Source organism: Actinomycetota bacterium (assembly GCA_013152275.1).
Taxonomy (GTDB): Bacteria; Actinomycetota; Acidimicrobiia; order Spongiisociales; family UBA4744; genus BMS3Bbin01.
On sequence record JAADGS010000058.1, the window covers coordinates 1 to 56,164 of the forward strand.

General features: G+C 63.6%; 54 protein-coding genes and 1 pseudogene. 22 read left to right on the forward strand and 33 right to left on the reverse strand.

The genetic code is table 11. The features are described from left to right. A partial coding sequence (locus GXP34_09550; GenBank protein NOY56216.1) for a hypothetical protein occupies window positions 1-191 on the forward strand: 191 nt, incomplete at its 5' end. Window positions 192-250: 59 nt separating this feature from the next. On the opposite strand, the gene GXP34_09555 is transcribed toward GXP34_09550, so the two are convergent. Both GXP34_09555 and tdh read right to left on the reverse strand, forming a co-directional pair. Continuing rightward, the gene (locus GXP34_09555; GenBank protein ID NOY56217.1) at window positions 251-1,435 is read right to left on the reverse strand and encodes a glycine C-acetyltransferase; all 1,185 of its coding nucleotides are present in this window, start codon (window positions 1,433-1,435) and stop codon (window positions 251-253) included. Window positions 1,436-1,456: 21 nt separating this feature from the next. Beyond that, window positions 1,457-2,515: an L-threonine 3-dehydrogenase gene (gene tdh, locus GXP34_09560; protein ID NOY56218.1), complete on the reverse strand. Its 1,059-nt coding sequence runs from the start codon at window positions 2,513-2,515 to the stop codon at window positions 1,457-1,459. A gap of 181 nt (window positions 2,516-2,696) precedes the next feature. Here tdh and GXP34_09565 point away from each other — a divergent pair, with 181 nt between their 5' ends. Both GXP34_09565 and GXP34_09570 read left to right on the forward strand, forming a co-directional pair. Further along, window positions 2,697-4,613: a S9 family peptidase gene (locus tag GXP34_09565; GenBank protein NOY56219.1), complete on the forward strand. Its 1,917-nt coding sequence runs from the start codon at window positions 2,697-2,699 to the stop codon at window positions 4,611-4,613. Window positions 4,614-4,991: 378 nt separating this feature from the next. Next, complete coding sequence (locus GXP34_09570; protein ID NOY56220.1) at window positions 4,992-5,918, forward strand: NAD-dependent dehydratase; 927 nt, start codon at window positions 4,992-4,994, stop codon at window positions 5,916-5,918. A gap of 19 nt (window positions 5,919-5,937) precedes the next feature. Here the strand turns inward: GXP34_09570 and GXP34_09575 are convergent, their stop codons facing one another. Then, on the reverse strand, window positions 5,938-7,287 hold the full coding sequence (locus tag GXP34_09575; GenBank protein ID NOY56221.1) for a TrpB-like pyridoxal phosphate-dependent enzyme: 1,350 nt from the start codon (window positions 7,285-7,287) through the stop codon (window positions 5,938-5,940). Window positions 7,288-7,358: 71 nt separating this feature from the next. Then, on the reverse strand, window positions 7,359-8,081 hold the full coding sequence (locus GXP34_09580; GenBank protein ID NOY56222.1) for a class I SAM-dependent methyltransferase: 723 nt from the start codon (window positions 8,079-8,081) through the stop codon (window positions 7,359-7,361). 236 nt (window positions 8,082-8,317) lie between these two features. On the opposite strand from GXP34_09580, the gene GXP34_09585 reads away from it, so the two are divergent. Together GXP34_09585 and GXP34_09590 are read left to right on the forward strand one after the other, a co-directional pair. Further along, window positions 8,318-11,722 carry a vitamin B12-dependent ribonucleotide reductase gene (locus GXP34_09585; GenBank protein NOY56223.1) on the forward strand — a complete coding sequence of 1,135 codons (3,405 nt, stop codon included), beginning with the start codon at window positions 8,318-8,320 and terminating at the stop codon, window positions 11,720-11,722. Between the two features lie 146 nt (window positions 11,723-11,868). Then, window positions 11,869-12,342 (forward strand): hypothetical protein, encoded by a 474-nt coding sequence (locus GXP34_09590; protein NOY56224.1) that lies wholly within the window; start codon window positions 11,869-11,871, stop codon window positions 12,340-12,342. Between the two features lie 1,416 nt (window positions 12,343-13,758). Here the strand turns inward: GXP34_09590 and GXP34_09595 are convergent. The 3 genes from GXP34_09595 to GXP34_09605 are packed head-to-tail and all read right to left on the reverse strand — an operon-like array spanning window position 13,759 to window position 14,988. Beyond that, window positions 13,759-14,370: a hypothetical protein gene (locus GXP34_09595; protein NOY56225.1), complete on the reverse strand. Its 612-nt coding sequence runs from the start codon at window positions 14,368-14,370 to the stop codon at window positions 13,759-13,761. A 60-nt stretch (window positions 14,371-14,430) separates the two neighbouring features. Further along, the gene (locus GXP34_09600; protein ID NOY56226.1) at window positions 14,431-14,688 is read right to left on the reverse strand and encodes a peroxidase; all 258 of its coding nucleotides are present in this window, start codon (window positions 14,686-14,688) and stop codon (window positions 14,431-14,433) included. Between the two features lie 48 nt (window positions 14,689-14,736). Continuing rightward, window positions 14,737-14,988: a peroxidase gene (locus GXP34_09605; GenBank protein NOY56227.1), complete on the reverse strand. Its 252-nt coding sequence runs from the start codon at window positions 14,986-14,988 to the stop codon at window positions 14,737-14,739. Between the two features lie 103 nt (window positions 14,989-15,091). Here GXP34_09605 and GXP34_09610 point away from each other — a divergent pair, with 103 nt between their 5' ends. Both GXP34_09610 and GXP34_09615 read left to right on the forward strand, forming a co-directional pair. Then, window positions 15,092-16,462, forward strand: a complete 1,371-nt coding sequence (locus GXP34_09610) for an aspartate aminotransferase family protein (protein ID NOY56228.1) — start codon at window positions 15,092-15,094, stop codon at window positions 16,460-16,462. Between the two features lie 96 nt (window positions 16,463-16,558). Beyond that, window positions 16,559-17,557, forward strand: coding sequence for an adenosine deaminase (locus GXP34_09615; protein NOY56229.1), 999 nt, complete (start codon window positions 16,559-16,561; stop codon window positions 17,555-17,557). Window positions 17,558-17,565: 8 nt separating this feature from the next. On the opposite strand, the pseudogene GXP34_09620 reads toward GXP34_09615, so the two are convergent. After that, window positions 17,566-19,049, reverse strand: a pseudogene (locus tag GXP34_09620) (methionine--tRNA ligase). Between the two features lie 295 nt (window positions 19,050-19,344). Between GXP34_09620 and GXP34_09625 the strand changes: the two are divergent. Further along, window positions 19,345-19,563 (forward strand): hypothetical protein, encoded by a 219-nt coding sequence (locus GXP34_09625; protein ID NOY56230.1) that lies wholly within the window; start codon window positions 19,345-19,347, stop codon window positions 19,561-19,563. Between the two features lie 371 nt (window positions 19,564-19,934). After that, entirely contained in the window at window positions 19,935-21,029 is a 1,095-nt protein-coding gene (locus GXP34_09630; GenBank protein NOY56231.1) for an FAD-binding oxidoreductase, read from the forward strand. Window positions 21,030-21,062: 33 nt separating this feature from the next. Here GXP34_09630 and GXP34_09635 read toward each other — a convergent pair whose 3' ends face one another. The 13 genes from GXP34_09635 to GXP34_09695 form a co-directional block, all read right to left on the reverse strand. Next, complete coding sequence (locus GXP34_09635) at window positions 21,063-21,554, reverse strand: DMT family transporter (protein NOY56232.1); 492 nt, start codon at window positions 21,552-21,554, stop codon at window positions 21,063-21,065. Window positions 21,555-21,711: 157 nt separating this feature from the next. Next, on the reverse strand, window positions 21,712-22,179 hold the full coding sequence (locus GXP34_09640) for a transcriptional repressor (GenBank protein NOY56233.1): 468 nt from the start codon (window positions 22,177-22,179) through the stop codon (window positions 21,712-21,714). After that, the gene (locus GXP34_09645) at window positions 22,176-22,640 is read right to left on the reverse strand and encodes a DNA starvation/stationary phase protection protein (GenBank protein ID NOY56234.1); all 465 of its coding nucleotides are present in this window, start codon (window positions 22,638-22,640) and stop codon (window positions 22,176-22,178) included. The genes GXP34_09640 and GXP34_09645 overlap by 4 nt, the downstream gene beginning before the upstream one ends. Before the next feature lie 325 nt (window positions 22,641-22,965). Continuing rightward, window positions 22,966-23,640 carry a hypothetical protein gene (locus GXP34_09650; GenBank protein ID NOY56235.1) on the reverse strand — a complete coding sequence of 225 codons (675 nt, stop codon included), beginning with the start codon at window positions 23,638-23,640 and terminating at the stop codon, window positions 22,966-22,968. A gap of 23 nt (window positions 23,641-23,663) precedes the next feature. Then, on the reverse strand, window positions 23,664-24,497 hold the full coding sequence (locus GXP34_09655; protein ID NOY56236.1) for a hypothetical protein: 834 nt from the start codon (window positions 24,495-24,497) through the stop codon (window positions 23,664-23,666). After that, window positions 24,494-25,084 carry an RNA polymerase sigma factor gene (locus GXP34_09660; GenBank protein ID NOY56237.1) on the reverse strand — a complete coding sequence of 197 codons (591 nt, stop codon included), beginning with the start codon at window positions 25,082-25,084 and terminating at the stop codon, window positions 24,494-24,496. The genes GXP34_09655 and GXP34_09660 overlap by 4 nt, the downstream gene beginning before the upstream one ends. An 87-nt stretch (window positions 25,085-25,171) precedes the next feature. After that, complete coding sequence (locus tag GXP34_09665) at window positions 25,172-26,032, reverse strand: hypothetical protein (protein ID NOY56238.1); 861 nt, start codon at window positions 26,030-26,032, stop codon at window positions 25,172-25,174. Between the two features lie 106 nt (window positions 26,033-26,138). Next, entirely contained in the window at window positions 26,139-27,278 is a 1,140-nt protein-coding gene (locus GXP34_09670; protein NOY56239.1) for a membrane dipeptidase, read from the reverse strand. 22 nt (window positions 27,279-27,300) lie between these two features. Beyond that, window positions 27,301-28,215 carry a nitrilase gene (locus GXP34_09675; GenBank protein ID NOY56240.1) on the reverse strand — a complete coding sequence of 305 codons (915 nt, stop codon included), beginning with the start codon at window positions 28,213-28,215 and terminating at the stop codon, window positions 27,301-27,303. A 45-nt stretch (window positions 28,216-28,260) separates the two neighbouring features. Continuing rightward, complete coding sequence (locus GXP34_09680) at window positions 28,261-29,229, reverse strand: glycosyltransferase family 2 protein (protein NOY56241.1); 969 nt, start codon at window positions 29,227-29,229, stop codon at window positions 28,261-28,263. Then, window positions 29,205-29,813, reverse strand: coding sequence for a hypothetical protein (locus GXP34_09685; GenBank protein NOY56242.1), 609 nt, complete (start codon window positions 29,811-29,813; stop codon window positions 29,205-29,207). The genes GXP34_09680 and GXP34_09685 overlap by 25 nt, the downstream gene beginning before the upstream one ends. A 66-nt stretch (window positions 29,814-29,879) precedes the next feature. Continuing rightward, the gene (locus GXP34_09690) at window positions 29,880-31,283 is read right to left on the reverse strand and encodes a HAMP domain-containing protein (protein ID NOY56243.1); all 1,404 of its coding nucleotides are present in this window, start codon (window positions 31,281-31,283) and stop codon (window positions 29,880-29,882) included. Beyond that, the gene (locus GXP34_09695) at window positions 31,276-31,962 is read right to left on the reverse strand and encodes a response regulator transcription factor (GenBank protein NOY56244.1); all 687 of its coding nucleotides are present in this window, start codon (window positions 31,960-31,962) and stop codon (window positions 31,276-31,278) included. Before GXP34_09695 ends, GXP34_09690 begins: the two co-directional genes overlap by 8 nt. 379 nt (window positions 31,963-32,341) lie before the next feature. Between GXP34_09695 and GXP34_09700 the strand changes: the two genes are divergently transcribed. After that, entirely contained in the window at window positions 32,342-32,863 is a 522-nt protein-coding gene (locus GXP34_09700; GenBank protein ID NOY56245.1) for a peptidase M4, read from the forward strand. Between the two features lie 167 nt (window positions 32,864-33,030). Next, window positions 33,031-34,416: an MATE family efflux transporter gene (locus GXP34_09705; GenBank protein ID NOY56246.1), complete on the forward strand. Its 1,386-nt coding sequence runs from the start codon at window positions 33,031-33,033 to the stop codon at window positions 34,414-34,416. Between the two features lie 299 nt (window positions 34,417-34,715). On the opposite strand, the gene GXP34_09710 is transcribed toward GXP34_09705, so the two are convergent. Then, on the reverse strand, window positions 34,716-35,519 hold the full coding sequence (locus GXP34_09710) for a hypothetical protein (protein NOY56247.1): 804 nt from the start codon (window positions 35,517-35,519) through the stop codon (window positions 34,716-34,718). Window positions 35,520-35,862: 343 nt separating this feature from the next. Next, window positions 35,863-36,393 carry a hypothetical protein gene (locus GXP34_09715; GenBank protein ID NOY56248.1) on the reverse strand — a complete coding sequence of 177 codons (531 nt, stop codon included), beginning with the start codon at window positions 36,391-36,393 and terminating at the stop codon, window positions 35,863-35,865. Window positions 36,394-36,738: 345 nt separating this feature from the next. On the opposite strand from GXP34_09715, the gene GXP34_09720 reads away from it, so the two are divergent. Continuing rightward, window positions 36,739-38,076 (forward strand): site-specific DNA-methyltransferase, encoded by a 1,338-nt coding sequence (locus tag GXP34_09720; protein NOY56249.1) that lies wholly within the window; start codon window positions 36,739-36,741, stop codon window positions 38,074-38,076. Window positions 38,077-38,165: 89 nt separating this feature from the next. Further along, the gene (locus GXP34_09725) at window positions 38,166-39,593 is read left to right on the forward strand and encodes a S41 family peptidase (protein NOY56250.1); all 1,428 of its coding nucleotides are present in this window, start codon (window positions 38,166-38,168) and stop codon (window positions 39,591-39,593) included. Window positions 39,594-39,714: 121 nt separating this feature from the next. Here the strand turns inward: GXP34_09725 and msrA are convergent, their stop codons facing one another. Next, window positions 39,715-40,356: a peptide-methionine (S)-S-oxide reductase MsrA gene (gene msrA / locus GXP34_09730; GenBank protein ID NOY56251.1), complete on the reverse strand. Its 642-nt coding sequence runs from the start codon at window positions 40,354-40,356 to the stop codon at window positions 39,715-39,717. A 62-nt stretch (window positions 40,357-40,418) separates the two neighbouring features. Between msrA and GXP34_09735 the strand changes: the two genes are divergently transcribed. Continuing rightward, window positions 40,419-41,108, forward strand: a complete 690-nt coding sequence (locus GXP34_09735; GenBank protein NOY56252.1) for a DUF2461 domain-containing protein — start codon at window positions 40,419-40,421, stop codon at window positions 41,106-41,108. A gap of 126 nt (window positions 41,109-41,234) precedes the next feature. On the opposite strand, the gene GXP34_09740 is transcribed toward GXP34_09735, so the two are convergent. The 5 genes from GXP34_09740 to GXP34_09760 all read right to left on the reverse strand — a co-directional run bounded on the left by GXP34_09740 (window position 41,235) and on the right by GXP34_09760 (window position 45,043). Then, window positions 41,235-41,789: a hypothetical protein gene (locus GXP34_09740; GenBank protein ID NOY56253.1), complete on the reverse strand. Its 555-nt coding sequence runs from the start codon at window positions 41,787-41,789 to the stop codon at window positions 41,235-41,237. A 79-nt stretch (window positions 41,790-41,868) separates the two neighbouring features. Next, window positions 41,869-43,011: an acyl-CoA dehydrogenase gene (locus GXP34_09745; GenBank protein NOY56254.1), complete on the reverse strand. Its 1,143-nt coding sequence runs from the start codon at window positions 43,009-43,011 to the stop codon at window positions 41,869-41,871. Window positions 43,012-43,071: 60 nt separating this feature from the next. Beyond that, complete coding sequence (locus GXP34_09750) at window positions 43,072-43,728, reverse strand: hypothetical protein (GenBank protein ID NOY56255.1); 657 nt, start codon at window positions 43,726-43,728, stop codon at window positions 43,072-43,074. Window positions 43,729-43,775: 47 nt separating this feature from the next. Then, window positions 43,776-44,768, reverse strand: a complete 993-nt coding sequence (locus GXP34_09755; protein ID NOY56256.1) for a flippase-like domain-containing protein — start codon at window positions 44,766-44,768, stop codon at window positions 43,776-43,778. A gap of 77 nt (window positions 44,769-44,845) precedes the next feature. Further along, window positions 44,846-45,043, reverse strand: a complete 198-nt coding sequence (locus GXP34_09760) for a WhiB family transcriptional regulator (protein ID NOY56257.1) — start codon at window positions 45,041-45,043, stop codon at window positions 44,846-44,848. Between the two features lie 124 nt (window positions 45,044-45,167). Between GXP34_09760 and GXP34_09765 the strand changes: the two genes are divergently transcribed. Together GXP34_09765 and GXP34_09770 are read left to right on the forward strand one after the other, a co-directional pair. Next, complete coding sequence (locus tag GXP34_09765; GenBank protein ID NOY56258.1) at window positions 45,168-46,244, forward strand: alkaline phosphatase family protein; 1,077 nt, start codon at window positions 45,168-45,170, stop codon at window positions 46,242-46,244. 30 nt (window positions 46,245-46,274) lie between these two features. After that, window positions 46,275-47,618 carry a dipeptidase gene (locus GXP34_09770; GenBank protein ID NOY56259.1) on the forward strand — a complete coding sequence of 448 codons (1,344 nt, stop codon included), beginning with the start codon at window positions 46,275-46,277 and terminating at the stop codon, window positions 47,616-47,618. Between the two features lie 129 nt (window positions 47,619-47,747). Here the strand turns inward: GXP34_09770 and GXP34_09775 are convergent, their stop codons facing one another. Both GXP34_09775 and nucS read right to left on the reverse strand, forming a co-directional pair. Continuing rightward, the gene (locus tag GXP34_09775; GenBank protein ID NOY56260.1) at window positions 47,748-48,206 is read right to left on the reverse strand and encodes a tRNA (cytidine(34)-2'-O)-methyltransferase; all 459 of its coding nucleotides are present in this window, start codon (window positions 48,204-48,206) and stop codon (window positions 47,748-47,750) included. Beyond that, on the reverse strand, window positions 48,206-48,865 hold the full coding sequence (nucS, locus tag GXP34_09780; protein ID NOY56261.1) for an endonuclease NucS: 660 nt from the start codon (window positions 48,863-48,865) through the stop codon (window positions 48,206-48,208). The genes GXP34_09775 and nucS overlap by 1 nt, the downstream gene beginning before the upstream one ends. A gap of 64 nt (window positions 48,866-48,929) precedes the next feature. Here nucS and GXP34_09785 point away from each other — a divergent pair, with 64 nt between their 5' ends. Continuing rightward, on the forward strand, window positions 48,930-49,355 hold the full coding sequence (locus GXP34_09785; protein NOY56262.1) for a nitroreductase family deazaflavin-dependent oxidoreductase: 426 nt from the start codon (window positions 48,930-48,932) through the stop codon (window positions 49,353-49,355). A gap of 177 nt (window positions 49,356-49,532) precedes the next feature. Here GXP34_09785 and GXP34_09790 read toward each other — a convergent pair whose 3' ends face one another. After that, window positions 49,533-50,234, reverse strand: coding sequence for an NAD(P)H-hydrate epimerase (locus GXP34_09790; protein ID NOY56263.1), 702 nt, complete (start codon window positions 50,232-50,234; stop codon window positions 49,533-49,535). A gap of 164 nt (window positions 50,235-50,398) precedes the next feature. Here GXP34_09790 and GXP34_09795 point away from each other — a divergent pair, with 164 nt between their 5' ends. The 5 genes from GXP34_09795 (at window position 50,399) to GXP34_09815 (ending at window position 55,317) form a co-directional block, all read left to right on the forward strand. Continuing rightward, window positions 50,399-51,397: an ATP-binding cassette domain-containing protein gene (locus tag GXP34_09795; GenBank protein ID NOY56264.1), complete on the forward strand. Its 999-nt coding sequence runs from the start codon at window positions 50,399-50,401 to the stop codon at window positions 51,395-51,397. Next, window positions 51,394-52,194, forward strand: a complete 801-nt coding sequence (locus GXP34_09800; protein NOY56265.1) for an ABC transporter permease — start codon at window positions 51,394-51,396, stop codon at window positions 52,192-52,194. The genes GXP34_09795 and GXP34_09800 overlap by 4 nt, the downstream gene beginning before the upstream one ends. Next, entirely contained in the window at window positions 52,191-52,988 is a 798-nt protein-coding gene (locus GXP34_09805; GenBank protein NOY56266.1) for an ABC transporter permease, read from the forward strand. Before GXP34_09800 ends, GXP34_09805 begins: the two co-directional genes overlap by 4 nt. 497 nt (window positions 52,989-53,485) lie before the next feature. Beyond that, a complete protein-coding gene (locus tag GXP34_09810; GenBank protein NOY56267.1) occupies window positions 53,486-54,049 on the forward strand; it encodes a helix-turn-helix domain-containing protein in 564 nt (187 codons plus the stop codon). Next, window positions 54,046-55,317, forward strand: coding sequence for an MFS transporter (locus GXP34_09815; protein ID NOY56268.1), 1,272 nt, complete (start codon window positions 54,046-54,048; stop codon window positions 55,315-55,317). The genes GXP34_09810 and GXP34_09815 overlap by 4 nt, the downstream gene beginning before the upstream one ends. Window positions 55,318-55,587: 270 nt before the next feature. On the opposite strand, the gene GXP34_09820 is transcribed toward GXP34_09815, so the two are convergent. After that, entirely contained in the window at window positions 55,588-55,986 is a 399-nt protein-coding gene (locus GXP34_09820) for a DUF454 domain-containing protein (protein ID NOY56269.1), read from the reverse strand. Window positions 55,987-56,164 lie beyond the last annotated feature (178 nt).

The following is a 56,164-nucleotide window of genomic DNA, read 5'->3' on the forward strand; positions in this document are numbered from 1 at the left end:
ACGAACAAGCCCTCCTCGACGGCACCGCCGACGACGTCCCCTGGACCGCCATCGACATCCACACCGGCACACTCACCCCCACCGGCGCCCGCTACGAGCCCGGCACCTGGACCTGGGTCGCCCCCCGAAACGACAACAGTCCACCCACTGGTGAACCCGACTGCAGCGACTGGGAAGGAACCTACCCCTAGACACCAACCCGTCAATGCGCACCCCGCGGGGTGCGGCCTCCAGTGAGGAGAACGGGGAATCAGATCATCCCGAGCGCCTCCCCCACCTTCCCGAACGCCGCCGCGCCGTACTCCAAATCCTCCTGGGAATGCGCGGCGGAGATCATCACCCGGATCCTCGCCTTGCCCAGCGGCACCGTCGGATACGCGATTGCCTGGGCGAACACCGCCTCGTCGTCGAACAACCGCCGCGAGAACTCCTGGGCGACCTTCTCATCACCGAGCATCACCGGGGTGATCGGCGTCTCCGAATGCCCGATGTCGAACCCCGCCACGGACATCGCACCTTTGAACCAGGCGGCGTTGGACCACAGCCGATCCACCAGTTCGGTCGACTCGGACAGAATCTCCACCGACGCGATGCACGCGGCGACATCTGCCGGGGTCACCGCAGAGGAGAACAGGAACGGCCGGGCACGCTGGCGCAGCCACTCGACGACCGCTTCAGGGCCGGCGACGTACCCGCCGACGGCACCGAACGCCTTGGACATCGTGCCCACCTCGACTTCGACCCTGCCATGGAGTCCGAAGTGGTCGACGATGCCGCGACCTCCGCGCCCGAGAACCCCTTCGCCGTGCGCATCGTCCACCATCACCATCGCCTCGTATTCGTCCGCGGCATCGACGATCCGGTCGAGCGGAGCGACGTCACCATCCATGGAGAACACGCCATCGGTGATGACGAGGATGCGTTTGAAGCCCTCGGCGCGGGCCTCGCCAAGCTTGCCCCGTAGATCATCGACGTCGCAGTGGGCGTAGATCTTCCGTGATGCCTTGGCGAGACGCACCCCGTCGATGATCGACGCATGGTTCAACTCGTCGGTGATGATCACGTCTTCCTTGTCGACCAGCGCCGGGATCGTACCGGCGTTTGCGACGAACCCCGCCTGCAGCGAGATCGCCGCTTCGACCCCCTTGAACGCGGCGAGCTTCTCTTCCAACTCGTCGTGGATCGTCATCGTCCCGGCGATCGTGCGCACTGCGCCCGGGCCGACGCCGTACCGATCGAGGGCGGCTTTTGCCGCCTCGACGAGACGAGGATCATCGGCGAGGCCGAGGTAGTTGTTCGAACAGAAGTTGAGAACCTTCTTTCCGTCGACGGTCAGCCAGGCCCCCTGCGGTCCGTCGACGTGGCGGATCGTGTTGTAGAGGCCCTGGTCTTTGAGCTCCCGTATCTGATCCCTCAAGAAACCGATCTTGTCCATGATCACCTCAGCTCGATGTCCTCAGTTCAATGGTCCATCCGCGTCTGCCTCGTCCGGGAACATGACCACTTTTCCGCACTCTCCAGAAGCCATCAGGTCGAACGCCTTCTCGTAGTCGTCCAGAGCAAACCGGTGTGTCACGAGTGGCGCAAGGTCCACGGCACCCGAACGAAGGAGACCTCGCATCTCGTACCAGGTGTCCCAGAGCTTCCGCCCGACGATGCCGTGAACGGTCGCTCCCTTGAACGTGATGTTGTCGTCCAAGTCGAAGGGGATCGGACCGGACGACAAGCCCAGCAGCGCGACCTCGCCGCCCGGTTTGAGGAGGGCAAAGCCGTCCCGGATCGCAGCCGGCGCACCGGACATCTCGAGGAGCACGTCGACGCCTTCGCCGTCGGTGGCCTCGAGACCGAGTTCGACGACGGCGTCCCGGATGGGATTCCAGGTGTGGTCGGCACCCATCGTTTGCGCGAGGCCCAGCCGGTAGTCCGACACGTCCGTCGCATAGACGGCCCGAGCACCGAGCGCCTTCGCCGCCGCGATCGCCATGACCCCGACCGGACCACAGCCGGTCACGAGGACCTTGCGGCCCGAGATGTTCGTCGCCGAGACCGTGTGCACGGCATTGCCGAAGTTCTCCTGCAGAGAGGCGATCGAGTACGGCATGTCCGGCGGGTCGGGCCATGCATTGATGGCGGGCACGGAGACGTATTCGGCGTAGGCGCCATCACGGTGCACACCGAGGATCTGCGTGTTCTCGCACAGATGGCCCTTCCCGGTACGGCAGAAGCGGCACCGTTCACAGACGACATGTGACTCGACGGACACCAACCGACCGATCTCGGGACCGTCGACATCGGATCCTCTGTCGACGACGATGCCGCAGAGTTCGTGCCCTACGGTGAGTGGCGGCAGGACGTGCGCCTGCGCCCACGGGTCCCAGTCCCGGATGTGCAGGTCCGTTCCGCAGATCGACGTCGCCTTGACCTGGATGAGTACGTCTGCCGGCCCCGGAGTCGGGATGGGGACGTCGACCATTTCGAGTCCCGGACCAGGTGACGGTATGACGATCGCGCGCATCGAACCCAGGCTACCGCGTCACGACCGATCTCCTTCTGCCCGACTGCCCGATCCGAGGCGAGTTGGTGGTCGGCGGCCGGATCTTCTCACGCGGTGACGGGAGAGGGCGGCGCCCGAAAGCCCTGCCGTAACCACCGACATCCCGTAGGCTTCCCAACCGGAATCCACGGAAGGCCTCTCGATGCACCCCTCGGCCGAATCCCTCTTGTCCGCGAGACTGTTCCTCAACCCCGAAGTCGCCGGCGAGCACCTCTACTTCGCAAGCGACTTGTCCGGTCGGATGAGTCTGTATCGCATGCGCCGTGGCGGGAGCGTGCCCGAACCACTCATCCCCGGCGGCATCGCTCTGGCAAACCCGAAGCTCATCAACGGTGAGCTGTTCTCCGTTTTCCCCGATCTCGACAGGATCCTCGTGATGATCGACGAGGACGGCAACGAGAACTACCAGCCGCACATCATCCCTCTCGCGGGCGGTATCCCGGAACCGATGTTGGGCGACCGATTCACCGATCAGCAGGTGAATCTCATCCAGAGCCGTCGGAATCACCACCTCGCCGTGTTCAGCGTCGATCCACGCGTGAGTCCCAAACACGGTTCTTACGTGGCCGATCTCTCCACCGGCGATCTCCTCGACCTTGGCACGAGCGTCTACGGCAACTACGTCGCAGGTTTCAACGACGACCTCACGAGCGTCGCTCTCATCGACAGCTACTCCGCCGCCGATACCGTTCTCTATCTCTGGGAGAAGACCACCGGACAACGCCGGTTGCTGGCCGGCACACCCATCGAGCAACGAGCGGCCGACGATGCCGTTCTTCCCACCGGCTTCGATGTGTGTTTCTTTCGCGGGGATCGCGGCATCCTCACCGAGACAACGCTGTTCAGCGACAGGGGCGGATGTGGCTGGATCCCTCTCGAGGAGGGAGGAGAGGTCCTGCCGGTCACGATCGGCGGGACGATCCATGAGGGCGCCGGAGAGTTCACCACTCTGGAGCATCTCGACGGAGACCGCTTCCTGATCGGCTACAACATCGACGGCTGCTCGTGGGCGTACGAAGCGACCTTCGACGAGTCGGCGCTGCACCTCGAGGCCGGGACCGTGCTCTGGGGTGAGGGACCGCTTCACGATGGCGTCGCCGCGCACAGCTCCTACGACCGGGACCAGGATGTCTTCGCCGTGGCGTTCTCGACGGCGACGTCACCTGTGCAGCTCTTCACCGTCGAAGGCCGTGAACGCAACGTGGTCCCACACACCAATGAGCGCATACTCGGACTCTCCAGCGAGCTGCTGTCGGCCGGCGAGGACGCTTCCTACGCAAGCCACGACGGATTGCACATTTCGGCGCGCCTGTACCTTCCACCCGAAACCCTCGGTTTCGTGGGCCCGCGACCGATTGCCTACTACATCCACGGAGGACCGCAAAGTCAGGAGCGCCCAGACTTCACGTGGTTCTCCATGCCCCTGATCCAGTACCTCTCCCTGCGCGGCTTCGCCGTATTCGTCCCCAACGTGCGAGGTTCGAAGGGCTACGGACTGTCGTACATGAAGCAAGTGGATCGCGACTGGGGTGGGAAGGATCTCCTCGATCACGTCGCAGCGATCGAGCACTTGAAGAACGATGCGCGAGTCGACACATCGCGCATGGGAGTGCTCGGCCGTTCCTACGGTGGCTACATGACGCTCGAGCTCGCAGGCCGGCACCCGCGCCTGTGGTCGGCTGCGATCGACATGTTCGGTCCGTACGACCTCATCACCTTTGTCGAAAGTCTGCCGGAAACGTGGAAGACCTACTTCCACATGGCGATCGGACACCCCGAACGTGATCACGACTTTCTGGTGGAACGCTCACCGAAGACGTACCTTGGCGATCTGGCGTGCCCGATGCTCGTCATCCAAGGTCGGAACGACCCGAGGGTCGTGGTCGGCGAATCCAACCAACTCGTCCACGACTTGCGGGCCCAAGGCAAGGAGATCGAGTACCTCGTCTTCGATGACGAAGGCCATGACATGGTCAAACGAGAAAACAAGCTGCGCGCGTACGAAGCCATCGCCGACTTTCTGACCAAACACTTGCGTCCCCAGGACTCTGCTGAGTAATGCAGGTACCTGGTGCCTCTGGTACCGAGTATTTCGTACTTCGTATTTCGTATTTCGTATCGCGACCGTAAGGCGACAGCGGCGTCTCTTGGCACCCCAGCGAGCGAAGCGAGCGTTGGGGGGGAGTACGGCGAAGCCGGGAGGGGGCTTGGGGGAAAGCACCACAGCCGCTTTGCGCTGCGGTAGGGGGCAGGCGGGTAGAGGAACGGGGAATACGCGCCATGCATCGCTCGGCGGGTTCCCAGACGCTGTGCCGAACATTCACGTAGGGTCGGAGCTGATGACAACTCCGCACGTGCTCGTGATCGGTGGCACCCGTTTCATCGGGTTTCATGCCGTGCAAACCTCGGCTGTGACGTCACCTTGTTCCATCGGGGTGTGACCGAGCCGGACGGCCTGCCCCCCGTGCGGCACCTGCACGGCGACCGCACGGAGATCCTGGAACATCGCGCCGACTTCGAACGTGTCGGCCCAGAAGTCGTGCTCGACGTGATGCCGCTGACCCGAGCCCAGGCAGTCGACACGATGATGACGTTCTCCGGTATTGCGGGCCGACTCGTCGGGATCTCCAGCCAGGACGTCTACCTCGCCTACGACATCTTGCGAGGAAGGGAACGCCTGCCCCCCGTATCGACGCCGATGGACGAGGACGCCCCGCTGCGATCGAAGCGGTATCCGTATCGAGACACGGTGGGAGAAGACAGCCCCCTGTTCGACTACGACAAGATTCCGGTGGAGCACACCTACCTCGCAGATCCCGACCTGCCCGGATCGATCCTTCGATTGCCCGCCGTGTACGGACCCGGCGACTACCAACATCGCCCCTTTCCCTACCTCAAGAGAATGGTCGACGGGCGACCGGCGATCCTCATCGACGAAGCCACGGCCGGGTGGCGGTGGTCACGGTGTTTCGTCGAGAACGTGGCAGACGCGATCGCGTTGGTCGTGACGGACGATCGCGCACAAGGTCGGGTCTACAACGTCGCGGAGCCGAGGGCGCTCACCGAGCCGGAGTGGATCCTTGCCATTGCCGATCAGGTCGGATGGACGGGCGAGATCATCACGCTGCCTTCGGATCGCCTCCCTGAGCACCTTCGCGACGATCTCGACTTCTCCCAATCACTCGAGGTAGACACGAGTCGCATCCGCACCGAACTCGGTTATACCGAACGGGTGCCCTTCGTCGACGCGATGCGACGTACGGTGGAGTGGGAGCTGGCCAACATGCCCGACGATCTCCCTCCGCACCGGTTCGACTACACGGCCGAGGACGACGCCCTGCCCGACCTGACCCTCGGAATCTGAGAAGTCCGACGGCCGACCTTCAACCGATGGCGGGCAGATGGGCCAGCGACTTCGCGATCGCCTCTTCCGGGTACTCGTAGTCCACCAGATCACCTGCGAAGTAGCGATCGTAGGCAGCCATGTCGAAGTGCCCATGCCCGGTGAGATTGAAGAAGATCGTCTCGGGTCGGCCCGTCTCCTTGCACACCAGCGCCTCGTCGATGGCAGCCCTCACCGCATGATTCGACTCGGGTGCCGGGATGATCCCTTCGGTTCTTGCGAACGTCACACCGGCTTCGAACGTCGCGAGTTGGGGAAGTGCGATGGCGTCGATGACCCCCTCATCGTGCAGTTGGGAAATCAGGGGTGAGTCACCGTGATAGCGCAAGCCCCCGGCATGGATCGTCGGAGGCACGAAATCGTGTCCGAGCGTAAACATCTTCATCATCGGTGTGAGCCCGGCGGTGTCGCCGAAATCGTAGGCATAGGTCCCGCGCGTCAGTGTCGGACACGAGGACGGTTCGACCGCGACGAGGCGAATGTCCTTTCCTGCCGCCTTGTCGGCGAAGAACGGGAACGCCGCTCCCCCGAAACTGGAACCACCGCCGCAGGGCCCGAACACGACGTCGGGATAGTCTCCGACGAGTTCGAACTGCTTCTTCGCCTCCAGGCCGATGACGGTCTGATGAAGGAGCACATGGTTGAGGACCGATCCGAGCGAGTAGTTCGTGTCCTCTCGCGTCGCCGCCTCCTCCACGGCTTCGGAGATCGCGATCCCAAGGGATCCGGGCGATTCGGGGTCGTTGGCGAGGATGCCACGTCCCGCCTCGGTCCGGTCGCTCGGGCTTGCGTACACGTCTGCGCCCCAGGTCTGCATCATCGAGCGACGGAACGGCTTCTGCTCGAAGCTGACCCGGACCATGTAGACGACGACCTCTATTCCGAAGAGGCGCCCGGCGAGTGCAAGCGCCGACCCCCACTGGCCGGCACCCGTCTCCGTCGAGAGGCGCTCGATGCCCGCCTGCTTGTTGTAGTAGGCCTGCGCCACCGCAGTGTTCGGCTTGTGCGAACCGGCGGGACTCACGCCTTCGTACTTGTAGTAGATACGAGCCGGCGTATCGAGTGCTTCCTCCAAACGGTGTGCTCGAATGAGTGGGGACGGCCTCCACAGCCGATAGATGTCCCGAACTTCTTCGGGGATCGGAATCCAACGCTCGGACGAGACCTCCTGACCGATGAGCGCCTCGGGGAAGATCGCAGCAAGAGCTTCTGGCCCGATCGGGTTTCCGTCGGGGCCCAGTGACGGAGCCGGCGGGTTCGGCATGTCGGCGACGACGTTGTACCAGTGCGTCGGAATCTCCGCTTCCGGGAGCGTGATCTTCGTATCCATGGTGTCGTCCTCCTTCACCCGTCCGGATGTGGGGCTGTAGTAGAGCCGATCGGATTCGTTATGGCAACTGGTTATCGCCGGCCGATGAACACGTCGACCGGCCCCGGATCGGTCAGGTCTGCCTGAACGACAATCGGATCGAATCCGACATCGTTCAGCATCTCGAGCCATTCTTCTCGAGAGAACAGGCCCATGAGATGACGGTCGTGGACCGCTTCGACGTCGCCTCCCGTACGCAGCAGATAGACGAAATCGGTGACGAACGTGTGGTCTTCCGGGTCCGGGTCGTAGCTCCACGACAGGTACCGGAGTGCTCGACCTTCACCGTCGTGGCCGCCGTGGGACGTCGACGGGCGAAAGGTCGACCGGATGCAGTCGGGAACGAAGAGGGCGACACCGTCTACGTCGACATGTGCGTACGCCGTATCGATCGTGGCACGGAGGTCGGCCGGGGTGGTCATATACATGACTGCGTCGTGTGTGAGGACGGCATCGAAACGCCGGCCGAGTCGCAGGGAGCGCATGTCACCCTGACGGTGCTCGCACTCCGGGTTGAGGCGTCTGCTCATGGTGAGCATCTCCGGAGACAAGTCGGTCAGCGTCATCTGGTAGTGCTGCTTGAGGTGGGAGGCGGTGTTACCACCGCCACATCCCAGTTCGAGAACCGTGTGCACGCGCCGCGGTGTCCCGGCATCGATGATCCCCGCGTACGCCGCTGCCTCTTCGGCGTAGTCCTCCGGTGCCGAGAGCAGCGGCCACCAGACGGCGAGATCCTCGTACAGGCGGGTCCCCATCCCTGGAGCGTAGCCGAGAGGCAGGCGCGAAATCCCCCTTCGACTCCGGTTTTCGCGAACCGGGGTCGGCCACGTAGAGTCCCCGCAGACCGGAGTGACTATCGCGAAATAGCGCGAAAAATGGACCCCGGATACCATTGACGTAATTACATGCTTGCGATTAAAGTGTTGAAGCTCAACACCATATGTCGTAGGTCACTCCCCCTCTGACCACAACATGTAGTGGTTTGACTCGCATGAGCTATTCCGAAGGGAGTGAAATGACCGCCAGGCTTCGCATCACCCGCCGCTTCACCAAGGCTGGGCGTGATCCGTACGAAGAGATCGACTGGACCTTTCGGGATTCCCGCATCACGAATCCCGACGGATCGATCGTCTTCGAGATGAAGGATGCGGAGGTCCCGGCAGCGTGGTCCCAAGTTGCCTCGGACATCATGGTGTCGAAGTACTTCCGTAAGGCGGGCATACCGCAGACAGACGAACACGGCAACCCGCTCGTGGACGGCAACGGCGAGCCGGTATTGGGTCCTGAGAGTTCCGCCAAGCAGGTGTTCGATCGCCTCACCGGCGCATGGCGCTGGTGGGGAGAACAGCACGGATACTTCTCCTCGGAGGAGGACGCCCGAGCGTTTGAAGACGAGTTGAAGTACATGCTGGCCAATCAGATGGCCGCCCCGAACAGCCCACAGTGGTTCAACACGGGTATCAACTGGGCGTACGGCTTGACGGGTCCCGAGCAGGGTTTCTGGTACGTCGATCCCGACACGGAAGAGCTGGTCTCCTCTCCCGACTCGTATAGCCGCCCATCCCCTCACGCCTGTTTCATCCAGAGCGTCAAGGACGATCTCGTCAACGAGGGCGGCATCATGGATCTCTGGACTCGTGAGGCTCGCCTGTTCAAGTTCGGCTCCGGAACGGGAACCAACTTCTCGTCGATTCGTGCCGAAGGCGAACCGCTTTCCGGTGGTGGCAAGTCCTCCGGTGTGATGTCGTTCCTCAAGATCGGTGATCGAGCCGCCGGAGCGATCAAGTCCGGTGGCACGACCCGCAGGGCGGCCAAGATGGTCATCCTCGACATGGACCACCCCGACATCGAGGAGTTCATCAACTGGAAACGGCTCGAGGAGGAGAAGGCGAAAGTCCTCATCGAGCACGGAGGCCTCACTTCGGACTTCAACGGCGAGGCATACCAGACGGTCTCAGGTCAGAACTCGAACAACTCCGTGCGGGTGACCGCCGAGTTCCTCCGCCGGGTGAAGACCGACGGGGATTGGGACCTCATCGAGCGCAGCACCGGCAAAGTCCGTAGGACGGTGAAAGCACGAGACCTCTGGCGTCAGATCGCCGAGGCTGCGTGGGCCTGTGCGGACCCGGGGATACAGTTTCACACCACCATCAACGAGTGGCACACGTGCCCTGCCGGTGGCGAGATCAGGGCCTCCAACCCCTGTTCCGAATACCTTTTTCTGGATGACACCGCCTGCAACCTGGCGAGTCTCAATCTCGTGAAGTTCTACGACGACGAGTCGGGAAACTTCGACATCGAGGCGTACGAGCACGCAATCAGGATCTGGACGATCGTGCTGGAGATCTCCGTCACCATGGCGCACTTCCCCGCCAAGCCGATCGCCCAGGGCTCCTACGACTACCGGACCCTCGGTCTCGGTTATGCGAACCTCGGTTCGCTCCTCATGCGTTCGGGGTTCCCGTACGACTCCGACGGTGGCCGTGCGATCGCCGGAGCCTTGACGGCGATTCTCACGGGTGTCGCGTACAAGACGTCGGCCGAGATGGCCAGTGTGCTCGGACCGTTCCCGAAGTGGTCGGAGAACGCCGAGTCGATGCTGCGCGTCATCCGGAACCATCGCCGTGCTGCCTACAACGCTCCTGCCGACGCGTACGAAGGTGTGAGTCACTACGTCATGGGGATCAACCCGGACCTGGCTCCGGATTCGCTCCTCGAAGCGGCCCGCCACGCGTGGGACGAAGCCCTCGCCGCAGGTGAAGACCACGGATTCCGCAACGCGCAGGTCTCCACGCTTGCCCCGACCGGCACGATCGGTTTGCTGATGGATTGCGACACGACGGGCGTCGAACCGGATTTTGCACTCGTGAAGTTCAAGAAACTGGCCGGTGGCGGCTACTTCAAGATCGCTAATCAGTCGATCGCACCCGCGCTGCGACGCCTCGATTACGACGAGACGCAGATCGAGCGAATCGTTCGTTATGTCGCAGGCACGATGACACTCGAGGGCGCCCCTCATGTGAACTATGAGTCCTTGCGGGCAAGGGGGCTCTCCGAAGGAGCCATCGACAGGATCGAGCGCACGATCCCGAGTGTTTTCGAACTTCGGCACGCGTTCAACGTGTTCGTAGTCGGTGAAGACTCCCTGTTGGAGATCGGTCTGAAACCAGAGGATTACACATCGTTGGGATTCGACCTCCTCGCGTCTCTTGGCTTCTCACCCCAGGAGATCGCGGAGGCCAACGACGTCATCTGTGGAGTGCAGACCATCGAGGGTGCCCCTGGTCTGCGCCATGAGGACTTGGCGGTCTTCGACACCGCGAACCGCAACGGGAAGCACGGGAAGCGATTCATCCACCACGTGGGACACATCAAGATGATGGCTGCGACACAGCCGTTCATCACCGGTGCCATCTCCAAGACGATCAACATGCCGCACGAGGTCACCCCCGACGACATCAAGGAGGCCTACATGATGTCGGCCGACCTCGGATTGAAGTCGATGGCGCTCTACCGGGATGGTTCGAAAGCGTCACAACCGCTCTCTTCTTCATCCGATGACGGCGCCTCCGACGAGGACGAGGAGACCGTCGTGCTGGCCCTGGAGCACGAAAAGGCGGTTGCCTGGGGCGAGATCATGAACGCGGCGAGCCCGACGCAGGCATACAGCAACGGCCACAGGCGACCCCGGTTCCTCCTCCCCGGGAAACGGCAAGGGTGGACCCAGGAAGCACGCATCGGCGGACACAAGGTGTTCCTGCGGACCGGAGAGTACGAGGATGGAACCCTCGGCGAATTGTTCATCGACCTGGCGAAGGAGGGAGCGACACTTCGAGGTGTGCTGTCCTGTTTTGCCATCGCGGTGTCCAAGGGTTTGCAGTACGGGGTGCCGCTCGAGGAGTTTGTGGACACGTTCACGTTCCACACGTTCGAACCTCGCGGCATGGTCGAAGGACATCCAAACATCAAGATGGCCAACTCGATCGTCGACTATGTCTTCCGGGTGATCGGCCTCGAGTACCTGGGACGGACCGATCTGGTCCAGGTGAAGCCGCAGGCGTCGTCTCTTCCGGAACCTCCGAAGGGGCTCGTCACCGAGGCGGGGCTCCAGCTCGATCTGACCGAGGCTGCGATGGAGAAAGACATCGAGGTGGAGAGGAAGGCGGCGAAGTTCGCCGATACCCGAGACGGTCACGGACCGGGAACGCCCGCCGCGACGACGCTGAAGCAGTCGCGCCCGGTGACCGCAGGCGATGTGGCGACCGCTTCGGTGCAGTCGGCCCTCGCCGACATGATGGGGGACGCTCCCCTGTGTCCGACGTGTGGGCACATCACGATCCGCAACGGCACCTGCTACAAGTGCCTCAACTGCGGGGACACGACCGGCTGTTCGTGATGTGAAATGTCACACTCTCATTCGGTGTTTCGTCACGGAATGAGAGTGGCTCGGTCACACTCTCATTCTGGGAGGAGCAGACGGCAGGAACAAGTTCTATCCTCTTCTACGGGTGCCATCGACACCGCATCTCGGAGGCATGATCCATGAGTGCAGTCGTCTCACGATTCGTCATCGGAGTCGCCGCCATGCTCATGCTCGCCATCGTTGCGGGCGGCTGCGCTGCAGGCTCGACGATCCAGGAAACGACAGCGGCCAGGATCGACGTGACCACCACGGCGTTCCCCATCGACATGACCGACGAGGCCCTGTTCCCTGTGTACTCGACGTGGGTCAACATGCTTGGCCTCAGGCAGTTGGACCCTGCCGTCTGGAGACGCCGGCTTAGCGAAGCATGCACCCTGGGGGTCTGGGACAAGACCGTCGCCGTCGACCTCGCCACCAGATACATCGCCGAAGACGCTTCCCTTGCTGCCCGTACACCTGGGCAGGAGCCACCATCGGTCGAAGATGCAGCCGACGCCTTGTGGCTCATGGCTCTCCAGGTCTGCAGAGACAGATACCCAGCCGAGACAACAATCGATGACCTACCGTTTCCCAGCATGAGCCCCAACGGATAGGGCCCCCACGAGGGGCGCTGCAGATTCGGGTTCGTAGGGACGACTCGGCGTTCTCGTAGGTCAGCACATGGGGTGTCAGGTGGCTCGCCGAGCCAACACGGGCCGCAGTATCTGCCATCTCTTGCCAGAATGAGAGTGTGCAACTTTCACTCTCATTTTCATGACGCTTTACACGTGAAAAGCGTCACACTCTCATTCTGATCGGAACACGAGAACGAGGGCAGGAACAGGTTCTATCCTCTTCTATGGGTGCCATCGACGCCGAATCTCGGAGACATGATCCATGAAGGCGACCTATTCACGATTGGCCACTGGCATCGCCGCAATGCTCATCCTCGCCATCGTTGCAGGTGGCTGCGGAACATCCTCGTCGAGCGAAGACACGACTGCTGTCACAATCGACATGACCGACGAGGCACTACGCCCTGTGTACTCAACGTGGGTCAACATGCCTGGTCTCAACCAGTATGACCGCGACATCTGGAGGGCCCGGCTGAGCGAAGCATGCACGTTGGGCGTATAGGACAAGGCTGTTGCCACCGACCTCGCCAAACGGTACGTCGCCGAGGACGCTTCCGTTTCTGCCCGTCCCGACAGCATGGGACCGCCGTCGCCGGAGGAGGCGGCCAACGCCCTGTGGCTGATGGCTCTCCAAGTATGCAGAGAAGAGTTCCCACCCGGAACCATGTTCGATGATCTGCCCTATGGTCCGTCTGGACAGGGGTAGCTGACGTCACCCTCGTCCAGACGGATCTTTGTGCACCGTTTCCCAGTCGAAGGACCGACGTCAAAACTGTGCGAAGGACCTGCACGCCGGCCCTGACATGACACACCTCGCCCACGTCTCGTCCACCAAGAACCACACGCGCTTCTACCAGTCCTTACCATTGATGGCGCCCCTCTGTCGGAAGATCCACTGTGTGAATGACGGAACCAGCCGGAGCCAGTGCGACGTTCACGAAGCGCGTTGATCCTGTCCAACTGTCACGACGCGGTCCTGGTGACCGGGCAGTACGCCGAGATTGGACGAGCCGGCAACGCGACGGATCCCGACTAAGGAGCACTCGCGCGACTGGATCCGAATACCGGAGATGCGATCTGGTCGATGTTCACCCATGAACATGAAGCGATCCATGCTCCGGTGGCTCCGTACAACGGCGACCGGCTCGCACTTCCGAGTTCGTATCGGTTTCCCCGAGCCATGCGGCATCGAGCCCTGGCTCACGCCAGGACACCTGCTCCGCAGGCGCATCTCCCCCTATCGACCTCGGCTCGTTCCTCGCCTCGACCACTTTCTCCGCTGGGGGAGGCAGAACCACCAGGACGAAGGCGCACCTGAAGATGCGTCGAGGCGGAGGACGTAGCCAGGGGCGTCGAGGGCCGGAGAGACCCGGCAATCACTTGGGCGACACACCTCTAGACCGGTCGCATGCCCACCGGGAACACCGGAGGTTCGTCGATCCCGCCCCACTCCCAGTGCCACGGCTCCGGGGTGTCGCCGCCGCAGACGGCCCAGAACGGAAGCACCCACCCGTGCTCCGCACCGTGTTCGGTCAGCCACCGGAACGCCTCGCTGCGGCAGTTGACCTGCCGGCCGTTCGAGGTCACGTCGATGGCCCGGCCCCAGCCGTGGTTCGATCGTCCCGGGGTGGCCGTCGCCTTGTTGCAGGCGCTCGGCGGCGCGTGGAGCGACCCGCAGTTGCGGATGTAGGTCTGGCGCTGTGACGCGAGACTGCGGTAACACCAGGCAGCTTCGATCTGCACGCCGTCGGCTGCCGCATCGGCTACGAGCTGCAGCCATCGCGACGCGGCGTCGGCTTCGAGAAGGCACAGGCTCTGGCTTCCGTCGACCTCGACGAGGGCCTCGTCGGGCAGACGTCCGTTCGCTAATCCCTGCCCCTCGAGATCGGTGACATACGCAGCGTCATCGGACCGAAGGATCTGGACGTCTGCGGCCGCCCCCGCAGAGACGCCAAGGACGAAGAGCAACACGAGGGTGGGAGCAACGAGACGCCGTAGATGTCGCATGAGCCGGGAATCCTGGCGCGCTCCCTGCCACTACACCAAATCGACTACACCCTGACAGCCTCAGACATCGTCGGGAATCCAGGGCTCCAACTCGACGCCGAGTGCGTCGGCGATCCGGTTGACGTAGGCGTAGTAGGCGGCCACTTCGGTGATGTGCAGCACATCGAGGTCGGAAAACGCCACAGCCCGCAAACTCGCAACGTCCTCCGCCGTCACCGTCGACGGGGCGACCGTCACCTTCGTGGCAAACCGGAGCATCGCGAGGCGCCGCTCGTCGAGACCGGCCGTCTCGAAACCCGCCTCGATCCGGCCGAGCAACTCGTCGTCTCTCAGCAGCCGGCGCAGACCACGCCGGTGATGGGTGATTCAGTAGTGGCACTGGTTGATCGTGCTCACGACCAGAGCAATCATCTCCCGGTCGACCTTTCGGAGCGTCTTCGTGCCGCGCATCGCCTGCCGGTACAGGTCCAGATGGGTGCTCATGCTGCCCGGATCGAGGGAGTGGATGGTCATGATGTTGTCCACCCGCCCGTAGGCAGGGTCGACGGCCCTCGCGTGCAGCTCACCGAGCTCCCCGTCGTCCCAATCCCGATCGTCGATCGTCTCGATGAATGCCATTGGCGTGTCCTCCTCCATCGCTCACGACCATACTCATGTGGGAGGGGAATCCTGGGAACCGAAACTGCGACATCGACCCTCCCTCGATCTCTAGGATCGCCGCATGGATGACATCAGCGGGCTGCTCCGCCAAACCGCCAGACTCGCCGACCTCTCGACCCTCGACCGGAGGCCGGTCTTCCCGCACGTACAACCCGATGATCTCCGAACACTCCTGGCCGTACCGCTCCCCGACGCCGGCGTGGATCCCGACCGGGTCATCGAGGAGCTGGTCGCCGCGGCGGAGCCCGGCCTCGTTTCCGGGGCCGGTGGACGCTACTTCGGGTTCGTCACGGGAGGTTCCGTCCCCGCCGCCCTGGCTGCCGATTGGCTCGCCGCGGCCTGGGATCAGAACGCCTTCTCGTACCTGTCCAGCCCGGCGGCAGCCATCGTCGAGGAGGTCGCCGCGGCCTGGATCAAGGACCTGCTCCGGCTCCCGACCGGCGCATCCGTCGGATTCGTGACCGGGTGCCAGATGGCGCACGTCACCTGCCTCGCCGCGGCCCGCCACGAGGTGCTGCGACGGGTCGGGTGGAACGTCTCCGAGCATGGTCTCGGTGGCGCCCCTCGCATTCGCGTGGTCACCGGTCGGCACAGGCACATGACCGTCGACCGGGCGCTGCGCCTCCTCGGCATCGGCGAGACGGCCATCGAGCCCGTGGACACGGACGACCAAGGCAGGATCCTCCCCGATGCCTTGGGCGAGACACTCGCTGCCGGGACAGGGCCGGTCATCGTCGTCGCACAGGCCGGAGAGGTGAACACCGGGGCGTTCGACCCTCTCTCGGCAGTGATCGGGATCGCAGCCGAACATGGCGCATGGACCCATGTCGACGGAGCGTTCGGCATCTGGGCGCGAGTGAGCGCGTCGTTGCGGCACCTCACCGACGGGCTCGAACTCGCGGACTCGTGGGCGTTCGATGCGCACAAGTGGCTCAACGTTCCCTACGACTCCGGTGTGGCGGTCTGTGCACATCCGGAGGCCCACCGCGCCGCGATGCTCGGCGAGGCCGCATACCTTCTGCCTTCGGCAACCGAGCGTGACGCCATCGATTGGACACCTGACGCGTCGCGACGCGCTCGCGGATTCGCCGTGTACGCGGCACTTCGATCGCTGGGCAGGAATGGCGTCACAGATCTCGTCGACCGTTCGTGCGCGCACGCACGCCGTCTTGCGGACGGCATCTCCCGACTTCCCGGCGCGACGATCCTCAACGACGTGGTCCTGAACCAGGTCCTCGTACGCTTCGGTGACGACCACACCACCGAACGGATCTTGAACCACGTGCAGGACGGCGGTGTCGCCTGGATGGGTGGCACCACATGGAACGGACGAACGGCCATACGAATCTCCGTGTCGAGCTGGGCCACCAAGGACACGGACGTGGACCGCACCATCGCCGAGTTCGCCGGCGCCGTACGCACCGTCACCTGAAGCGCCGCCCCACGGCAGACCACCCTCCCCTCGGCATCGAACGATCGTTGGATCGAGCACCGTAGTCTGCAGGCGACGCGACTCGGAGACGCCATCATGGAGACGTTCATCGCAGGCCTTCCCAAGGCCGAGCTACACCTGCACCTCGAAGGCACCTTGGAACCCGAGCTGAAGTTCGCTCTCGCCCGGCGCAACGGTGTATCGCTGCCCTACGGCTCCGTGGAGGAGATGAGCATCGCCTACGACTTCGACGACCTGCCTTCGTTCCTCACTCAGTACTACGAAGGCATGAGCGTGCTGCTCACCGAAGCGGACTTCTACGACCTCGCCTGGGCCTACTTCACCAAAGCCGCGTCGCAGAACATCGTATATGCAGAGGTGTTCTTCGATCCACAGGCGCACACGACGAGGGGCGTCGACTTCAACACGGTGATCAGCGGCATCAACCGGGCACAGCTCGACGCCGCCGACCGGCTCGGCGTCCGCAGCGGGCTCATCATGTGCTTGTTGCGAGATCTCGACACCGAATCGGCGATGGCCACCCTCGAACAGGCCATCCCGTATCGGGACCGGATCATCGGAGTGGGCCTCGACTCCGACGAAAAAGACAATCCGCCGATCAAGTTCCGCGACGTGTTCGCCCGTGCCCGCGCCGAGGGCCTGCATCTCACGATGCATTGCGACGTCGACCAGGAGAACTCGGTCGACCACATCTGGCAATCCCTCGACGACATCGGCGTGGAGCGCATCGACCACGGCATCAACTGTCTCGAAGACGACCGTCTCGTTACCGAGATCCGCCGCCGCGGCCTCGGGCTCACCGTATGTCCCATCTCGAACAGCTACGTCGCCGGAAGCCTCAAAGCGGAGCAGATCCGCGCGATGCTCGACGCCGGCCTCCGTGTCACGATCAACTCCGACGACCCCGCCTACTTCCCCGGCTACCTCAACGAGAACCTGCTCGCCGTACAACAGGCCGTGGACCTGTCGCGCGCCGACGTTCTGCGGCTGGTCAAGAACGCGTTCGAGGTGGCGTGGCTGCCCGAGACCGACAAGCAGGGCTATCTGGATGCCGTGGAGGCGTATTCGAGCTGAACGCGCGGCTATCGCGCGGGGTCTGCCAGGCGGGGAAACAGCGGCTCTGTCGAATCGACAGTCTCACCCCCGAGCCGCGCCAGAGCATCCTCCGCGAGCCGGGGCGTGAACGGCACCAGCAGCCCGGCGATCCCCCGGACGATCGTGACCAGCCGACCCAGGACCCGATCGAACTCTCGTCCCGCGCCTGTGTCTCCCTGCACCTCCAGCTTTGCCGACTCCCATGGACGTCGCTGCTGCAGCTCGACGTTGGCGTCACGAATCGCTGTCGAGATGGCCAGAGCAGCCGTCCACAGATCGAACCGATCCAGGGCACGGGCCACGCTCTCCTCCACCGGTACCGCCGGGTGTCCCTCCGAGACGTCGGGGATCCTGCCGTCGCGGTACATCACGAGCAGCGCCGTGATGCGGCTGAGCAGGTTGCCGTACCCGTTTACGAGGTCCTGGTTGACCCGGTCGACCAGACGCTGCTCGGTGAAGCCCACATCACCGACGCAGGGAACCTCGGCGGCCAACCACCAGCGGAGAGCATCCGATCCGTAGACCTCGGCGAGATCGGCCGGGGACACCGTCGGGCCGGCGCTCTTGCTGATCTTGGCGCCGCCAACGGTCAGGTAGTCGTGGACGAAGATGGCTGTCGGGAGCGGCTCGCCCGCCGACAGGAGAAACGCGGGCCAGTAGACGGCATGGAACCGCAGGATGCCCTTTCCGATCACATGGACCCGCTCGTCCGATTCGAGCCACCATGTCCGATAGTCGGACGAATCCGTTCCGTACCCGAGAGCGGTGATGTAGTTGCCGAGCGCGTCATACCAGACGTACACCACCTGATCCTGATCCCCGGCACCGGAATACCCCAGCCGCGCGCCCGTTCTGCCGAACGAGACACGCTGATGTCCTCGAGCCCCGCCTGAATGAAAGACACGACCTCATTGCGCCGAGCGTCCGGGTCGATCCGCAGTCGGCCGCCGGCGATCGCTTCGAGTAATCGGTCCTCGTACCGGCTCAACCGAAAGAACCAGTTGCGTTCGGCGACCTCGTCAACCGTCGTGCCATGCTCAGGGCACATGCCGCCGATGAGATCGCCGACTGCATAGAACTGCTCACAACCTACGCAGTAGAGACCCTCGTAGCTGCGCGGGTACAGATCCCCCGATTGGGCACATGCGCCCCAGAGCCCTTCGACACCGCCGCGGAGGCGAACGTCGGTGCTCGTGCGGATGTAGTCATCGAACGAGAGCGCCAGCGACCGGCGCAACGATTCGAACTCGTCCGCTCTCGCCTGGACCTAGTGCTCGACAGAGACACCGGCGGTCTCCGCCGCGAGCACGTTCTACGGGGAGGGCCCGGTCCCTGAGAGGAATCGCACCCCGTCGCCGATCTGCCTGCGATGACGGGCCAGCACATCTGCCTGTACCAGCTCGAGAGCATGTCCCAGGTGTGGCGACGCGTTGATGTACGGGATGGCCGTCGTGACGTAGAAACGGTTCATCGGTGCCTCCTTGTCGGCCCTGACACGGAGACCACCTTCGCTATCGGACCCCGTGAACGGGGCCCTCGGTGGATCTCACACGCGCCGGACGGCCCCCAGAGGGACACACATCTTCGAGCTGCACGGTGATCCAAAGGTCATCGCCCCCGGAGGCTATCCCACGCCGCACACCCGTGTCCCCAATCAACCGCGACGGTGCTGATCTGGCCCAGATGTTCCGGCGTCCTCGGATACCTGCCCCGCCGTGGCACCGAGGCGACATCGGCCGTACTCTACGCCAGGAGAGGAGAAGTGGATGTCGCGTGCGATCAGACTTGTCGTGAGCGTGGCCTTTGGGGTGGCGGCGTTCCTCGCGCTGTTCCCCAGTGCTGCCACCATGCCCATTCCACCCACGTTCTACTCGGTAGTTGGGAACCGGGTGCCCACCGACAACCCCTTGCTTGCCATCGCAGCGGGCCTCTCGGCCGCCGGATTGGTCTGGTTGTCGACCAGGCCGGGTCGACCAAGACCATAGACCGCGACCCGTCCCGGCAACACCGTCGATCGGGCATGATCCAGCCTCGAGCCCGACTGCACACGACACGCAATGATCGGTGAGTCGTTCACCTTCTCGGGCGTTCCGACACGCGGCAGCCACAGCGTCATGCCACGTAGGTCCGTTCATCGCGCCGTACCCGCACGGACACTGTCGGGCTTTGGAGGCTGGAGTACCGGCATCCGCAGACGCACTCACCGACCACCTGCAGCTCTCGCGCCAACTGATCTCGGCGGCGCGTGGCGCCGCCCAGAGTCAGCCTCCGGAGCGCCGGCCACGAGGGGCTCCGTTGCGCGCAGCGAACACGCCTGCACGAACCATGGAGCACGGCCGCATAGGATGACACCACCATGGAATCAGCAGACTTCGTCGTCATCGGAGGGGGCATCGCCGGAGCATCGGTCGCGTATGAATTGGCCGCACACGCTCGGGTCCTCGTGCTCGAGCGCGAAGCGGTGGCCGGCTACCACACCACCGGCAGATCGGCGGCCGTCTTCACCGAGGCGTACGATAAGAGCGGCATCCGTGCACTGACGAGGGCAAGCCGACAGTTCTTGGAGAATCCTCCGGAGGGGTTCACCGATGTTCCCCTGCTGTCGCCGTTGCCGGTCCTGTTCGTCGGGCGGGACGACCAGCTCGATGCCCTCGAGCGAGTCCTGAACGAGTCGGCGGATCTGGTCCGATGGGTCGATCCGACCGAAGCGCTCACTCTGTGCCCGGTGCTCCGACCCGGTTACGTCGCCGGCGGGGTGCTCGAACCGGACGCCCGTTCCATCGATGTGCACGCTCTCCACCAGGGTTTCCTCCGCGGCGTTCGTCGCAGAGGAAGCCGTGTGCTCACCAGCGCGGAGGTGAGATCCCTCGTCTACACGTCGATGTGGACGGTCGGAACGACGCAAGGGCCGGTCAGGACCCCCGTGATCGTCGACGCCGCCGGGGCGTGGGCGGACCGGGTCGCCGAGATGGCCGGCGCCCGGCCGGTCGGCCTCACTCCGCTTCGGCGCACGGCCTTCACCTTCGATCCTCCACCGGACACCGGCGGCACGCCCTGGCCGATGGTCTTCGATATCGGCGAAGACTTCTACTTCAGGCTCGACGGGCCGCAGATCCTCGCCTCACCGTGCGATGAGAAGCCAATGGAGCCGTGCGACGTCCGGCATGAGGAGATCGACGTGGCGATCGCCATCGATCGCATCCAGACGGCGACCACCCTCACGATCCGCCACGTGCGGAACGCGTGGGCAGGTCTGCGCACCTTCGCGCCGGACCGCGAACCAGTGGTCGGCCGGGATCCCGACGTCCCGGGGTTCTTCTGGCTTGCCGGCCAGGGTGGTTTCGGGATCATGACCTCTCCGGCACTGGCACGTACTGCGTCGGCACTGATCACCGGCGGGTCGGTACCGGAAGGCGTCGACACGACCCGTCTGGACCCGGGACGGTTCTGACCGGCAGGCCCACCTTCATCATCTGCGTCCCGCTCAGGTCGTGCCGACCCAGGGGCCACCACCGATGAATGCACCACCGACAAGGTGGAACACCTGGATCGATTCGCCAACGAACACGACGGCGAGCACCGCGGCGAACAGCGGCGTCAGGTTCAGGTAGGGGCCGGCTTTCGTCGGACCGATCACCACGACCCCTTGGTTCCACGTGATGTAGGCGATGACGGAAGCGAAGACCCCAACGTAGACGATCGTCGCGACGTGGGGAAGGCTCCAGGCGAAACCGCCGATGGTGGCGGCTTCCCACAGGTAGAACGGCAGCAGCATCAGGGTCCCCACGGCAGCGACAGCCGTGACGATCACCAGGGGCGGCAGCTGCGGCCGGCGACGCAGCCCGACGGAGTTGACGGCCCACGCCACGACCGCACCGAGGATGAGCAGGTCACCAACGGCGAAGTGCATCCCTCCGAGCGCCCGAATGTCACCGCGGGTGAGCAGGACAGGTGCAGGGACTCGACGCTCGAGCATCGATCCTACCGGGTGACAGCCAAGAGCCTCCCCGGACCCTCACGTTGCGTGATGCTCCGGCATGCACCATATGGCACACATAGTGCGTCACGCGACACAGGCAGTCGCCGAATCCGATTCCCCTCCGACAGCCAAGAAGTGATAGATGCTCTCCCGCTCACACCCGGTCGACGCGCCCGCCCTCGCCAGGCGGCGGTGCATCCGAGCCCAGGGCCAGGCACGAGTTGCACATCCCTCTGTAGATCACCTGGGCCTCGTCGACGACACCTACGACTTCGTCCGGTGTCATGCACGGTTTGGTTCCTTTGGCACAGGGGACATCGATGATCGAGCCACAGTTTCGACACACGAGGTGATGGTGCCACTCTGTCGCTATCTCGTAGCGGGTTGTCCCGGGTCCGGCGTCGGCCACCATGACCAGCCCGGCGGACGTCAGGTCCGCGAGCACGTTGAAGACCGACGCCCGGGAAACGGTGATGCCGCGTACTTCCAGCCCCTTTGCGACATCCTCCGTCGTCGGGTGTCCTGGGAGTGCGGCCAGTGTCTCGAGCACGCCCAGACGGGCCCGAGTCACCCTCAGGCCCGCCGAGCGCAATCGTTCGTGCGCGTCGATCGGTTCGGTCACTTGAGGTGAGCGCGGAGCATCCACAGCTGCTCCTCGAGCCCTTCGATGATCCCCTGGAGAAGCGCATCGCTGATGACATCGAGATCGGCGACTGTCTGTTGGTTGTCACGCGCCTTCCGTACAGCCACCTCCACCCGCTCCGCAATCAGGCGAATGGCGTCTCTGTCGACCAGCCATGTGAGCGGGAACCCGCCACCTGTTCCCTCGTCGCCGACGTCCTGGGCGCGGCCCTTCGGGATGACGCCGAGGGTAACGATCCGCTCCGCGACACTGTCACTCCAGAGGCGCCAGGCATCGACCAGCACATCGAGGCGCTCGTGAACCGACTGGAAACGCTCACCGACGACAGTCCAGTGGGCTTGCTTGCCCAGCAGATGCAAGTCGATCAGATCGATCAGCGTGGGCTGCAAGGCATCGGCCACCTTGCCGGCGGTCTCCTCGGGAAGCACGGTCCAACTCATAACAATCCTCCTCAAACTGGCTTTTTGACTGAGTCTAAGCTAGTTGGTGAATTGGACATAGTCAAATATAGGGGTTCACTGCCGGTCTCACCCGCCCACACGCTCGGTCACCGCCGCGAGCGTGCAATCGTCAGGAGACGGCCGGGCGAGACACGCGATCAGCCGTGTTCGGTGAACAGCCTCGGCAGCGGGCTTTCGTGCCCGGACTTCGCGACCGTGCGCGGCACCGGTCTGATACTCACGTGGCCACATTCCGAGCAGACCGAACGTTCCAGGCCCGGCCCGATACGCTGAACGACCTGATCGTGCTTGTGGGCTCTTGCCATCATCCGTCGACCTGTCCCACGTCGTAGATCCGTACCGTCATCTTCCATGTGCGTGCACCATCGACAAGGGTGTAGCCGGTCAGATCGCCGCCCGGCTGGAAGGTGATCGTCGCATCGGTGAGGGTTCCCGCGGCCGATGCGTCCGACAGCCCGCTTCCTTGAAGCACCGCCCCCTTGAGCGTTCCGCTCACCTCGCCATCCCCGGTGACCGTCGCTCCTTCGAGGTCGCGCAGAAGCAGCAGTGAAGGGGCGTCTGCCGCCTCTCCAAGAGGAACTTCGGTCGTCCCGGAGGGAGTGGTGACCGTGGCCACACCGTCTTTGACGGTGGTCGTCATTTCCTGGCCGCCCGACCTGGTCACCAGTTCGCGGTCGGTGCCATTCACCCATCCGGACAGATCCACCGAGACCAAGCCGGACTGTGTCTGCGCCTGGATGGTTGCTTCGAAACGGTATGCCGAGACGGCGAGCGTCCTGTCCAGCGCATCGATGTACGGTGCGAGCTCCGTCGAAACAGTCGTCGTCGGTGCGGGTGCCGTTGTCGACGTGGTCGACGTCGACACGGTCTGAGTCGGCTCTGCAGACGGAACCGACGAGGTCGGAACCTCTGCGGCCGGGCCGCCGCAGGCCGCGACCACGAGTGCTGCCATGGCCAAGAACGCGATCCTTCGGTACATCTGATCTCTCCTACTGTGTCCGACTAGGGATGTTCCGGCTCGTCGGCATCACTCGAGGCGCCGGCCTCAGATGCTTCGTCGTCGGTATTCTCACCGCTGCCGACATCGGTCGGCTCCTCAGGTTCCGTCGGCTCCGAGACGGTGGTCTCATCTTCCTCCGGAGCCGAGACCGAAGCCGAAGAACCAGACTCCGCGTCGTCGGAACCCTCGACCTGCTCCGCATCCGAGCCATCCGAGACTTCGGCGATACCGTCTTGCGAACCCTCGACCTGCTCCGCATCCGAGCCATCCGAAGACTCGACACCACCCTCCCCGAAGCCCTCGATGGATGACCCTGCCGGACCCTCCACTTCCTCCTCGACAAGTCCCGTCGAGTTCGGTTCGACTTCCTGCTTGAGGGTTTCCAGCTCTCCGGAGAGCGCACTGCCGTCTGGAGCGGCCGCCACCGCGACGGCGGCTTCTTGGAGTGCGCGAACGATCTCGGACGGGTCGTCGCCCCTGGCCATCAGCCCCGACACCTCTTCGAGACGGTGGCGGGCCGGAACCAATGGATCGAATACTGCCTGGACACGCTCGACAACCCGCTTGGCCGGATAGAGCGAGTCGCCGGGAAGCGACCCTTGCGCTGCAAACGCTACACCGGCGGGCCCCAGGGTCATCGTGGCAATCAACAGACCGGTGATCCTGCGCCGAAGCGATGTCGACCACCGAGTGCGGGTCGCCGGGACCACAACCGGCGCAGATTCGATCGCCTCGGCAATCGCGTTCAGGTGAGCGGCGCGCGCCTCGTCCGAAATCTGGAACTTCGTCCGATCCTCGAGCATCCGTGTCAACTGTTGTCGCTTCATGGCTTTCATTCGTGCGTCCTCCCATACGCAGGCTCACCTTTCACGGGTTCAGACGCCGCAGAACCGTCGGATTCGACTGGTGAGAGCGCTCGACGCAACGAAGCTTCGGCGCGCGCGATCATCGCGTAGACGGCCACCCTGTTGGAACCGACGACTTGGGCCACCTCCGCACCCGACATTCCCACCACATGGCGCAGCAACACGACGGTTTGCTGATGGGGAGTGAGCGCTGCGAACGCCGCCTCGAGATCGGGGCCGAACGGCACGTCGATTGGATCCACTTCCTGGGTCTCCGGTTCGGGAAGCTCATCCATGAGCTGTTCGGGTCGCCTGGATCGGCGGCGGATCTCATCCAGACACGTAAACCTCACACTGCGATACAGCCAGGCTCGAACGGAACGGCCATCTCCCACGAGATCGGGCGCAGCCTTGACGAACTCCAGGAACGCCTGTTGGACGGCGTCCTCTGCTGCAAGACGGTCGCGCAGCATCCCAAATGCAAATCTACCGAGTGAACCGGAGAGAGCTTCATACAGCCGTCTGAACGCGGCAGGATCCCGCCTCCGGAGAGCAGGAACGAGTGCATCGAGGTCCATCTCGTTTTCTGGCATCAACCTTGTCGATTCCGGCGGGAGGCGCCCCTTGTGGACGCCTCCCGCCTCTTGGTCTCTTGGCTTTCCCGTCTAGCTGTTTGCACTCGTGGTCACGGTCGACGCCGCTCCTTCATCGGAGCCCTCGTCCGAACTCGAATCGGATTCCGAGTCCGATTCCTCATGATCGGACTTGCTGTCGTCGCCCGACACCTGCTCGGAGTCCTGCTCATCACCCGACACCTGATCGGAGTCCTGGTCGTCGGCCGAGATCTCCTCAGAGTCCTGCTCATCACCCGAGATCTCCTCGGAGTCCTGCTCATCACCCGAGATCTCCTCAGAGTCCTGCTCGTCGGCCGAAATCACCTCGGAGTCCTGCTCGTCGGCCGAAATCTCCTCGTCGGAGGACATACCCGCTTCGGGACTCGAGACAGTCGCCTCGAACGCTCCGTCATCTGCGTTGATCTCGATCGTGACCGAGCCGTCGTCTGCGGTGAGTTTCAGGTGCCCATCGTCTGTTTCCAGCGTGAAGCCATCCGGCTGGTCCATCGACAGGGAGCCATCGTCGGCAACCGTGATCGTGAAGCTGTACGTGCCGATCGTCACGATGTGGTCACCGGGCTCCAGTTGCCCCAAATCGACCTTGACCTCACTATCGAACGTTCCGTCTTCGACCTCGACTTCGATCGACAAGCTGTCCGTGGCAAGCACGAACTCACCATCGTCACTCGTCGATGCGACGAGATCGACGAGATCCGTGAAACCCTCCGGCGCCGCCGTAACCGTGACCGTGCCGCCGTCGACGCTCAGCGTGACGTCTCCCACTCCGGGCACCGTCAAGGTGTAATCGCCGTTTGCCAATGCCTCGTCGGCACCGGCAACACTCATGATCCCGACCGTGGCCAGCGTCAGGGCTGCCATCGTCAGAAGTATCCAGAAACTCCGCCGCATCATCTTCCTCCTTGAAGGACGTCTACGCCGGTACAGACGAATATCGACAATCAGATTCGACGGCTTGATCGAAACTTCTCAGCACGTGCCTGCAAGACGATCGAAAGTGTCAGTCGAGCGAGGCCGCAACCTTCTCGGCCTTCCGCAACACTCGGAGCGCGTTCTTCCCGAGGACCTTGCGGATCGCCTGCTCATCCCAGCCTCTGCCGAGAAGCTCGGCGGTGATGTTCGGGTAGCACGAAACGTCCTCCAGCCCCGCTGGAACGACATCGATGCCATCGAAGTCGCTTCCGAGCCCGACATGATCAACGCCCGCGACGTGGACGGCGTGTTCGATATGGTCGACGACATCGGCCACGGATCCCGCGTCGATCGGATCATCCTCGGCCATGCGCCGCATCGCCTCCTCGAGTGCCTCGTCGTCGCTCAGTTCGCCGTGGAGGCGTCTCGCTTCGGCGAACAATCCGAGTGACTTCTCCGCCGCTTCACCAGTGAGGAACCCCGAATAGAAGTTGATCATCACGACGCCACCCGAACGCCCGACCGCTTCGAGAACATCGTCGGGAATGTTGCGAGGGTGCGCAGCCAACGCAGCGGCGCTCGAGTGCGAAGCGATCACCGGGGCTGCCGACACCTCCAGGGCATCCCACATCGTGTCGATCGACACGTGAGAGATATCGACGAGCATCGCGAGCCGATTCATCTCCCGCACCACATCTCTGCCGAAGTCGGTCAGACCACCGTGTCGTGGCTCGTCCGTCGCGGAATCGGCCCAATCGATCGTGTCGATGTGTGTGAGCGTCATGTAGCGCACACCGAGATCGCCGAGCGCCCTCAACGCAGGTAGCGAGTTCTCGATGCTGTGTCCACCCTCGGCTCCGAGCAACCCCGCGACCCGGCCGGAAGCCCGGATGCGTTCGACCTCATCGGAACCGACGGCCAGTTCCGTCCACCCGGGAGCCATCGCCAACATCCGCCGAACCAGGTCGATCTGCTCGATGGTCTCACGCAGTGGCGACTTGCTCCACGCAGGCACGTACACGGACCAGAACTGCGCGCCGACACCACCCTCGCGTAGCCGAGGGAAATCGGTGTGATACCCGTCGAGATGGGTTCGAGGATCGGCAACGTCGAGCGAACCACCGGCACGCATCCTGATCGCCCACGGCAGGTCGTTGTGACCATCCACGACGGGGAGATCTCGATGGATGCGACGGGCAGCTGCCTGTCCCGTTCTCGTGACGTTCAACAGCAACTATCCGTACGAACCGTCACGAGAACGAGACCGGTCGTTGCGGTTTCTCGTTCACGACGAGCTGGAATACGTCCGGCCGGGCGTAATGGCCAACCACATCGAGGTCGAATGTCGCGCGGGGGATCTCGCTCAAGTCGACATCCGCGATGAGGACCGCCTCACCGTCACGATATGGTTCGACGAGGAATGTCCCGTGCGGGTCGACGATACAACTCCCCCCACCGATCAACACCTGGCTCGGTTCGGCGCCGATCGGATAGTCGTCCGGATAATCCGCTCGGGTGGTGTATTGGCCGACAGAAACAACAAAGCAGCGTCCTTCGAGAGCGATGTGCCGCATCGATGCAGCCCACCGTTCCCGATCGTCGACAGTGGGAGCGCACCAGATCTGCACACCTTTCGCGTAGAGGGCGGCGCGATAGAGCGGCAGGTAGTTCTCCCAGCAGATCGCCGCGCCGAGCCGACCGACCGACGTCTCGATCACCGGCATCGTCGAACCGTCGCCGAATCCCCAGATGAGACGTTCGGCGGCCGTTGGCATGAGCTTGCGGTGGGTACCGAGCATCGCCCCATCGGGACCGAAGAACACCGCCGTGCAGTAGAGCGTTCCGCCGTCGCGTTCGATGACTCCGACGATCAGATGCACGCCGTACTCGGCGGCAGCCGCACCGATCCGCTCCGACTCGAGACCCGGGAGATCGATCGCCGATTCCCAGTATCGGCGGAACCAATCACGGCCTTCCTCGGTCCGAGAGCCGACGACCGTGCCGAAATCATGGCCCTTCGGATACCCGCCGACGAACGCCTCCGGGAACACGACGATGTCTGAACCCCCTTCGGCCGCCTCTGCAACGAGCCGTTCCAGCTTGGTGAGCGTCGCCGGCGTATCAAACGCGATCGACCCGGCCTGCACCGCAGCAATCCGAACCATCGCCGGCCTTTCCTCGACACTCGACGCAACCCTACCCTTTTGGGCTCACCCCTCCGAGCGTATCCTCCCGATGGACGCGAGGCGCAAGAGGGCACGAGCGAAAAAGAGAAGATTGAGCACAACCAGCACTCCTCCGACGACGAGCAGTATCGGGGCACTCACCCCTGAGGCTATGGACTCGAGCCAGCGGACGAGCGGGGCACCCGGATCCTCTGTGAGCTCATGGGCGAAGATCGAACGGATGAAATCGACCGGACCGGCAAGCGTTGCCGCGACGACGAACAAACCCGACACGAGGCCGATCACGCTCGCGACGACACCCAACGCTGCGCTTCGCCGGCCTTCGACCGTCGCGGGCACGTCGTTTCGCTGCAGATCCCATGCCGCCAAGACGATGTCACCGAACATGCGGAGCCTGCGCATCAAGCCCGGCCAAAACCCATACTTCTCTTCCTTCACCGTTTGTGAAATCCCCCGGAACACTCGATACCTGAGCCCTTTGCCGTAGTACACGGCATAGAAGTTGAGCCCCGCTTCGATCCGGAACCGAACCTTGTACCGGTCGGGAAGCTGCTCCCACAGCCGTTTGGTGACCGCACGTTCACCTCCGAGGAGCGGGATGAAACGCATCAGCAGGCGCAGGTAGTAGATCTTGCGGTTGCGCATGAGAATGAACATCTCGCAGGAACCGTCGAGCACCGGTTGCACGGTCTCGGCGATCATCTCATGGGTCAGCCCGTCGATATCGGCGTCGGCAAAGAAGATCACATCGGTTCTCGCGTGCGCCACGCCAACGTCCATGGCGTGACCCTTGCCCTGATTCGGCTCGATACGCAGATAGGTGACCGGGTAGGCGGCAACAACATCTGCGGTGCCGTCGGTCGACCCGTCGTCGACAACGATGACCTCTTCAAAACCCCGATAGGTCGTCAGCACATCGAGTACTCGCCCGATACGGGGGGCCTCGTTGTACGCGGCGACGATCGCCGTCACGCCTCGGTGCGGCGCATCCATATCCAGCCCCTCTTCGCAACGAACCCGACGACCGCCACAACGAGCAAGAATATCTCGGCACGCGGGACATTGCGCTGCAGAACCTCGAGCTGTGTCCCGGCGACCCATCCGAGAGGGAGCAGCACACCGAGCCACAGCATCGCCCCGATGGCATCGAACATGACGAATCTCCGGGTCGGGACCTCTTTCACCGACATGTAGACCAGTGACAGCACCCTGGTGCCATAGAGGAGTTTCACGAACAACAACCCACGATGGGGGTGGTCACCCACCCACCGGTCGAGCTTGTCGACGACCCTGTCGAACCGGACGAGCCGATCGGGATCCCGGCGGATCCGTGCAAGCGTCTTCCCCGACATCGAGAACCACATCGTGTCCGACACCACCGTTCCCAGCAGCGCCCATCCAAAGACCGAAGGAAGATCCCAGTGCCCCTGCGACGCGAGCGCTCCCGCCGCCAGCACCACCGAATCGCCAAGGATGAATGTTCCCAAGAACACGACCCAGGAGCGATAGATGATGAGGGAAGAAAGCACGAACATCCCGAACGAGCGGTTGAGCAACCATAGCGGGTCGACGATCAAGGAACTTCGACGGCACGCCGGCACCACCTCCGAAGGCGAACGTCGGAACGATCGTCGTCCTGCTGCTCAGGTTCCGTACCGAGAGCCGGTCGCGGGCAGGTCGATGCGAAGGACTGCACCCGGGAATCGATCGTCATCCACAACGTGCACGGTGCCACCATGCGCTTCGACGATGGCTTTCACCACTGCGAGACCGAGACCAGTGCCTCCCGCGGCGCGAGACCGTGCATCGTCGAGACGCACGAAACGATCGAAGATCTCTTCACGACGGCTCTTGGGGATACCGGGTCCGTCATCGGCAATCAACAAGTACGAAGAACCGCTGCCTCCACCGCTCTCGACCCACACCCTCTTGTCGGCATGTCGAGTGGCGTTGTCGAGAAGGTTGCGGGCAAGTTGCCTCATCCTTCGCCGATCCAGGTGCACGTACGTGGCGGCAAGGCCCGACACATCGAACGAGACGCCCGAGACGGCCTTCGACCCGACTTCTTCTCGGACGAGCTCGGCCAGATCGAATGAAGTGCAGTCGAGCTGGAAGTGGTCTTCGTCGGCACGCGACAGTGTGAGAAGATCCTCCACGAGCAGCGCAAGCCGCCGAGCCTCCCCGGCGACATCCCCCGCGAACTCCTTCATGTCTATCTGCGCACGTGCCGATTCGACCACCTCCGCCATTGTCAGGAGGGATGCAACCGGGCTCTTCAGTTCATGCGATGCATCGGAAACGAAACGACGTTGCCGGGCGACAGACGACTCGAGACGATCCAGCATGCCGTTGAGCGTCTCGGCAAGATGGCGGATCTCATCCTGACTATCAGGAACATCTATCCTTCGATCGAGCTTGGCGAGAGTGATGCCTTCCGCCTGAGCGATCATCTTCCCTACAGGCCTCAGTGACCGGCCGACGAGTCCCCATGTCATCAAGGCGCCGATCATCACCAGCAGCGGGATCCCGACCGCGAGCATGGGTATCAGCGTCGCTATCGCCCTGTTGACCGACGCCAACGATCCAACGACGACGACTTGATAGACCCCGTTTCCCGACGCTGCTCCGGTGACCGCCATAAGGTACGGGCCCTCCTCATCATGGTTGTCGCCGACCTCCTGTTCACCCGAGGCGTCGAGCGCGGTCACCTCGGTGAGCCGCAACGCTCCTGCAGGCACCGTGTCGGTGGTAACGGCCTGCTGACCCTCGATGTCGAGAGTCGATGCGATGACCGTGCCCGATGCGTCGATGACCTGCGCGGAAGTTCCCCTCACCGACGGAATCGTGCGCGAGAGACCGCCGGACACGACAAGACCCGCGATGTCTTGGGATCGAGACGAGACAACGGTCTCCAGGGAACGCGTGAGGTTCGCGCGGGTCAACGCAATGAACACGACTCCCCCGACCACGAGCGCCCCGGTGATGACAAGTGTCGCAAGCACCGTGGCTTGGGCTCTCACCCCTTTCGGAAGTGTGAGCCTACGCATCCCGGGAACCGTCGGGGACGAGGCGGTACCCGACACCCCTCACCGTCTCGATCGATCTCCGGCCATACGGGGCATCGATCTTCTTGCGGAGATAGCCGACATACACCTCCACAACGTTCGGATCGCCGTCGAATCCCCAATCCCATACCGCATTCAGGATATCGAGCTTCGAGAAGACCTCACCGGGGTGCCGCATCAGGTACTCGAGCAGAGAGAACTCCTTCGGGGTGAGCCGCACCTCCTCGTCTCCTCGCATGCATCGGTGGCGCGCAGGATTGAGCGTGAGGTCTCCGACGGAGAGGACCGCGGGCCGGGCGGTGTTGCCTCGACGCGCCAGCGCACGGATCCGGGCCAGCAGCACCACGAACGAAAACGGCTTCGTCAAGTAGTCATCTGCTCCGGTGTCAAGCGCTTCGGCGAGGTCATACTCCCCGTCTTTGGCCGTCAACATGAGAATCGGAGTCCAGTTCCCCTCTTCTCGCAGATCGGCGCAGACCTGGTACCCGTTGCGGCGCGGAAGCATGATGTCGAGGATGATCACCTCATAGGGTTGGTTGCCGGCAAGCCATAGGCCCTCCTCGCCGTCATGAGCGATGTCCACGGCATGGCCTTCCGCCTCGAGTCCACGTTTGACATACGCAGCGAGCTTCACTTCGTCTTCGACGACCAGCAGCCTCACGTGATCATCCTGTCGCGTGCCGGCCATACGGGCATTCGGCGTCGGAGGAACCACCCCCGGAGCTGTGGTTCTCGCCTTCTCTGTATACGGGCGGCGTTCTCGCCATCGAAAGAAACCCGGACCGAACGGTGCATGTGATGCATGACGTCGAGGCTACCGAGCCAAAACTGAGAGGGAGCTGAGAACACGATCCCGCCATCGTTGTCGAACCTGTGGGCTTCTCAGGATGGCTCAGGGTTCTCACAGGACCGATGGTGAACACTGTGAGCAAGCTCCCCGTACCAAAAAGGAGGTATGAGCTTTGAGCATCAAGAAGAAGACGAGCATCGCGGCCATCGCACTGGTTGCCCTCGCGTCACTCGGCGTGGGTAGCGCAGCGATCGCCCAGACCGGTCAGGCCCCGGCGCAGACGTCGGCTCCAACCCAGGCTCCGGCGACGGTGCAGCAACCTGCCCAGTCGGAACAGGTCGAGGCCACGACGACGGACTCCGATCAGGTCCAGTTCGAATCCCGGTCCGAGGCCGACGACGCCACCGAGGCGCCCGGCAAGGAAGACGGGACCGACCAGGACAAGGATGAGCAGTCGCCTTCCTATTCGTCCAGCCTGACGGCACCGCAGGGCAGCGATGGCGGCAATGAAACGGCAGAAGCGAAGGCTCTTGCCGGCATACCGGGTCTGATCGGTGAGCAGGCCGCCAAGGACGCCGCTCTTGCGGCATTCGATGGCACCGTTCAGAAGGTCGAGCTCGACAATGAGAACGGCGCTGTCGTCTACTCGGTCGAGATCACCAACTCGTCCGGTGCCGGCGCCGATGTGAAGGTCGACGCGGGCAACGGCACCGTCCTCCACCAGGAAGCCGGCGGCGCCGACAAGGGCGAGAAGGAGGCCGGCGAGCACTAGGCAACCTCCTCTCTGATGTGTGGGGCCTCCGGGTCCCACACATCGCGTCGTTCTCGTGACGCTCAACATGAACTATCCGCACGAACCGTCACGAGAACGGGATGGAGTATTCTTGCGCCTCGCCCATCGGCACCGACGGCACGACGCCGTCGATCGAGGAACCCTCCATGACCCAACCACAAGGCGCTCGTCTGATCGAAGGCCCCGTAGGGCGGACCCTCCTACGGCTGACGATTCCGATGGCATTCGCCATCTTCACGATGATCGCCTTCAACCTGGCGGACACGGCTTTCCTCGGACGCGTCGGCACCGCCGACCTCGCGGCGATCAGCTTCACCTTCCCCGTCGTGATGATCATCGCCAGCATCGCTCAGGGAATCGGCGTCGGCATGTCTGCGGTGATCTCCCGCTCGATCGGCAAGGGTGACCAACAACAGGTGCAGCGCCTCACGACCGACGGCTTGGCCCTGGCGATGATCATCGTGGCGGTGTTCAGCATCGCCGGCCTGGCGACCATCGATCCGGTCTTTCGCATGCTCGGAGCAACCGACCAAACCCTCCCGCTCATCCGCCAGTACATGACCATCTGGTACATCGGCGTGAGCTTCGTGATCATCCCGATGACCGGCAACGCAGCGATCCGAGCCACCGGCGACATGAAGACTCCGGCGGCAATCATGATGGTTGCAGCCCTTGTGAACGTCGTCCTCGATCCACTGATGATCTTCGGCATCGGCCCCTTTCCTGCCATGGGTATCCAGGGAGCGGCCCTGGCGACGATGATCGCCCGAGCATTGAGCCTCGCCGCTTCGCTGTGGGTACTCGTTCACCGCGAACGAATGGTGACCTTCGCTCGGCCTCGACTGGTCGACATGCTCGACTCTTGGCGCAAGATCCTGTTCGTCGGGCTTCCCGCCGCGGGAACCCAGCTCGTCGTCCCCCTATCCACCGCAGTCATCACAGGCCTGGTGGCAACGTACGGAGCGTTGTCGGTCGCAGGCTTCGGTGTGGCATCGCGAGTCGAGGCGTTCGGTCTCGCGATCGTCATGGCTCTCTCCGCGACGGTGACCCCGTTCGTCGGCCAGAACTGGGGAGCCGGCAAGTCTGAACGGGTGGCCGAGGCAGTGAGGGTGGCACAGCGGTTCGCGCTCGTCTGGGGCCTGATGCTGTTCGGGGTGTTTGGACTCTTCGGGACAAGCATCGCACGAGTGTTCACCGACGACGCAAACGTCATTTCGGTGGTGCGCGACTATCTGCGGATCGTCCCCATCGGCTACGGACTCGTAGGAATCCTCATGGTCAGCAGTTCGGCACTGAACGCACTCAACAGGCCTCTGCATTCGACGGCACTCAGCACCATCCGACTCTTCGTGCTCTATCTGCCCCTGGCGTTTCTGGGCTCGAGGCTCATCGGACTGAACGGTGTGTTCGCCGCCGCCGCCGTCGCGAGTGTGTTCGCGGGCGTCGCCGCATGGTGGGTGGTGAGCCGGCGGCTCGGTGAGATCTCGGGTGCTCCCGCCGGTGTCCTCGGCACGCAGGCCGCAGCGGACTGACCGACCCAGACCTCTTGCCTCGCGACGCTCCCCCGGCGTGTCCAGAGTCCTCCGAGGCACCGGCAGCGGGAGATGGCCTCCGCAAACCGACCGGCGGCCCGTGTCCGAGCGGACCCGCCCGCCCTGCGTCTCCGCCGCAACGACCCTTGGGGACCCGGCGAAGGTTCAGGTGCGAGCCGGCTCTGGCTCCGCCGGAGCGGGCTCCGTCTCTCGTTCCGGTTCCACAGGGACACGATCGGGCTCACGTGTCGGCTCCGGTTCTTGGGGCTGTACGGGCGCCTGCATCGGTTCGACGATGATCACCCGTTTTTCGTGGCCAATGTCCATTCGTTCCTCCGTGCTTGTTCCAACAGGTACCGCTCGATCTGACCGTGCACCTCCGCCCAGGTGCTCTCGCCGATGGCTCCCTCGACCGGTGGATCCTCGAAGATGCCGGCGATCCCGTCCGGATCATCGGCAAACACGATGTTCATCGGTCCTGCCACTGCCAGAGCGATGACGCTCGCGTGCGCCGCCCGGTAGCCGCGCTCGTGCTCCACGACCTTGCCGGTCAGAGCAACGACACCGGCAGCGAATCCACGCCGCTCTCGGGCAACGAATTGTTGGAGCAGCTCGTGCACATCCTTCGCCGCGTACACACCGCACCCGAGCCTGCCGCACCGCCCGTCCGTATGAGGGATCTCATCGCCATCGCTGCCGTGGGAACACGCCGCATCCAAAGTCGGGCCGTTCCAACGAACCCGGACACCGTGCAGACCGTCTCGCGTCAGCTTCCAGATACGGTATCCGAGTACCGGCGCGGGTGACCAGGCTTCGGCGTGCTCCCGTTCGATGCGACGTATGGCGTCACCGAGGAGCATCTCGAGACCTTTCCCAAACCCGACGATCTCGGCATCCAGCCATCGGATCTGTTCTTCGATCTGCGCGATCTGGCACCGCAGAGCTTCGATTCGCCTCGTACGGCGCTGGATATCCCTCTCCAGACGGTACAGCTGCCCCGGCTCCTCGAATTTGCCGTAGCGGCGACGAAGCGCACCGAGGCGTCGTCGTAAGCGAACGACCTCGTCACTGGTCTTGGGGGAAGCTGTCGGCCCTGGCTGCATGCCACCTCCGATCAGGGAGTGCAACGGTACCGGAATCGAACATGTGTTCGCAACCCCATCCGGGGTCTGGTTTTCGCGACTTCAACGAAACGCGTAAGCACGGCTCCCTCGATTCGATCCACCGCCACACAGGTTCGGCCCGGTCCCTCACCATCGACGCAATTCGGTTCAGATCGGCACCCGCCGTCACGCCGCGTTGGGACACACTGCGGCGATTCCGCGTCGGCAGAGAAAAGGACGAAACCCGGACTGCAACCCCGCGACTTTCTCGAGACGGTCAACCCACCGGTCCGGCCCGGCTAGTGCCTCGACCAGCGACCTTCGGGACGTCGATGCCGAGGCACTAGCTGCCTTGGGAGATCATGATGCAGACGCCTGTTTCATCACCGGACGCCATCGTGCAACCGTCGGTCACATTGATCGACGTGTTCCCGTCATTCGAGAACCACATTGTCGAGCGCACCTTCAGGTCGGCATCCTCGGTGGAGAAGCTGTTCCTCGCATAATCGCGCGACCCGGTCCAATCGTCGTAGAACTTCACAATGGCCTCGTAGTCGCCATTCGGATAAGAGATGCTCACCGTCACCGTGTCCGGCGCCGAGACCGAACCGTTGACCTCACCTCCGTCGGGAACCGGAATCGTCAGATTCTCCGGAAGCTCCCCACCACCGATGATCATGGTCCCGTCTTCGGACTCGACCTTGATCACGGTGTTGTCGCCCGAGCCGGACTGTTGTATGTCCACGCTGTCGCCACCGGCTTGCTCAATCACCTTCTCGGCGACCTTCTCGCTCACCTTCTCTGCCGCAGCGCCGCAGCCGGTCACTGCCACGGCGAACACCAGTACGGCCGCCGCTCCCATGAGTTTCTTCATCACACGTCCTTTCACGCTTTCTCCCACACGAGAGAGGCTATCCGAATGACCCGAGTCTGAGGAGCACTGTCTCGAGCCGTGGTCAACGATGGTCGGGCCGGTGGCACGCACGCGCAGACCCGCCGCTGTCGGCCAGATCCCCGCCTTTGGCAGGCCATGGCTCCAAGTTACCCGGCCACAAGAGCCGGGCGAATCCACGTCCCAGGATGCTGTCCCACACCCGAACCCGGCGCTCGTGGACAGGTTCCTCGTTGCCCCGAGCCTTGGGCTCAGGAACGGGGCGGGATGCTCACGAACGTCGGGGTCCTCGCGTTCTCTCCCGCCTTCGCGTACATTGCAGCGGTGATGGACGAACAACGCCGAGGAACCAGCACCTCGAACTTCGGGGTGAGCCGAAGGGAAGCGCACGACGCGAGTCCTTTCTATGACCGGTTCCATCCGCCGGAGATCTCCGACGATGACCGCGTCGAGATCGCGCCGGATCTCGACAGCGGCTGTTTCCTCGGCGACGCCCGCACGATGGAGGAGATCCCCGACCGTTCCGTCGCCTTGGTCGTGACGTCTCCCCCCTACTTCGCAGGGAAAGAGTACGAGGAAGAACTCGGCAGCGAGGGGGTACCAAGTTCGTACGTCGAATACCTGGAGCTCCTCCGGGAGGTCTTCGACGAATGCAAGCGTACGCTCGAGCCTGGAGGGCGCATCGCCGTCAACGTCGCGAACCTCGGACGCAAGCCGTTCAGAAGCCTCTCTTCCGATGTGATCACGATCCTCCAGGACGATCTCGGGCTGCTCCTGCGTGGAGAAATCGTCTGGCGCAAAGGCAAGGGGATGTCCGGATCCTGCGCCTGGGGATCGTTCGCAAGCGCCGCGAATCCGGTTCTGCGTGATACAAGCGAACGCATCGTCATCGCGTCGAAGGGCCGCTTCGACCGGGCTCGTAGCCGTGCCCGGCGAGCGAGCGAGGGACTCCCCTACGAAGATTCGCTCAGCAATGACGAGTTTCTCGAAGCGACACTGGATGTGTGGGAGATCCATCCCGAGAGCGCCCGCCGTGTCGGACATCCGGCGCCGTTTCCGATCGCACTCCCCGAACGGCTCATCAACCTCTACACGTTCGAAGGCGACCTCGTCCTCGATCCGTTCATGGGATCGGGAACGACGCTTGTCGCTGCTGCTCGAACCCGACGGCGCGGTGCCGGCTACGACCTGGACCCCGCATACGTGGCGATAGCCAGAAGGCGCATTGCCGAACGCTCGGACGAGCCGTCGCAGTATCGAGTGGTCGGAAAGAAACTGCTCGACATCGCCGAGGATGTGATCAGCGACGCCGGCTTCTCGATCGAAGAAAAGAACCGCCGTGTGAGCGGCATCACCGTCAGCTTCACCGCCCGCGGGTTGGATGGAGCGCCGTGGCTGATCGACGTTTCAGGAGGCTTCACCATCACCCCGAGCGGGCTGTCGACGACCGACGCCGTACTGCGCAGCCTCGGAAAGGCCGCCGCTCTCCGCAGAGAGAGCTCCCACATCCTCCTGTTGACCTCGCATCTCCCGAAGCGAGCGACCGAGCCGGCCCGGATCCTGCAAGCTGCACGAGGCGACCTCTTCGTCGACGCCCTCGAGATCCTGGACGATCAAACGCCCGCGACACTGCGCTCTCACGCCACCACCCACCCGTTCTCGTGACGTCTCATGGGAACTAACCGCATCGAGCGTCACGAGAACGGAAGGTCGATGCGAGATTTTCTCCAAAGTGCAGTTGAATCGGATCACACATGAAGTACCGAGCCCTTCTCGCCGCCGCAATTCTCACCCTGGCCGCCTGCACGGCACCGGCCGGCATCCCGACGAGCACCATGCCTGGTGCGACCTCGGCCGCGAGCACCGCGACCAGCGCGCCGGGCACCACGACCAGCGCGCCGTCGGCGATCACTTCCGGCACGACCTCCTGCGACAATCCGCCGGATGCGTTCCAGCCACTCTGTACCGCCTATCACATCATCACGACCAGCTACGTCGATCCCGTCGATGATTCCCGTCTGGCAGAGGGAGCCGCTCGCGCCATAACCGAGCATGAGGGTGAGCCGGGGGCAACCCCGCCGAACTCGCTGACGTGTGCACTCCCTTCGCCTGCTTTCGATCAGATGTGCAACGCGTTCGTGGAGGAAGAGCGCACAGATCCTGCACCCACCTCCGATCTCGTAGCGGCCGCAATCAGCGGAATGCTCCAATACGGACTCGACGATCCCTACAGCGTCTACTTCTCCCCGGAAGCACTCGCCCGGTTCCAGGAGGAGACGTCCGGACAGATCGAGGGTATCGGCGCTCTCGTGCGCCCGGAGGACACGAGCAGTCCGGAAGACGGCGCCTGCTCCACCATCTCGGATACCTGCCATCTCGTCATCGTCACTCCACTCAAGGGCGGGCCCGCCGAAGGCGCAGGCCTACGGTCCGGAGACATCATGACCACCGTCGATGGCGAGTCCATCGACGGATGGCTCGTCGATGAGGTGATCGCGGAGGTCCGCGGTCCTGCCGGAACCGATGTCACCCTCGGCATTCTGCGCGACGGGACTCTGATGGAATTCACGATCACGCGCGCCGCCATCGACATCCCGATCGTCTCATCGAGAATGATCGACGACTCGATCGGCTACCTCGAACTCACGATCTTCGCAACGAACGCACCCCACCAGGTGGACACGGCTTTGCGCGATCTCCTCGATGCGGGCGCGACCACCATCATCCTTGATCTTCAGCACAACCCGGGCGGCTCCCTGAACTCGGCGATCTTCGTTGCGAGCGAGTTCCTCTCCGACGGGTTGGTTCTGCGGACGGAGGCACCGGGAGATACCGAGGAGTACAAGGTCATCCCCGGCGGCGTGGCCACGGATCCGAGCATCGCGCTGTACGTGCTCGTCGACCGGGCGAGCGCCTCGGCATCCGAAGTCGTCACCGGCGCATTCATGGATGCAGGCAGAGCTACCGTGATCGGTGAGCACACGTTCGGCAAGAACACCGTGCAGCAGCAGTTCAACCTCGGCAACGGTGCAGCGCTGAAACTCACCGTGGCCCGCTGGGTGACGCCCAAAGGACACGACTACGGCAAGGTCGGGCTCACTCCGGACATCCTGATCGAGATCCCCGACGGGGCCGGCCCAGACTTCCTGCTCGACAAGGCACTCGAAATCATCCGCGGGTAAGACCCTCTGGTTTCTCGTCAATGGAAGCGTCGAATAGCGACGCCGGCATTGACAGGAAACGAGAGGTTGGTATCTGGTCAATGGAAGCGTCGAATAGCGACGCCGGCATTGACGAGAATCCTCAAGTGGGGAGACCCGTCGGACAAGCGACTCCCGTCCCACCGACCCCGCAATAGCCGCTCGGGTTCTTGGCCAGGTACTGCTGGTGGTACTCCTCCGCGTAGTAGAACTCACCTGCAGGGCGTATCTCGGTCGTGATCATCCCGTGCCCGGCAGCAGAGAGTTCCTGTTGGTAACGCCCGAGCGACTGCTGGGCTGCCGCCTTCTGATCGTCGCCGAACGTGTACACGGCCGATCGATACTGCGTGCCGACATCGTTGCCCTGGCGCATCCCCTGGGTGGGATCGTGCCCTTCCCAGAAGACCTGCAGCAGTTCGTCATAGGAGACCTTGTTCGGATCGAACACGACCTGGACAGTCTCTGCATGACCCGTCGCACCGCTGCAGACCTCTTCATAGTTGGCGTTCGGAGTGAACCCGCCCGCATACCCGACCGACGTGCCGTAGACGCCGGGGAGCTGCCAGAACATCCGCTCGGCTCCCCAAAAACAGCCCATCGCGAAGAGCGCTCGCTGCATCCCCTCGGGGAACGGCGGCGTCTGTCGCGTGCCGAGCACGTAGTGGCGCTCAGGCACCTGCATCAGAATGGCTCGGCCGGGGAGAGCGTCTTCTCGGGACGGCATTGTCGGCGGTCGACGGATCATGCCGCGAGGCTACGCCGAACACACCCCTATATATCGTCCCGCTCGGCGCGTAGGTTGTGAACATGACACCACAACGCTCATTCACCCCGGCCCTGTTCAGTTTCTTGCGGGACCTCGAAGCCAACAACGATCGCGCTTGGTTCAGCGCCAACAAGCAGCGCTACGAGCGCGCGGTGCGACAGCCGGGCCTCCGGTTCGTCGACGACTTCGCTCCACATCTCGCCAAGATCAGCCCGCACTTCGTTGCGGATGCACGTGCGAACGGTGGTTCGATGTTCCGGATCTATCGGGACATCCGATTCTCGCGGGACAAGAGCCCGTACAAGATCAACACCGGTTTCCAGTTCCGTCACGAAGCCGGCAGAGACGTTCACGCCCCCGGCTTCTACCTCCACCTCGAGCCCGGAGCCGTGTTTGCCGGAGTGGGACTTTGGCGCCCGGACGCAACGACGGCGCGATCGATTCGCGAGGCGATCGCCGAAGATCCGACTCGCTGGAAACGAGTAACCCGCTCCAAACGGTTCTTGGACGTCTACACCCTCGAGGGCGACTCCCTCAAGCGCCCACCCCGCGGATTCGACCCCGAGCACCCCCTGATCGACGATCTGAAACGCAAGGATTTCATCGCGTCGACCCAGCTCACCCAGAAGGCCGTCACCTCCGAAGGCTTCCTCGACACCTACGCGAAGCTCTGCCGCACCGCCGCGCCCTTCATGGAGTTCCTCTGCGACGCGGTCGGCGTCCCCTTCTGAGAATCCCGAACCCAGGGCTCAGGGGGGTCGCCACGACCCCTCTGGGTTCGCCGAAACGGGGGCCGGCCTGCAGGTTCCGCGGAGCCTGGACCGAGGCCCACCCGATGTCGGAGGTCCCCGGCGGCCTCAGGCGGAGAGCCAGGCCGGTGCCTGCTCGAGAAGAAACTCGCTGATCTCCTTACAGCGATCCAGAACATCGCAGAGATGCACCTGGGCCACATAGATGTCGCGAACGGACACCTCCACTTTTCCGGTAATCGCAAGACTCCGTTGAGGAGCATCGGTCACCGATGCGAACGAATCGATGGCCGACACCTCGACCGGAAGCACCGTTCCGGCGACCCCGGCGAGGTCGGTGGCCAACACGAGCAGGTCTGGAGGTGACGGAAGTGGTGGCAAGACCCAGTTGAAGTGCAGCGGAAGATGAAAAACGTCTTCGGGATCGGTTTCGTCCTGTAGCACTCTGTCCTCGAAGGCAAGCACGACCCGAGGATCGACCTCCAGCGCCATGTGAAGATCGAGCGGACCTCCACAGGCGTTCTCCGGGTGCAGATCCACTTCCCATTGCTGCCCGAGTGAATACGTTTCAATGAAATGACGCTCATCGTGCACATGGAAGCCATGCTCGATCGCATGCATCTTCTCACTCGCGACGAACCCGTCGATGTCGATGACAGCCATGCGCGCCAAGGTTCGCACACCTGGAGCACTACTGCAATGGCGCCGACCCGAAGAACCGTGTTCCTTGTCGATTTCCGGTTCAGCGCACAGGCAGACCGAGCGCCCTGGAAATCACGAGTCGTTGAATCTCACTCGTTCCCTCACCGATCTCGAGGACCTTCGCATCACGGTAGAAGCGCGACACCGGAGACTCGTCCATGTACCCGGAGCCCCCGAAGATCTGCACCGCGTCGCGCGTCGCCGCCACGGCGGCCTCGCTCGCGTAGAGCTTCGCCATGGCCGCAGCCTTCCGATACGAACGGCCCACGCTCTTCAACCATGCCGCCTTATAGGTCAACAACCGGGCCGCCTCTACCGCGACCGCCATGTCGGCCAGCTTGAACGCCACTGCCTGATTCGCACCGATCGGACGCCCGAATGCCATGCGCTCTTTCGCGTATGCACCCGCAAGGTCCAGACAGCCTTGGGCGACACCAACCGACATCGCGGCGATCGCGATCCGGCCCTCGTCGAGGATCCGTAGGAACTGCTGGAATCCCCTGCCTCGCTCACCCAGCAGATTCTCCGCCGGAACCCGACAGTCGACGAACGTCAGACCGTGGGTGTCGGAGGCTCTCCACCCCATCTTGTCGTAGGCAGGGTCGACCGTGAACCCCGGAGCTCCTGCCGGCACGATGATCGAACTGATCTCGTCGGGCCCGGTCTTGGCCGTCACCGTGACGAGCGAGGTAATCGGAGTTCCGGAATTGGTGATAAAGGACTTCGAACCGTTGATCACCCACTCTTCCCCGTCGAGCACGGCCTTGGTCCGGGTACCGCCGGCGTCCGATCCGGCATCCGCCTCGGTCAGCCCGAACCCTGCGAGGGCCGTCCCTGCCACGAGGTCGGGGAGCCAGCGGCGCTTCTGCTCGTCGGTGCCGAACTGGTAGATCGGGCTCGCCCCCAGCTCCACCCCTGCCTCCAAGGTGATGGCCATCGACTGGTCGACCCTCGCCAACTCCTCGATCGCGATACACAGCGTCGTGAAGTCTGCATCTGCACCACCGTATTCCTCGGGGAAGATGAGACCGAACAGTCCCAGGTCGCCCATCTTGCGGACGACGTCGAGCGGGAATGAGTGGTTGCGATCCCATTCCTCGGCGTGCGGAGCGATCTCCTGCTCTGCAAACTCCCGAACAACCCTCCGGAAGGCTTGCTGTTCTTCGGACAGTTCGAACTCCATACCGCCTCCTCCTTGCACCGGCGCACTCTACGACATGGACCGTGCCGGCGCGCGAACCGGCTATCCCCTCGGCAACACCTCGACCATCCCAGCAGGTGTCTCGGCTGTCAAGGTCACAACCTCACCCCATTCGATCGGCCAGGCCATCACGATCGTGCCTCGACGCGGGAACCCGACGATCTCATGACCATCGACGGTACGAGCCGTCACCTTGGTGATCTCCCCGGGAGCGACAAGGAGCCCCTCGGCGAAAGGGTCGAGCAGCGTCTGAGTGATCTCGACCTGATCGGTCTCACAAATGCCCGATCCGACATCGCCCCGGATCGCGATAACGCAGTCCGAACCGTCCTCGGATCGGTACCGCAGAAGATCGTACCGACCCGCCGGGGTATCGACAGATCCAACCATGTCGGCAGAGCCGGGTTCGAACTCGCCTATCCACTGTTCGGCGATGATCTCGGCCTTGTCACCCACACCAGATCCCGGGTGAACCTCGACGATCAGGACGCCATCGGTGGACGTTGTCGTCGAACGAGGTATCGAGGCCGGTTCGGTGTCAGTCGTGGAAACCGTCGGTTGCTCGGCGAGGGTCGTGTCCACGGCGGCGACGCCGGTCGATGCCGTCGATGTCGTTTGCGTGTCTCCACCGGTCTGACTGCACGCCGTAGTGAGGATGACGGCGGCGGCCAGCAATCGTATGCCTCTCGAGATCTTCATACCGCCACTGTACGCCGGCATCGAGGGACGGCGCACCTGATTGATGATCAGTCCCCGACCGTGTCCTCACCCTCGGTGGTCTCCGCAAGATCCTGTGACATCCACGTGTGGGCACCGGCAAAGATCCCGGCACCTGCCGGGATCCAATAGGCGATGACCCTGTAGACGAGGATCGGACCGAGACTCACCGAGGGGGACACTCCGAACAGCGCAAGCACTCCGACGAGCCCCGCTTCGATCACTCCGAGGCCACCGGGAGATCCGGGAAGGCCGCCGACGAGGTGCGCAACTCCATACACGACGAAACCCCGAACCGGGGAAAGGTGAATGCCGAAAGCGCTCAGCACGAGAAGCATCGAGCCGGCCTCGGTCCCCAGGCGGACCATCAGCAGCCCGACTTCGAGCAGTGTCACCCGACGGTCGACTGCAGTCGGTCCGATGAGGCGGCGTAGGCGCTGCGGCAACCGGCGCGTGATCGAGTGCATCCAGCGAGGCCCGCTGAGCAGAAGGGCACCGGCGGCAACGCCCGAGATCCCGATCGTCACGACCCCCGCATTGACCGCCAGGCCGAGCCCGGCTGCACGGGCCCAAAGAATCGCACCTCCGGTGCCCAGGAGCAGCCCTCCATAGGTGAGCACCGTCGTTCGAAGTGCCGCACCGGCCGTTCCGGGTACTTCGTCACGAACGGTCCATGCCATTGCAGCGGGAGTAAACGCGCCTCCCGCCGGGATCAACCGCGCGACTCCACTCGCAACGAGGGCGGCGCGCACTGCATCACGAAAACCCAGATGGAACCCTCCCGCTCGCACGGCGACCTTGAACATACCGGCGAACGCGCCCTTCGCCGCGAACTCCACACCCAGGGCCCCGACCAGCAGCAAGACGCTCGAGCTGTCGATGCTGGGGAGATGCGCCTTCTCACCGAAGAATCGTGCAACGGCCAAGTACAGCACCAGCCCAAACGCCAGAAATACGAGAATGCCCCTGCCGGCAAGCAGCCGGCGCATCACAAAGCGCCTCGACGGGCGTGCATCTCGCATGCTCGAACGCTACTCCATGGAGGAAGGAAGCCTGCTGAGCCTCGGCACGGCGACGTGTTTCGCCGGCGGTCGCTCACTCATCCAGCCCGTCGTTCTCTTCCGGCTCCACGAAGCTCCCGCCGGCCGGAGGCGGTCATGCCGCCCCAGACCCCTGAGGTCATACGGAACTCGAAGGCGTACGAAAGGCATTCATCACGCACCCGACAGCCTCCACAGATCGCCTTGGCACGCATCGACGACGCATCTTCTCCGGGAAAGAAGACATCTGGGTCCATACCGACGCACGAGGCGTCGCGACGCCAGCCTTCGGATGTCGAGTCTAGGAGTGGATGCACACTGACCCCCGAACATCTGTTCCCTGATAATGCTACCCCCGTCCCGGATTTGTAGTCTCTGCTGATGCGATTCCCCGATTATCAGGGCGGCGGGCTCGTCAACCTCGTCGCCGAAGTCGAGCGAAGGCTCACCGGTACCGCGCCTTCACCCGGGCTGTCCCAACACCTCGCCTCCACCTTCCCCGAGGCGCAGAGCTACATACTCGTGCTGTTCGACGGGCTCGGAGACCTTCAGCTCGAACATCCCGACGCCAAGGCACTTCTCGCATCGCGAGTCGGAGCTCTGGACGCCTCCTTCTCCACCCAGACAACCGTGAACACGTCCACGCTCGCCACCGGACTTCCACCTTCACAACACGGACTGATCGCATACCAGCTCCGCCTGGACACGTCCGTGCTGAACACCATCTACTGGTATCTGGATGACGGGAAGGCCTGCGACGCCGATCCGGCGACCTTTCTCCCTGTCCCGAATCTGGCCGAGCGGCTTGCACACGCCGGGCGCCGGGTAGTGGCAACCGAACCCGAGGCGTTCCTCGAAAGCCCTCTCGATCGTATGCTCTACCGCGGATCCACGGTGGTGGGAGTTGCAGACGCGGGTGTTGACACGGCCCTGGATGCCGTGCAGACACCCGGCACGCTGGCACTCGTCTACCTGCCACACGTGGATGCCGCCGGACACACGGCTGGACAAGGCTCGGATCTGTATGCGGAAGCCGTTCGCCATGTCTCCGAGGTCTGGAGCGAGATCATCGCCCGGCTTCCTCGAGGAGTTGCAGCCGTCGGAACGGCCGATCACGGACATGTCGACATCGCCGACGACCATCGCATCGACCTCCCGCAGCTCGATGACCTGATCCTGTACGGCGACAACCGCGTGGTCTACGTCTCGGGCCCGGCGTCGGCAGGGGCGGACCTTGCTCGATCCCTCCCTGCCACATGGGTCCCCGTCTCGCGGCTCGAAGGGATCTGGGGTCCTGAGCCCTACCATCCCCGATTCGCCGAACGGCTACCGGATGGCCTCCTGATCGCCGACGACGGATACGCTCTGGTTCCTTATGGAACTGTCGACACGATGGTCGGCCACCACGGTGGAGTCACGGAGGCAGAGCTGAGGATTCCGCTGCTCATCGCTTCGTGAGCCGAACCTCTCTCGCAGTACGCTTCTCACATGGCATACGAGAAACTCCGTGCAGCAGTCGATCAGCAGTTCAACACGATCCGTCAGGGCCTCGAAGACCTCACCACCGTCCCCTCCGTGAGTGCACCAGGTTTCGATCCGGGCAACGTTCGCATCTCGGCCGAAGTCGTCGCCGGTCTCCTTCGGGACGCGGGGTTTCCCGACGTGCGGCTTCTGGAGTCCGAGGGCGCTCATCCTGCCGTCTTCGCCCACTACCCCGCCCCGGCGGGAGCACCCACCGTGCTGCTGTATGCCCACCATGACGTGCAGCCGCCCGGAGACGAATGCGGGTGGACGTCTCCTCCGTTCGAGCCCGTCGAGCGTGATGGTCGTATCTACGGCCGCGGTATCGCAGATGACAAGTCGGGTGTGCTCATGCATGTGGGAGCGATGCTCGCCCATCAGGGGAAGCCGCCGGTTGGAGTCAAAGTGATCATCGAGGGCGAAGAGGAGATCGGCTCGCTACATCTCGAGGATTTCCTGCACGAATACCAACAACTGTTCAGCGCCGATGTGATCGTGATCGGGGACTCGGGAAACTGGAAGGTCGGTGTGCCGGCCCTCACCACTTCGCTTCGCGGCCTTGTCGATTGTGTGATCGAGATACGCACGGCCGATCATGCGCTGCACAGTGGAGAGTTCGGCGGACCGATCCCCGACGCTCTCACCGTTCTCGTCCGTACGCTTGCCACGTTGCATGACGAGCAAGGGAACGTCGCCATCCCGGACCTCGTATCGTCTGATACCGCCGATCCGCTCGATCTCACCGAAGTCGAGTTTCGCGCGCAGGCCGGCGTCGTCGATGGTCTCGAGTTGATCGGAGAGGGCAGCATCACCTCGCGACTGTGGACCATGCCGGCGATCTCCGTCCTCGCCATCGACGCTCCGTCCGTGGACGAGGCGATCAACGCTCTCGTTCCGGTCGCACGAGCGAAGGTGAGCATGCGCCTCGCTCCAGGCCAGAGCCCGTCCCACGCCATGAAGGCACTGGTCGATTATCTGGAATCGCACGTACCGTGGGGCGCCCGGGTAACCGTCACTCCGGGCGCTTCAGGCGAGGCATTCGCTCTCGCAACGGAGGGTCCCCACTTCGACATATACCGTGCTGCCATGCGTGAGGCCTGGGGCACCGAACCGGTGAACATGGGTGTCGGCGGCTCGATTCCGTTCGTCGCAGCGTTCTCGGAGAGCTTTCCCGAAGCAACGATCGTGCTCACCGGCGCACAGGAGCCCGAAAGTCGGATCCATGCGCCAGACGAGAGCCTCGATCTCGGAGAACTCCGCCGATCGGTCCTGGCCGAAGCCATCGTCCTGGAACTGCTCGCGACGCAGTGAGCCGTCAGCTCCGAGCTGTCAGCGCCCGGTGGGAGCCGCTTCGTCCGCCCCGCTGGTCCTGTGTCGACCCGAGGCGACGATTCGAAGCACCGAGTACGTGATACGAGGCGCCGCCAAGGCCGGCCCCCCTTACACCGAGCCCGCGAACCCGCCCTGACGCCATGCTTCGTACACGACGACAGACACGGCGTTCGCGAGATTGAGACTTCTGCGGTCGGGCAGCATCGGGATCCGCAGCACCTCGTCCGCCTGATCGAGCACGTCCTCGGGAAGTCCGACCGACTCGGGTCCGAACAGCAGCGCGTCATCACTCCGGTAGACCACATCGGTGTATCGAAGCTTCCCTACGCCCGAGTAGGCGAGCAGGCGGTGCGGCTCGGCGGCGGCAAGATACGCTTCCAGGCTCTCGTGAACATCGACGCTGGCCCATTCCCGATAGTCGAGCCCCGCCCTGCGTAGACGCCGCTCGTCGAGGGTGAACCCGAGTGGCTCGACCAGATGCAGGTGAATCCCCGTGTTGGCGCTCAGACGCATCAGATTGCCGGTGTTCGGTGGAATCTCAGGATGGAAAAGGATCACGTCGAGCATCAGAACAGTGTTGGCCGATCCGATTCGAGCCCGCGCAGTTCGTCGTAGTCGAGTTCGACGGTCACGATCCCCCTCGCCTCGGCCAGTACCTTTGCCTGCGGCTTGACGATCTGCGCCGCAAAGATTCCCCGGACTTCCCCGAGTCGCTTGTCACGGCGGAGGCGCTCCACGTAGCGAACGAGTTGCTCGACCCCGTCGATCTCGCCTCTCCGTTTGATCTCCACCGCTACCGCGTTCCCCTCTCGATCGGAACACAGCAGGTCGACGGGCCCGATGTCGGTCGGGTACTCCCGACGGATCAACACCAGTCCCTCCTCCAGAACCCCTGGGCGCTCTGCAAGCAAGACCTGAAGGTGACGCTCCACACCGTCCTTCTCCAGGCCGGGGTCCGTCCCCATCTCGAAGTCTTGGTCGGAGAAGATCTCCTCGAACGTGATGACGAGACGTTCCCCCTTCGGGTTGGTGACCGTCCAGATGCCGTCTGTCTCTTGAATGAAGTTGGGAGCATTCATCCAGTTGAGCGGCTTGTAGGCGCCGCCGTCGGCATGAACGGCGACACACCCGTCGGCCTTGACCATGACGAGTCGAGTCGCTGAGGGAAGGTGGGCGGTGAGCCGTCCCTCATAGTCGACGCTGCACCGTGCGATCACCAGTCGCATCGCGGTGCAGCGTACCAGTGTGTCCATCGACTGCTCTTCGTCGAGAGGGTGGCACAATGCGTTGATGCGCGACCGAACCGCCAAATACCTCTCCGCCTTTCACGCCGCCGCATTTCACGTCACGCGAGGACGGATGGGACGCAGGCTCGTACAAAACGACATCCTGCTGCTCACGACCAGCGGCCGGAAGAGCGGCCGTCCACACACCGTACCGCTCCTGTATCTGCGCGACGCCACAGCGCTCGTCGTCATCGCTTCGTGGGGTGGACGCCCCACCAATCCTGACTGGTACGAGAATCTCATGACTTCTCCCCACGCGACGGTCGAGCTTCCCGGAGGGCAGACCCTCGACGTGTCGGCACGCACGGCAACACCCGAGGAGCGAGCTTCGTGGTGGCCGAGGATCACCGACGCCTACGCCGGATACATCGCCTACCAGTCCCGGACGGACCGAGAGATACCGGTGGTGTTCCTCACCCCGACGACGTAGGAGATCATCGAGCACTCGGCGGCGCCCTCCTGGAGGACTGTGCCTCGCTCATCGACAGCACCAGCCGCTGGGCTCGCCCCGCAATCTTGCTTCGACCTGAAGGTGCGATCCGGAGCACGAAGTACCGGGAAACCCGGCCCGGCGAGCGAAGCAAGCCACCGATCCCAGGTGCCGGCATCACCCGGCAGACTTGTGGAGCCGGACGATCGTTCCCTCACGGAACAGCACAGGCACCCGAAGGCCCATCGCCGCGTACACACTCGGCGGAACCGAAATGTCGGCGACGTAGAGTTCACCCACCTGAGATGCACCGAGCAACCCGACCTTCGGGAGCGCCAGTGCCAGGGTGGCGGTCGCGTCGATACACGGATCGCCTGCTTCGCCACTCGTCACGTTCAACCCACTCGGCGTGTCCAGCGAGAGCACCGGCCGTCCCTTCGCCCACCGAATCAGCTCGGCGGTTCTGCCCCTCGGATCGCCCCGGAGGCTATATCCGATCAGGGCGTCGATAACGAGATCGGCGTCGGGCGGGTCGGCTTCGAATCTCACACCCATTTTCCGCAAGATCTCAAACTGGATCCTCGGCACCTCGCCAAGGCGGTCCGGCGCCGTCGCTGTCACCACACCGACCTTGCTCCCCCGATTGGCCAGATGGCGCGCCGCCACGAGACCGCCGCCCCCGTTTCCTCCCGTCCCTGCCAGCACGGTCACCGTGCCGGGCCGGAATCTTTCGATGGCGAGCTCGGCGAGGTTCCTCCCCGCGTTCTCCATCATCTGGACGAGAACGATCCCGAGGTCCTCGATCATCACACGGTCGACCTCTCTCATCTGGGCCTCGGTGAGTGCAGGGACCGTCCGTAGATCAACTTCCGGAAGCATGAGCTCTCCTCGCTCTCACATGAGTTGGGGGCGCATGGCCAACCTACTCACGCGAGAACGGAAACGGGGGTGCCGTTCGATGGTTGAACGGAGGTGGCCGAGAAATCCCCTCCAACAACGGACCGGATCTGCCAAGCTGCGAACTCGACGAGGGGAGGGGCCAGGTGCCTTCGGTGACCGTCGACAACCTGAGCAAGACGTTCAAGGTGCCGGTGCGCGAGGAAGGGTTCCTCAACTCGCTCCATTCACTGTTCCGTCGTGAGTACCGCCAGGTCGAGGCGGTCCGGTCGGTGACGTTCGACCTCGAACGAGGCGAGGTCGTCGGCTTCCTGGGACCCAACGGTGCCGGGAAGACGACCACGTTGAAAATGCTGTCGGGACTCCTCTACCCGACCGCCGGCCACGCCCACGTGATCGGCTTCGACCCGTCCCGACGCGACCCCGAATTCCTCACCCAGGTGGCACTCATCATGGGGAACCGCAACTCCCTCCAGTGGGACCTTCCGGTGGCCGACTCCCTCGACGTCCGCAAGGCCATCTACCGGATCCCGACCGCCGACTACCGCCATCGGCGGGAGCGGTTCACCGAGCTGCTGGACGTCGGCGACCTCCTCACCAAACCGGTCCGCAATCTCTCCCTGGGCGAGCGGATGAAGGTGGAGATTCTCGCCGCCCTCCTGCCCGCCCCATCCGTGCTCTTCCTCGACGAACCCACCCTAGGCCTCGACCTTGCCATGCAGAGGAGGATCCGCGAGTTCGTTGCCGAGTACGCCGCCGAGGAGGGGGCGAGCATCCTGCTCACCAGTCACTACATGGCCGACGTCACCGCCCTCTGCGAGCGGGTGATCGTCATCCACCGCGGCTCCCTGCTGTTCGACGGCGACCTCGCCGAACTCTCCCGACGGTTCGGCGCCGAGAAGACGATCACCGTGACCGTCGGCGGTGACCTGCCCGAGATGAGCGCCTACGGAACCGTGCGCGAGACCTCCCCCGGCGAAGCCGTACTGTCGGTTCCTCGCTCCGAGGTGGCGTCGACGGCGGCCCGTCTCCTCGCCGACCTCGACGTGCTGGACCTCGCCATCGAGGAACCGCCCATCGAGGACGTGATCGAGCAGACCTTCGCCGCCGGCGATGCCGCCGCAAGCCGGCAGGAGGAGTCGTGAGGAACCTCCTCCCTGTGTACGCGATCGAGGCGCGCCTCTCGATGCAGCGACAGTTACAGTACCGGGGCGCCGCGTTCGTGAGCATCCTCGGTTTCCTGGTCGAGCCGATCGTGTACCTCATCGTCTGGCGGACCGTCACCAGCCAAACCGGAGCGATCAACGGCTACGGCGTCACCGAGTTCACCTCCTACTACATCGTCTGGACCCTTGTTCGCGTGTTCAACCTTGCCCTCGCCCCCGGGGCGTGGGACTGGTGGGTACGGTCCGGAAGAATCGCCAACGACCTCCTCCACCCGGTGGACCCCTACCACCGCAACCTGGCGGGCATGGCCGGGGCCAAGATCGTATGGATCGCCGCCTGGGTGCCGGTGGCGCTCTTCCTCGGTATCCTCTTCCACCCCAGCCTCTCACCCACCCCCCTGCAGATCGTCACCTTCTTCGCCGCCGCCTGGATCGGCTACGTCATCCGCTTCAACATCCTTTGGGTGTTGGGCCTCGTCAGCTTCTGGACCACTCGCGCCGAGGCGCTCGTGGAGGTGGTGATCGCCCTGGAGCTGCTGCTGTCCGGCCGACTCGTACCGATGGCGGTCATGCCCGAGTGGGTACAGCGGATCTCGGCGTGGATGCCCTTCAAGTGGACGTTCCAGTTCCCTATCGAGGTACTCATCGGGCAGGTCCCAACCGCCGAGATCTGGCGGGGACTGGGGATGCAACTGGTGTGGGTGGCCATAGGCGGCGCGGCGATCCTCCTCGTGTGGCGGCGGGCGCTGCGCCGATTCACAGCGGTGGGAACATGAGCCGGCTGCGTCACTCCCTCCGGATCACACTGATTCACTGGCGCCTCGGCGTCCAGTACGAAGTGCAGTACCGGCTGAACTTCGCTCTTCAACTCGTCCGGTCGGCCGTTCGACTCGTCACCGGAGTGGTGGCCATCCAGATCGTGTTCAGCTACACGACGAGCCTGGACGGGTGGCAGGAACCGGAGCTGTTGGCGGTGCTCGGTGTCCACATTCTCCTGGGTGGCGTCATGGCGACCTTCGTCCTCCCGAACATGTACCGGTTCCGATACGAGGTGCACCAGGGTGAGCTCGACTACGCGCTGATCCGCCCGGTGGACTCCCAGCTCTTCGTGTCGACGCGTCAGATCTCGTTCTGGAACACGGTGGATATCGCCGTCGGCGTGGTGGTGCTCTCCTGGGCGCTCACCGGGCTCACGGGGCGCATCGGGGTCGAACAGGTGCTCCTGTTCGCCATCGGCCTGCTGTGCGGCGCGGCGATCCTGTATGGGGTGTGGATGGCGTTCACCACCACGGTCTTCTGGCTGATCGACCTACAGGACATGGACTCGATCATCACCGGGCTGTACGAAGCGGGACGCTGGCCGATCCGCATCTACCCGCTGTGGCTGCAAGGGACCTTGACGGCAGTGGTGCCCCTCGGCGTGGCGATCACCGTCCCCGCCGAGGCGCTCACCGGCCGGCTCACCCTATCGGCGATGGCCGTCCTGGTTGTCGTGGCCGTACTCGCCGTTGCGGGCAGCCGGGCCCTGTGGCTGTACGGAGTCCGCAACTACTCGGGTGCCTCCGCCTGAACAATCCCGTTCCTGCGCGGGTTGGGGGACGCATGGCCAACCTACTCACATGAGAACGGAAACGGGACCATTACCCCGACAGGACTGGACCCTTCCACCACGCTCGGATTGTCCTCATGCACGACGGGTCCGCCACATGCCAACCTGACTCGGCTCGGGTGTGCCACAGGAGTGGGCGCACTCGACCGCCGCCTCGGGACGTGTTCTGGGACAGGCGCAACGCCTCCGTTCACCTCTTCGCTGCCCCGGTTACCACATGATTCCGACATTGTGCTGCCAAAACACATATACTGCACGTGGAGAGTGCTGATGGCCTCGCGAGAAGCCGGAGCCTAACCAGGGACGCGGTGCCTGACCACAGCCTCTCCGCCGTCACGGCAAGGGGCGGACGACCCGGACGTCGGTCCGGGTCGTCACGCGTCCCCGCTGAATGAAGCAACGGGCGTCGTTGCGTTCAATTGTATTGACTATTCATATTGATTGAATACGATCCGCATATGGAAGACGTCTACCTCATCAACGACCTCGAGACGTTGCGCACCATCGGGAACCCGACGCGCATGGCCATCCTCGAGTTGCTGTACCAACCCCGGTCGGTCACCGACATCGCCAGACGCCTCGGCGTGCCTCGAACGCGCCTCTATCACCACATCAACCTGCTCGAGGAGAAAGGGATCATCCGGGTGACCGAAACCCGCAAGGCCGGCCCGATGACGGAACGTATCTACGAGGCAAGCGCGAAGTACTACCGCCCCGGCCCGGATCTCCTCGCCTCAGGAACGCTGCAGGAACGAGCCCAAGCAGTCGTTTCCACGGTCCTCGACACGACCAGGGCAGACCTGTACCGCTCGATTCTGGACGGCGTCGTTTCGCTCGACCGCCGTGACACTCAACGCCATCTGAGCCTTGGACGCGTCGTGGGCAGAATCTCCAAGGCACGGTTCGAGGAGTTCGTCACCCGCCTCGAAGACCTCTCTCGGGATTTCGAGGATGAAGACGGGGACGGCGAGCCGTTTGCCTTCACGTGGGTGCTCTACCCCACTGCACGAGATGTGTCTTGAAGGCGTTCAAGGAGCTCCTTCGAACCCGCGACTTCCGGCTGCTGTGGAGCGGCCAGGTGGTCTCCAACTTCGGTGACGCTCTCACGAGTCTCGCACTCTTGCTGACCGCGGAACATCTCACAGGCTCCGTTGCCGCAGTAGCGACGACGGCGATCGCCATCGCCCTCCCCCAGCTGTTCTTCGGCCTGATCGCCGGCGTGTATGTCGATCGCTGGAACCGCAAGCATGTCATGGTCGTATCCGACATCATCCGGGGCGTGCTCGTTCTCGGCTTCCTGTTCGTGACGACGCCAGGGCACATGTGGCTGCTCTACGTCGTCGCCTTTGCCCAAGCGACGATCGGGACACTCTTCACACCTGCTCGCATGGCAATCCTGCCAGAGATCATTCCGGAGAAACACCTGCTGTCCGCCAACTCGATCGCCCAGTCGAGTCGGGTGATCTTCAACCTCCTCGGCACCGCGGCGGCAGGTCTCATCGCCGGCCTGGCCGGCAGCGTCACTCCGGCGTTCATCATCGACAGCGGCACGTTCCTGGTCTCCGCATTCCTGGTTTCTCATCTCGTGGCCGGCCCGGCGCCCGAACGTGCCGAACCATCCTCTCCCCTGTCGATGTGGAGCGAACTCACCGTCGGTCTGCGAGTGCTCGCAGATTCGCGCGTGCTCAAGGGAGTGCTCATCGGCGGGGGGATCGTGATGTTCGGACTGGGGGCCGTCAACGTGCTCCTCGTGCCCTTTGTGGTCGGCATCCTCGAGGTTCCTGCAACATGGTTCGGTGCCCTCGAGGGCTCTCAGGTCACGTCGATGGTCCTGAGCGGAGCCCTCGTGGTGGTCCTCGCCACCAAGTTCCGCCCAACGAACCTGATCAGCGCGGGTCTCGCCGGGACAGGCCTGGTCGTCGCCTCGATGGCCCTCGCCGGAACCGTGTGGCACTTGATGCTTGCACTGTTTGCAGTGGGCTGGTTCGTGACCCCGTTGCAGGCTTCGATCGCGACGCTCTTCCAGTCCGAAGTCGAGGCCGAGAAGCGCGGTCGCGCAGGCAGTGCACTCAACACCGTCATGACGGGCGCGCAAGTGGCATCCATGGCGCTCGCCGGAGCGTTCGCCGCCGCCGTCGGGGTCCGCGGCGTGTTCGTCGCGGCCGGCGCCATCGCCCTTCTCGCAAGTCTGGTCACCGTCCAACTCTTCCGGGGCATCCCCCTCGCCGCCATGGGCGCAGTCGAGATCGGCTCCCGTGCGTCGAGTGAGCCAGAGGGAACGCAATCGTGATGGAAACCGGATCCGAGAAGGTCGCCTGACTCTTTCATCCAGGCAACCACCGCATCGGGGGTCCGATCATGCCTGGCGCCGGCCGCGACGATCCCATGGCGACACGCTCAGCAACATCCAGGCAGTCTGAGGCGATCAACGCTCATACGGCTCACACGAGGCGAGGCTGTCTCGATGTGGCCACGAGCAGAGCCGGGGCAGACCGACGCTCTCCCTTATGCCGGCCGGGGGCGCGTGGAATGGCGTAGCCGATACCCTGGGACGGTGGCCCTACATGTCTTCGGTCTGTTTGGTTGGCAGCCACAGGATGTAGGTGCTGATGGCGACCGCCAGGAGAACGAGACCGATCCGGACGCCGGTGTATTCGATCACCCACACGATCGAAACCGTGAATGTGAGCGCGATCGCGGTGATCGCGAGAGCCTTGGCCCGGACGCTGAACCCCCGTCCCGCCCGCCAGTCGCGAATCAGCGGGCCGAACAGACGATGATCCACGAGCCACCTGTCGAAACGGTCGGAGGATCGAGCGAAGAAGAACCCCGCCAGGATGACAGGAAATGTGGTCGGAATCAGCGGCAGCACCACTCCCACGACTCCGAGAGCGAGGAAGAACATGCCAAGCACCCGATAGACGATTCGGACAAGACGGCTGGGATGTACTTCGGCCACCGCCAAACCCTACCGGACGGTGGAGACCGACCCGATCCAGACCTCGAGTATGCGACCCTCGGCGTTTTCACTAGCCTCGCTGATCATGCCGGATCGTGATCGCGTTCATCGTACGTGGCTGCATTCTCAGCGGCCCGTTCCGAGGATCTTCATTTCTCCTGTGCTGCGGTTCATGCAG

Excerpts from the sequence above, each read along its gene's own strand:
- GXP34_09715 (NOY56248.1), bottom strand. The coding sequence starts at position 36,393 with ATGAAGAAACTCATGGGAGCGGCGGCCGTACTGGTGTTCGCCGTGGCA.
- GXP34_09650 (NOY56235.1), bottom strand. The coding sequence starts at position 23,640 with ATGTACCGAAGGATCGCGTTCTTGGCCATGGCAGCACTCGTGGTCGCG.
- GXP34_09785 (NOY56262.1), top strand. The coding sequence starts at position 48,930 with ATGCGCGACCGAACCGCCAAATACCTCTCCGCCTTTCACGCCGCCGCA.
- GXP34_09760 (NOY56257.1), bottom strand. The coding sequence starts at position 45,043 with ATGGACCCAGATGTCTTCTTTCCCGGAGAAGATGCGTCGTCGATGCGT.
- GXP34_09590 (NOY56224.1), top strand. The coding sequence starts at position 11,869 with ATGAGTGCAGTCGTCTCACGATTCGTCATCGGAGTCGCCGCCATGCTC.
- GXP34_09635 (NOY56232.1), bottom strand. The coding sequence starts at position 21,554 with ATGCTCGAGCGTCGAGTCCCTGCACCTGTCCTGCTCACCCGCGGTGAC.
- GXP34_09645 (NOY56234.1), bottom strand. The coding sequence starts at position 22,640 with ATGAGTTGGACCGTGCTTCCCGAGGAGACCGCCGGCAAGGTGGCCGAT.
- GXP34_09755 (NOY56256.1), bottom strand. The coding sequence starts at position 44,768 with ATGCGAGATGCACGCCCGTCGAGGCGCTTTGTGATGCGCCGGCTGCTT.
- nucS (NOY56261.1), bottom strand. The coding sequence starts at position 48,865 with ATGCGACTGGTGATCGCACGGTGCAGCGTCGACTATGAGGGACGGCTC.
- GXP34_09585 (NOY56223.1), top strand. The coding sequence starts at position 8,318 with ATGAGCTATTCCGAAGGGAGTGAAATGACCGCCAGGCTTCGCATCACC.
- GXP34_09710 (NOY56247.1), bottom strand. The coding sequence starts at position 35,519 with ATGCAGCCAGGGCCGACAGCTTCCCCCAAGACCAGTGACGAGGTCGTT.
- GXP34_09735 (NOY56252.1), top strand. The coding sequence starts at position 40,419 with ATGACACCACAACGCTCATTCACCCCGGCCCTGTTCAGTTTCTTGCGG.
- tdh (NOY56218.1), bottom strand. The coding sequence starts at position 2,515 with ATGCGCGCGATCGTCATACCGTCACCTGGTCCGGGACTCGAAATGGTC.
- GXP34_09625 (NOY56230.1), top strand. The coding sequence starts at position 19,345 with ATGTCGCGTGCGATCAGACTTGTCGTGAGCGTGGCCTTTGGGGTGGCG.
- GXP34_09580 (NOY56222.1), bottom strand. The coding sequence starts at position 8,081 with ATGGGGACCCGCCTGTACGAGGATCTCGCCGTCTGGTGGCCGCTGCTC.
- GXP34_09595 (NOY56225.1), bottom strand. The coding sequence starts at position 14,370 with ATGCGACATCTACGGCGTCTCGTTGCTCCCACCCTCGTGTTGCTCTTC.
- GXP34_09660 (NOY56237.1), bottom strand. The coding sequence starts at position 25,084 with ATGGACCTCGATGCACTCGTTCCTGCTCTCCGGAGGCGGGATCCTGCC.
- GXP34_09575 (NOY56221.1), bottom strand. The coding sequence starts at position 7,287 with ATGGATACGAAGATCACGCTCCCGGAAGCGGAGATTCCGACGCACTGG.
- GXP34_09675 (NOY56240.1), bottom strand. The coding sequence starts at position 28,215 with ATGGTTCGGATTGCTGCGGTGCAGGCCGGGTCGATCGCGTTTGATACG.
- GXP34_09745 (NOY56254.1), bottom strand. The coding sequence starts at position 43,011 with ATGGAGTTCGAACTGTCCGAAGAACAGCAAGCCTTCCGGAGGGTTGTT.
- GXP34_09705 (NOY56246.1), top strand. The coding sequence starts at position 33,031 with ATGACCCAACCACAAGGCGCTCGTCTGATCGAAGGCCCCGTAGGGCGG.
- GXP34_09765 (NOY56258.1), top strand. The coding sequence starts at position 45,168 with ATGCGATTCCCCGATTATCAGGGCGGCGGGCTCGTCAACCTCGTCGCC.
- GXP34_09655 (NOY56236.1), bottom strand. The coding sequence starts at position 24,497 with ATGAAAGCCATGAAGCGACAACAGTTGACACGGATGCTCGAGGATCGG.
- GXP34_09770 (NOY56259.1), top strand. The coding sequence starts at position 46,275 with ATGGCATACGAGAAACTCCGTGCAGCAGTCGATCAGCAGTTCAACACG.
- GXP34_09740 (NOY56253.1), bottom strand. The coding sequence starts at position 41,789 with ATGGCTGTCATCGACATCGACGGGTTCGTCGCGAGTGAGAAGATGCAT.
- GXP34_09565 (NOY56219.1), top strand. The coding sequence starts at position 2,697 with ATGCACCCCTCGGCCGAATCCCTCTTGTCCGCGAGACTGTTCCTCAAC.
- GXP34_09805 (NOY56266.1), top strand. The coding sequence starts at position 52,191 with ATGAGCCGGCTGCGTCACTCCCTCCGGATCACACTGATTCACTGGCGC.
- GXP34_09555 (NOY56217.1), bottom strand. The coding sequence starts at position 1,435 with ATGGACAAGATCGGTTTCTTGAGGGATCAGATACGGGAGCTCAAAGAC.
- GXP34_09725 (NOY56250.1), top strand. The coding sequence starts at position 38,166 with ATGAAGTACCGAGCCCTTCTCGCCGCCGCAATTCTCACCCTGGCCGCC.
- GXP34_09630 (NOY56231.1), top strand. The coding sequence starts at position 19,935 with ATGGAATCAGCAGACTTCGTCGTCATCGGAGGGGGCATCGCCGGAGCA.
- GXP34_09790 (NOY56263.1), bottom strand. The coding sequence starts at position 50,234 with ATGCTTCCGGAAGTTGATCTACGGACGGTCCCTGCACTCACCGAGGCC.
- GXP34_09690 (NOY56243.1), bottom strand. The coding sequence starts at position 31,283 with ATGCGTAGGCTCACACTTCCGAAAGGGGTGAGAGCCCAAGCCACGGTG.
- GXP34_09615 (NOY56229.1), top strand. The coding sequence starts at position 16,559 with ATGGAGACGTTCATCGCAGGCCTTCCCAAGGCCGAGCTACACCTGCAC.
- GXP34_09605 (NOY56227.1), bottom strand. The coding sequence starts at position 14,988 with ATGGCATTCATCGAGACGATCGACGATCGGGATTGGGACGACGGGGAG.
- GXP34_09610 (NOY56228.1), top strand. The coding sequence starts at position 15,092 with ATGGATGACATCAGCGGGCTGCTCCGCCAAACCGCCAGACTCGCCGAC.
- GXP34_09775 (NOY56260.1), bottom strand. The coding sequence starts at position 48,206 with ATGCTCGACGTGATCCTTTTCCATCCTGAGATTCCACCGAACACCGGC.
- msrA (NOY56251.1), bottom strand. The coding sequence starts at position 40,356 with ATGATCCGTCGACCGCCGACAATGCCGTCCCGAGAAGACGCTCTCCCC.
- GXP34_09680 (NOY56241.1), bottom strand. The coding sequence starts at position 29,229 with ATGGATGCGCCGCACCGAGGCGTGACGGCGATCGTCGCCGCGTACAAC.
- GXP34_09720 (NOY56249.1), top strand. The coding sequence starts at position 36,739 with ATGGACGAACAACGCCGAGGAACCAGCACCTCGAACTTCGGGGTGAGC.
- GXP34_09810 (NOY56267.1), top strand. The coding sequence starts at position 53,486 with ATGGAAGACGTCTACCTCATCAACGACCTCGAGACGTTGCGCACCATC.
- GXP34_09665 (NOY56238.1), bottom strand. The coding sequence starts at position 26,032 with ATGATGCGGCGGAGTTTCTGGATACTTCTGACGATGGCAGCCCTGACG.
- GXP34_09750 (NOY56255.1), bottom strand. The coding sequence starts at position 43,728 with ATGAAGATCTCGAGAGGCATACGATTGCTGGCCGCCGCCGTCATCCTC.